Annotated in this window: 49 protein-coding genes (2 of these 49 only partly in view); 13 read left to right on the forward strand and 36 right to left on the reverse strand. The window is 63.5% G+C overall.

Annotation, left to right across the window (positions count from 1 at the left end; all coding sequences use genetic code 11):
- Positions 1-25, forward strand: partial view of an HDOD domain-containing protein gene (locus BUS06_RS15230; protein WP_074265021.1) — the end only. 1,433 nt of this gene lie to the left of the window's left edge; the window shows 25 of its 1,458 coding nt (coding positions 1,434-1,458); the start codon falls outside the window, past its left edge; its stop codon occupies positions 23-25.
- A gap of 82 nt (positions 26-107) precedes the next feature.
- On the opposite strand, the gene BUS06_RS15235 is transcribed toward BUS06_RS15230, so the two are convergent.
- Positions 108-1,517, reverse strand: a complete 1,410-nt coding sequence (locus BUS06_RS15235) for an EAL and HDOD domain-containing protein (protein WP_074265022.1) — start codon at positions 1,515-1,517, stop codon at positions 108-110.
- A gap of 273 nt (positions 1,518-1,790) precedes the next feature.
- Between BUS06_RS15235 and BUS06_RS15240 the strand changes: the two genes are divergently transcribed.
- Positions 1,791-2,528: an acetoacetate decarboxylase gene (locus BUS06_RS15240; protein WP_074265023.1), complete on the forward strand. Its 738-nt coding sequence runs from the start codon at positions 1,791-1,793 to the stop codon at positions 2,526-2,528.
- Between the two features lie 177 nt (positions 2,529-2,705).
- Here the strand turns inward: BUS06_RS15240 and astE are convergent, their stop codons facing one another.
- From astE to BUS06_RS15290, 10 genes are all read right to left on the reverse strand, one after another.
- Positions 2,706-3,767, reverse strand: coding sequence for a succinylglutamate desuccinylase (gene astE, locus BUS06_RS15245; RefSeq protein WP_074265024.1), 1,062 nt, complete (start codon positions 3,765-3,767; stop codon positions 2,706-2,708).
- Positions 3,751-5,091 (reverse strand): N-succinylarginine dihydrolase, encoded by a 1,341-nt coding sequence (gene astB, locus BUS06_RS15250; RefSeq protein ID WP_074265025.1) that lies wholly within the window; start codon positions 5,089-5,091, stop codon positions 3,751-3,753. The genes astE and astB overlap by 17 nt, the downstream gene beginning before the upstream one ends.
- 9 nt (positions 5,092-5,100) lie before the next feature.
- The gene (gene astD, locus BUS06_RS15255; RefSeq protein ID WP_074266108.1) at positions 5,101-6,564 is read right to left on the reverse strand and encodes a succinylglutamate-semialdehyde dehydrogenase; all 1,464 of its coding nucleotides are present in this window, start codon (positions 6,562-6,564) and stop codon (positions 5,101-5,103) included.
- Positions 6,565-6,566: 2 nt separating this feature from the next.
- Positions 6,567-7,607: an arginine N-succinyltransferase gene (gene astA, locus BUS06_RS15260; protein ID WP_074265026.1), complete on the reverse strand. Its 1,041-nt coding sequence runs from the start codon at positions 7,605-7,607 to the stop codon at positions 6,567-6,569.
- Positions 7,604-8,668: an arginine/ornithine succinyltransferase subunit alpha gene (aruF, locus tag BUS06_RS15265; protein WP_074265027.1), complete on the reverse strand. Its 1,065-nt coding sequence runs from the start codon at positions 8,666-8,668 to the stop codon at positions 7,604-7,606. The genes astA and aruF overlap by 4 nt, the downstream gene beginning before the upstream one ends.
- 31 nt (positions 8,669-8,699) lie before the next feature.
- Positions 8,700-9,935, reverse strand: a complete 1,236-nt coding sequence (locus BUS06_RS15270; protein ID WP_074265028.1) for an aspartate aminotransferase family protein — start codon at positions 9,933-9,935, stop codon at positions 8,700-8,702.
- A 137-nt stretch (positions 9,936-10,072) separates the two neighbouring features.
- On the reverse strand, positions 10,073-11,125 hold the full coding sequence (locus tag BUS06_RS15275) for a GlxA family transcriptional regulator (RefSeq protein ID WP_074265029.1): 1,053 nt from the start codon (positions 11,123-11,125) through the stop codon (positions 10,073-10,075).
- A gap of 31 nt (positions 11,126-11,156) precedes the next feature.
- Positions 11,157-11,981 carry an ABC transporter ATP-binding protein gene (locus BUS06_RS15280; protein WP_143787523.1) on the reverse strand — a complete coding sequence of 275 codons (825 nt, stop codon included), beginning with the start codon at positions 11,979-11,981 and terminating at the stop codon, positions 11,157-11,159.
- Between the two features lie 49 nt (positions 11,982-12,030).
- Complete coding sequence (locus BUS06_RS15285) at positions 12,031-12,744, reverse strand: ABC transporter permease (protein ID WP_074265031.1); 714 nt, start codon at positions 12,742-12,744, stop codon at positions 12,031-12,033.
- Between the two features lie 13 nt (positions 12,745-12,757).
- Complete coding sequence (locus BUS06_RS15290; protein WP_074265032.1) at positions 12,758-13,447, reverse strand: ABC transporter permease; 690 nt, start codon at positions 13,445-13,447, stop codon at positions 12,758-12,760.
- Positions 13,448-13,798: 351 nt separating this feature from the next.
- On the opposite strand from BUS06_RS15290, the gene BUS06_RS15295 reads away from it, so the two are divergent.
- Positions 13,799-14,410, forward strand: coding sequence for a class I SAM-dependent methyltransferase (locus tag BUS06_RS15295; RefSeq protein ID WP_074265033.1), 612 nt, complete (start codon positions 13,799-13,801; stop codon positions 14,408-14,410).
- Here the strand turns inward: BUS06_RS15295 and BUS06_RS15300 are convergent, their stop codons facing one another.
- The 4 genes from BUS06_RS15300 to BUS06_RS15315 form a co-directional block, all read right to left on the reverse strand.
- Entirely contained in the window at positions 14,411-15,367 is a 957-nt protein-coding gene (locus tag BUS06_RS15300) for a patatin-like phospholipase family protein (protein WP_074265034.1), read from the reverse strand. It lies immediately after the preceding gene.
- A gap of 17 nt (positions 15,368-15,384) precedes the next feature.
- The gene (bamE, locus tag BUS06_RS15305) at positions 15,385-15,942 is read right to left on the reverse strand and encodes an outer membrane protein assembly factor BamE domain-containing protein (protein WP_074265035.1); all 558 of its coding nucleotides are present in this window, start codon (positions 15,940-15,942) and stop codon (positions 15,385-15,387) included.
- Between the two features lie 501 nt (positions 15,943-16,443).
- A complete protein-coding gene (locus tag BUS06_RS15310; protein ID WP_074265036.1) occupies positions 16,444-17,637 on the reverse strand; it encodes an acyl-CoA dehydrogenase family protein in 1,194 nt (397 codons plus the stop codon).
- A 100-nt stretch (positions 17,638-17,737) separates the two neighbouring features.
- Entirely contained in the window at positions 17,738-18,616 is an 879-nt protein-coding gene (locus BUS06_RS15315; protein WP_074266109.1) for an ABC transporter substrate-binding protein, read from the reverse strand.
- Between the two features lie 349 nt (positions 18,617-18,965).
- Between BUS06_RS15315 and BUS06_RS15320 the strand changes: the two genes are divergently transcribed.
- Positions 18,966-19,880 carry a LysR family transcriptional regulator gene (locus tag BUS06_RS15320; RefSeq protein ID WP_074265037.1) on the forward strand — a complete coding sequence of 305 codons (915 nt, stop codon included), beginning with the start codon at positions 18,966-18,968 and terminating at the stop codon, positions 19,878-19,880.
- Between the two features lie 94 nt (positions 19,881-19,974).
- Here BUS06_RS15320 and BUS06_RS15325 read toward each other — a convergent pair whose 3' ends face one another.
- From BUS06_RS15325 to BUS06_RS15340, 4 genes are all read right to left on the reverse strand, one after another.
- Positions 19,975-21,576 (reverse strand): rhodanese-related sulfurtransferase, encoded by a 1,602-nt coding sequence (locus BUS06_RS15325; protein ID WP_074265038.1) that lies wholly within the window; start codon positions 21,574-21,576, stop codon positions 19,975-19,977.
- A complete protein-coding gene (locus BUS06_RS15330) occupies positions 21,573-22,181 on the reverse strand; it encodes a cysteine dioxygenase family protein (protein ID WP_074265039.1) in 609 nt (202 codons plus the stop codon). Before BUS06_RS15330 ends, BUS06_RS15325 begins: the two co-directional genes overlap by 4 nt.
- 200 nt (positions 22,182-22,381) lie before the next feature.
- The gene (locus BUS06_RS15335) at positions 22,382-23,209 is read right to left on the reverse strand and encodes a class II aldolase/adducin family protein (protein ID WP_074265040.1); all 828 of its coding nucleotides are present in this window, start codon (positions 23,207-23,209) and stop codon (positions 22,382-22,384) included.
- Positions 23,210-23,220: 11 nt separating this feature from the next.
- Complete coding sequence (locus tag BUS06_RS15340) at positions 23,221-24,300, reverse strand: LLM class flavin-dependent oxidoreductase (protein ID WP_074265041.1); 1,080 nt, start codon at positions 24,298-24,300, stop codon at positions 23,221-23,223.
- Between the two features lie 304 nt (positions 24,301-24,604).
- On the opposite strand from BUS06_RS15340, the gene BUS06_RS15345 reads away from it, so the two are divergent.
- On the forward strand, positions 24,605-25,573 hold the full coding sequence (locus tag BUS06_RS15345) for an ABC transporter substrate-binding protein (protein WP_074265042.1): 969 nt from the start codon (positions 24,605-24,607) through the stop codon (positions 25,571-25,573).
- A gap of 176 nt (positions 25,574-25,749) precedes the next feature.
- Here the strand turns inward: BUS06_RS15345 and BUS06_RS15350 are convergent, their stop codons facing one another.
- The 4 genes from BUS06_RS15350 to hpnI all read right to left on the reverse strand — a co-directional run bounded on the left by BUS06_RS15350 (position 25,750) and on the right by hpnI (position 30,376).
- Positions 25,750-26,742: a lysylphosphatidylglycerol synthase domain-containing protein gene (locus tag BUS06_RS15350; RefSeq protein WP_074265043.1), complete on the reverse strand. Its 993-nt coding sequence runs from the start codon at positions 26,740-26,742 to the stop codon at positions 25,750-25,752.
- Entirely contained in the window at positions 26,739-27,602 is an 864-nt protein-coding gene (gene hpnK / locus BUS06_RS15355; RefSeq protein WP_074265044.1) for a hopanoid biosynthesis-associated protein HpnK, read from the reverse strand. The genes BUS06_RS15350 and hpnK overlap by 4 nt, the downstream gene beginning before the upstream one ends.
- A complete protein-coding gene (hpnJ, locus tag BUS06_RS15360) occupies positions 27,602-29,023 on the reverse strand; it encodes a hopanoid biosynthesis associated radical SAM protein HpnJ (protein WP_074265045.1) in 1,422 nt (473 codons plus the stop codon). Before hpnJ ends, hpnK begins: the two co-directional genes overlap by 1 nt.
- 126 nt (positions 29,024-29,149) lie before the next feature.
- Positions 29,150-30,376: a bacteriohopanetetrol glucosamine biosynthesis glycosyltransferase HpnI gene (gene hpnI / locus BUS06_RS15365; RefSeq protein ID WP_074265046.1), complete on the reverse strand. Its 1,227-nt coding sequence runs from the start codon at positions 30,374-30,376 to the stop codon at positions 29,150-29,152.
- Between the two features lie 1,037 nt (positions 30,377-31,413).
- Between hpnI and BUS06_RS15370 the strand changes: the two genes are divergently transcribed.
- The gene (locus tag BUS06_RS15370) at positions 31,414-32,409 is read left to right on the forward strand and encodes an LLM class flavin-dependent oxidoreductase (RefSeq protein ID WP_074266110.1); all 996 of its coding nucleotides are present in this window, start codon (positions 31,414-31,416) and stop codon (positions 32,407-32,409) included.
- Between the two features lie 32 nt (positions 32,410-32,441).
- On the opposite strand, the gene BUS06_RS15375 is transcribed toward BUS06_RS15370, so the two are convergent.
- Complete coding sequence (locus tag BUS06_RS15375) at positions 32,442-33,509, reverse strand: alpha/beta fold hydrolase (protein ID WP_254368849.1); 1,068 nt, start codon at positions 33,507-33,509, stop codon at positions 32,442-32,444.
- A 490-nt stretch (positions 33,510-33,999) separates the two neighbouring features.
- Here BUS06_RS15375 and glgC point away from each other — a divergent pair, with 490 nt between their 5' ends.
- The 5 genes from glgC (at position 34,000) to BUS06_RS15400 (ending at position 40,115) form a co-directional block, all read left to right on the forward strand.
- Positions 34,000-35,271 (forward strand): glucose-1-phosphate adenylyltransferase, encoded by a 1,272-nt coding sequence (glgC, locus tag BUS06_RS15380; RefSeq protein ID WP_074265048.1) that lies wholly within the window; start codon positions 34,000-34,002, stop codon positions 35,269-35,271.
- A 95-nt stretch (positions 35,272-35,366) separates the two neighbouring features.
- Complete coding sequence (gene glgA, locus BUS06_RS15385) at positions 35,367-36,833, forward strand: glycogen synthase GlgA (protein ID WP_074265049.1); 1,467 nt, start codon at positions 35,367-35,369, stop codon at positions 36,831-36,833.
- 119 nt (positions 36,834-36,952) lie between these two features.
- Positions 36,953-37,816 carry a pyridoxal kinase PdxY gene (pdxY, locus tag BUS06_RS15390; RefSeq protein ID WP_074265050.1) on the forward strand — a complete coding sequence of 288 codons (864 nt, stop codon included), beginning with the start codon at positions 36,953-36,955 and terminating at the stop codon, positions 37,814-37,816.
- Between the two features lie 140 nt (positions 37,817-37,956).
- Positions 37,957-38,418: a hypothetical protein gene (locus tag BUS06_RS15395; RefSeq protein ID WP_074265051.1), complete on the forward strand. Its 462-nt coding sequence runs from the start codon at positions 37,957-37,959 to the stop codon at positions 38,416-38,418.
- 542 nt (positions 38,419-38,960) lie between these two features.
- Positions 38,961-40,115: a branched-chain amino acid ABC transporter substrate-binding protein gene (locus BUS06_RS15400; RefSeq protein ID WP_074266111.1), complete on the forward strand. Its 1,155-nt coding sequence runs from the start codon at positions 38,961-38,963 to the stop codon at positions 40,113-40,115.
- Positions 40,116-40,172: 57 nt separating this feature from the next.
- On the opposite strand, the gene BUS06_RS15405 is transcribed toward BUS06_RS15400, so the two are convergent.
- The 3 genes from BUS06_RS15405 to BUS06_RS15415 form a co-directional block, all read right to left on the reverse strand.
- The gene (locus BUS06_RS15405) at positions 40,173-42,137 is read right to left on the reverse strand and encodes a DUF3857 domain-containing transglutaminase family protein (RefSeq protein ID WP_254368850.1); all 1,965 of its coding nucleotides are present in this window, start codon (positions 42,135-42,137) and stop codon (positions 40,173-40,175) included.
- A gap of 150 nt (positions 42,138-42,287) precedes the next feature.
- A complete protein-coding gene (locus tag BUS06_RS15410; RefSeq protein WP_074265052.1) occupies positions 42,288-43,670 on the reverse strand; it encodes a DHA2 family efflux MFS transporter permease subunit in 1,383 nt (460 codons plus the stop codon).
- 60 nt (positions 43,671-43,730) lie between these two features.
- Positions 43,731-44,963: an aspartate aminotransferase type Ic gene (locus tag BUS06_RS15415; RefSeq protein WP_302050858.1), complete on the reverse strand. Its 1,233-nt coding sequence runs from the start codon at positions 44,961-44,963 to the stop codon at positions 43,731-43,733.
- A 140-nt stretch (positions 44,964-45,103) separates the two neighbouring features.
- Between BUS06_RS15415 and BUS06_RS15420 the strand changes: the two genes are divergently transcribed.
- Positions 45,104-45,958: a LysR substrate-binding domain-containing protein gene (locus BUS06_RS15420; protein WP_074265053.1), complete on the forward strand. Its 855-nt coding sequence runs from the start codon at positions 45,104-45,106 to the stop codon at positions 45,956-45,958.
- A 119-nt stretch (positions 45,959-46,077) separates the two neighbouring features.
- A complete protein-coding gene (locus BUS06_RS15425; protein ID WP_074265054.1) occupies positions 46,078-47,106 on the forward strand; it encodes a D-alanine--D-alanine ligase in 1,029 nt (342 codons plus the stop codon).
- Positions 47,107-47,141: 35 nt separating this feature from the next.
- On the opposite strand, the gene BUS06_RS15430 is transcribed toward BUS06_RS15425, so the two are convergent.
- The 9 genes from BUS06_RS15430 to BUS06_RS15470 all read right to left on the reverse strand — a co-directional run.
- Positions 47,142-47,807: a hypothetical protein gene (locus tag BUS06_RS15430; protein WP_074265055.1), complete on the reverse strand. Its 666-nt coding sequence runs from the start codon at positions 47,805-47,807 to the stop codon at positions 47,142-47,144.
- A gap of 610 nt (positions 47,808-48,417) precedes the next feature.
- Complete coding sequence (gene hutG, locus BUS06_RS15435) at positions 48,418-49,230, reverse strand: N-formylglutamate deformylase (protein ID WP_074265056.1); 813 nt, start codon at positions 49,228-49,230, stop codon at positions 48,418-48,420.
- Between the two features lie 79 nt (positions 49,231-49,309).
- Positions 49,310-50,716: a formimidoylglutamate deiminase gene (locus tag BUS06_RS15440; protein WP_074265057.1), complete on the reverse strand. Its 1,407-nt coding sequence runs from the start codon at positions 50,714-50,716 to the stop codon at positions 49,310-49,312.
- A gap of 22 nt (positions 50,717-50,738) precedes the next feature.
- A complete protein-coding gene (hutI, locus tag BUS06_RS15445; RefSeq protein ID WP_074265058.1) occupies positions 50,739-51,965 on the reverse strand; it encodes an imidazolonepropionase in 1,227 nt (408 codons plus the stop codon).
- Between the two features lie 57 nt (positions 51,966-52,022).
- Positions 52,023-52,652, reverse strand: coding sequence for a HutD/Ves family protein (locus tag BUS06_RS15450; RefSeq protein ID WP_143787524.1), 630 nt, complete (start codon positions 52,650-52,652; stop codon positions 52,023-52,025).
- Positions 52,649-54,337, reverse strand: a complete 1,689-nt coding sequence (gene hutU / locus BUS06_RS15455) for a urocanate hydratase (RefSeq protein ID WP_074265059.1) — start codon at positions 54,335-54,337, stop codon at positions 52,649-52,651. Before hutU ends, BUS06_RS15450 begins: the two co-directional genes overlap by 4 nt.
- Before the next feature lie 78 nt (positions 54,338-54,415).
- Positions 54,416-55,111, reverse strand: coding sequence for a histidine utilization repressor (gene hutC, locus BUS06_RS15460; protein ID WP_074265060.1), 696 nt, complete (start codon positions 55,109-55,111; stop codon positions 54,416-54,418).
- Positions 55,112-55,141: 30 nt separating this feature from the next.
- A complete protein-coding gene (gene hutH, locus BUS06_RS15465; RefSeq protein ID WP_174567514.1) occupies positions 55,142-56,665 on the reverse strand; it encodes a histidine ammonia-lyase in 1,524 nt (507 codons plus the stop codon).
- Positions 56,666-56,978: 313 nt separating this feature from the next.
- Positions 56,979-57,671, reverse strand: the 3' portion of a protein-coding gene (locus BUS06_RS15470; RefSeq protein WP_074265061.1) for a LysR substrate-binding domain-containing protein. Its footprint extends 195 nt past the window's final position; only the last 693 of its 888 coding nucleotides appear in the window; its start codon lies off the right edge, out of view — the gene reads right to left on this strand; its stop codon occupies positions 56,979-56,981.

Raw genomic sequence — 57,671 nt, forward strand, 5'->3', positions numbered from 1 at the left:
GATGCAGGAACTGGAGATGCTGTGAAGGAGTGAGCGGCCCGGCTCATTGCCAGGCTGCAGCGCCGCGGACCGAAGTCCGGACCCGGCAGCGCACTCCCCGATCGGGTTTAGTCCTCGATCCGCTCCAGACCTTTTGCCTCGGCGCTGCGATCCGCAACGCCTGCCCACGCCGCCGCGACGAGTCCCAGTTCGGCGACTTCGCGCACCGTCAACGGTGCCAGCTCCGCACACACGCTTTCAATTTCTTTCCATTCACCGCGCTCGAGCGCATCGACCACCGACAGCAGCAGACCCAGCACGCCTTCGCGACGCAGGATCGCCGCCTGAATCGGCTTCGAGAGCGTCAACACATTGAGCGTGTTCTCGATCGAGCCGCCGAACACCGCATCCACGAACGAAAACACGCCCGTCAAAAACGCTGCGTCGGCTTCGTCGCGGCCGGCCTTCGGCAGACGCAGCACCGCCAGTTCCATGAAACGTGCGCGGGTGGCGGCGAGTTGCAGCAGCGGGTCGTCTTCCAGCGCGACCTTGCGGCCGTCCGCATACAACAGTAACTGGGTCCAGCGGGCAATCCGGTTGGTGCCGGTCGCATTGATCGCTTCGCGCAGCGTGGTCACCTTGTGGCCGACCGCAAGGCCGCTCGAATTCGCCAGCTTCATCAGATGCATCACGAGCACCGGATTGAGCTTCAGTTCGGCTTCGAGCTGCGCGACCGTCGGGTCGCCGGCTAGCAACTGCAGCAGGTTCAGCAATGCGTGGCGCGGCGCACTCACCTTGCGCAACGTCGCGGTCTGCGCGCGCGCGAAGTAATAGCCCTGAAATTTGTCGAAGCCGAGATTGAGGGCGGTTTCGAAATCCTCCTGTGCTTCGATGCCTTGGGCAATCAACAATTTGCCCGCCGATTTCAGCACGGTGGAAAGCTTCGGCAACAGCGCGCGGGAGATGTGCGGAAGATCGATTTTCACGCGCTCGGCATAGGGCAGCAGGCGCGCAAACGTGTCGCTCGGAACCACCACGGCATCAAGCACGAAGCGGTAGCGCCGCGCATGCAGCACGACGATTCGCGCAATCAGCTCGTCGTCCACTTCGATATCCGGCTGGAGCTCGAACAGGAAACGCTCGGCCGGCAGGAGTTCGAGCGCCTCGTCGAACAGCATCTCGCGGTTGACGTCCAGATGGGCAAGGTGGCCGGCCAACGCTCCGCGCACGCCCGAATGCATCAGCGCGGTGACGACGGACTGCGTGAAGGTAGGCTGCACGACAGCGCGCGGTTCGCCTTCGGCAGCGGCGGCCGTGGTTGCGTCATCGGGCACGGTATGCCCGGTTGCGTCAGTACTGGCTGCGGCGTCGCCTGCCGGCGCTTCGCTCACACAATGAAGCTTGAGTTCGTAGCCGCATAGCATGCCGTCGCGATCGAGGATCGGCTGGCGGGCGAAACAAGGCTTGACTGATGCGCCGTCAGCCCGACCGGGCTCACCGCCGGCCCGACTCGGATCGTCGACTTCGATGCTGGACATTCCATTCCCCCGATAAGCGCCCTGGCGCTTCCTGCTGTTTTTTGCTTCTCACATGGCGTGCGATCGGACCCGAAATCGGGCTGAGAGCGCCGCATGACGCCGCTTTGCGACGTTCTTCGATTTTAGCGCAGGCCGCTCCCCTCAGGCACGGCTATGCGCGATTTTCAAAAAATATTCAATTCCCGCAACGAGAATGCGAGCAAGTCGCGAATCGACGATACTCTTGTGCAGTGCAGAAGCGTTCCAACCCGCGATTAACCACCAAGGAAAACCATGGACGTCAAAAGCGTGCTAGACAATGCCTTCGCCATGCCGATTACGAGCCCAGCGTTCCCGATCGGCCCCTACCGGTTCATTAACCGGGAATTCCTGATCATCACGTACCGCACCGACCCGGCCAAGCTGCGCGCCGTCGTGCCCGAGCCGCTGGAAATCGGCGAGCCGCTGGTGCACTACGAGTTCATCCGCATGCCGGACTCGACCGGTTTCGGCGACTACACGGAAAGCGGACAGGTGATTCCGGTGTCCTATAACGGCGTTGCCGGCAGCTACACGCTGGCGATGTATCTCGACGACCATCCGCCGATCGCAGGTGGCCGCGAATTGTGGGGCTTCCCGAAGAAGCTCGCCAAGCCGGTACTCGAAGTGCATACCGACACGCTCGTGGGCACGCTCGACTACGGTCCTGTGCGCATTGCCACCGGCACGATGGGCTACAAGCATCGCCAGCTCGATCTCGTGCAGCAGAAGAAACGCCTCGAAGCGCCAAACTTCCTGCTGAAGGTCATGCCGCACGTCGACGGTACGCCGCGTATCTGCGAACTGGTGCGCTACTACCTGCAGGATATCGACCTCAAGGGCGCATGGACCGGGCCGGCTGCGCTGCAGTTGTCGCCGCACGCGCTCGCGCCGGTTGCGGAATTGCCGGTGCTGGAGATCGTCGAAGCGCGCCATTTGCTGGCGGATCTGACGCTGGGTCTCGGCGAAGTGGCGTTCGACTATCTGAAGTAGGCGCAGTCGCCGGCTGGCGGATGGTGGTGCATCAGAGGCAACGGCCGCGAATGCGGCCGTTGTGATTTTGCATCGCAACCGGTCACGAGGGCGGACCGGCCGCGAGGGCGGGATTGTACAAGGTGTGGGGAATGCGGCGATGGGCCCATCGCCGCTACGTGAAGTACGGCGAATTGTTCAGGCAAGCGCCGCGAGCGTCGCCCCGGTCGTCTCGATCACCAGCAATCCGGCGCGCAAACCCGGCTTCACGGTGGGATTCGGAAACACGATGCGCTCTTCGGCATGACGCACCACATAACGATAATCGCCATCGCGCGCGAGCAGCGTGCCCTGCTCGAATGGCGTGAAGTTCGGCACATCTGCTGCGACCAGCAATTCGAACGCATCGCTTTGCTTCGTGATCTGATCGATCACCGTGAACACGCGCGGCAAAGGTTCGCTTGCGTTGTCTTCAACGCCAGCCAGCAGATCACGCAGTGCCCTATCCGCGCCGGCGAACCGCGCGAGGTCGTTCTGGCCGAACGGCCGCACCTTGCCGAGTTCCAGCGTGCACGCTTCAGCACCACACACTTGCGCAGTGAAATGCGAATACGTGTTGCCCTTCGTCGTGTGGAGCAGCACCGCCGAAATGGATGCATCGCGCAACCATTCGAACATCGCCCGCGAGAGCGGCGCACCGGTGTGCGGCAGCAGCGCAAACTGCTCGAAGACCGACGCGCGAATCGCCGTATGCATGTCGACGTGCCAGCGGGCGCCTGGTGCATCGGAGGCATCTGCAAAGAATTGTGTCGCTGCGCGTTCCAGTGCAATCGCACGCGGCGCCTCGCGACTATTCGGCACCTGAGAATGCCGACCGCTGAAGAGCCGATTCAGGTCGTCGTCAATATAACGGCAGCCGGCGCGCATCGCGGCGACGTTGCCCAGTATCACCAGCAGACGGCACGTCAGCGCGGTCCGCCCTTCGGCGATATCGCGCACCACCCCCGACAGCAGTTCGATCGGTGCAGTCTCGTCGCCGTGCACACCGGCCGAGGCCAGCACGCTTCGCTTGCCCGAAGCCTCCGCAGGTTCGAATTGCAGGATGCCTTCGTCAAGCCACGTCCAGCGCACGCCATTTGCGCACACGCCCTTGGCTTCACCCGCTGACGGCTGCGTGCCCGCTAACGTGTAGGCAAGAAAATCACTCAACAGCGCATTGCGCGGGTCGTGTGTCATGCCGTGCTCAGCGCTGGAAGTCATACAACGAACCCAGCCCGAGAATCTGCGTCAACTCATCCAGCGCCGTGCGCGATTCGAGCAGCAGGCTCGGATCGGTCAGATCGGCCGGCGCGAGGCGGTCGCGATAGTGCTTTTCGATCCACGCATCGAGCCGGCCAAACAGCGTGTCGGTGATCCACACGCCGGGCGTAACCGCCGCGCGTTCAGCCTCGCTCAACACCACCCGCAAACGCAGGCAAGCCGGGCCGCCGCCGTTCTTCATACTCTCGCGCAGGTCGAACACCAGCACGTCGTCGATCGGGCCGCCGTGCGAAGTCAAGCCATCCAGATATTCCGCCACCCGTGGGTTTTCGCGGCATTCCTGCGGCACGACCAGCACCTGCTTGCCGTCGGGGCGCGTGAGCAACTGGCTGTTGAACAGATACGACGTCACGGCATCGCTCACACCCACCCGCGCGTCCGGGACCTCTATCACGTCGAACTTCGCATTGAGCTTGCCAAGCTTCGCTCTCAGCTCGTCGTACACCGCTTGCTGCTCGACGAACGCCAGTTCGTGACAGAACAGCGTGTTGCGATTGCCGACCGCAATCACGTCGTTGTGAAACACGCCAGCATCGATCACGTCGGGATTCTGCTGCGCATAGACAGTCGCCGCTTCCGCAAGCCCATGACGCTGCGCTACCGCTCGGCTCGCCTCGAAGGTTTGACGCGCCGGATAGCGCTTCGGCTCCGGTCCACGCCGATATTCGCTCCGACCGTAGACAAAGAATTCGACACCACGTGTGCCATATTCCGCACAAAAGCGCGTGTGATTCGCCGCGCCTTCATCGCCGAGTGCCGGCGTGCCAGGCAGCGCTTCATGCACTTCGAACCGGTCGCGCTCCGCGAAGATCGCGCGCAGTGTGCGGCGCGTCGATTCATGTTCGATCGCACGATGCAGTTTGCTACACAGATTGGCCGGCGTGAAATGGACGCGGCCGTCTTCGGTATCCGCAGATGGGCTCACCGTCGCCGCGTTTGCGGTCCACATCGCCGATGCCGAACTCGCCGCAGCCAGCAACTCGGGCGCATCTTTCGCGACACGCGCAATCACCGTCGCGTCGTCGCCGGAAAAGCCGAGTTCGCGCAACAGGCGCATCGACGGCCGCTCTTGCGGCGGCAGCACGCCTTGATGGAAACCGAGTTCAGCAAGCTGCTTCATCTTGCGCAGGCCCTGCTTCGCAGCAGCCTTCGGATTGGCGACGGACTTCTCGTTGTTCTGCGACGCGACATTGCCGAACGACAACCCGGCGTAGTTGTGCGTCGGGCCGACGAGGCCGTCGAAATTGGCTTCAGTGGCTTGCATCGTCGATCCTCAGAAATGAAGGCCCGGCGACACGCTCGCGGGCATTTGCAGTTGCGCGCTTTCGACGGAGGCCATCGGATAGGCGCAGTAGTCGGCAGCGTAATACGCGCTCGGACGGTTGTTGCCCGAGCGTCCCGTGCCGCCGAACGGCGCCGCGGACGACGCACCATTGGTCGGCCGGTTCCAGTTGACGATACCGGCGCGGATCGTGCGCTGGAAGTGCGTCCACAGGGTTTCGTCGTCGGCAAGAAGGCCTGCGGACAAGCCGAAGGCCGTATCGTTGGCGCGCTCGATCGCGTCATTGAAATTCGCATAGCGAATGATTTGCGCAAGCGGGCCGAAGTGCTCTTCGTCGGGCAGGTCGTGCACGTTCGTCACATCGAGAATGGCCGGTGTGACGAAGCCGAGTTGCGGGTCGCGTTGCTCCATCGTCAACAGGGACCGGGCACCGGCTTCGAGCAGATGCGCCTGCGCGCCGACGAGGCGTGCGGCCGCCCGCGCCGAGATTACCGCGCCCATGAACGGCTGCGGCTCGGCGTTGTATTCGCCCACTGTGATACGTGAAGTCACATCGGCAAGACGCTCGATAAAGCGGTCGCCGAAGCTGTCATTCGGCACGAGGATACGACGTGCGCAAGTGCAGCGCTGCCCTGCCGACAGGAAAGCGGATTGAATCGTGTGATGCACTGCTGCGTCGATATCCTCAACCGGTCCGATCACGAGCGGATTGTTGCCGCCCATCTCCAGCGCCAGCACGATTTCCGGACGGCCGCCGAACTGCTTGTGCAGCAACGTACCCGTGTCCGAGCTGCCGGTGAAGAACAGCCCGTCGATCTGCCGGTGATTCGCCAGCGCGATACCGGTATCTTTCTCGCCCTGCACGAGGTTCAGCACGCCCGCCGGCAAGCCGGCGTCGCGCCACACTTCCACAGTCGCACGGGCGACACCCGGCGCGAGTTCGGACGGCTTGAACACCACCGCGTTACCAGCGATCAGCGCCGGCACGATATGCCCATTCGGCAAGTGACCCGGGAAGTTATACGGCCCGAACACTGCCACCACACCATGCGGACGATGCCGCAGCACAGCAGTGCCGTCTGCCATCGCTGTGCGCTTTTCGCCGGTACGTTCGTTGTACGCCTGAATCGAAATCTCGACCTTGGCCGCCATCGACGCCACTTCGGTGCGCGCTTCCCACAGCGGCTTGCCCGTCTCACGGCCAATCGCTTCGGCCAGCGCTTCCTTGCGCTCGGTCAGCAGCGCAGCGAAACGGCGCACAATGCCGCAGCGATCTTCAAGACTCAACGTCGACCACGTTGCAAACGCATCGCGCGCGCTGCGCACTGCAAGGTCCACGTCTTCAGCAGATGCGCTGTGGCCTTCCCACACCGTCGCACCCGTGCCGGGGTTGCGCGAGGTGAATACGTGTCCTGTGCCGGCGGCCCATTCGCCGTCGATGAAAAGCTCAGTCATGATCATCCCTGTTTATGTTTCAGCGGCAGCACCCGTACCGGGTCGCCCGCCTTCACGTCGAGCGCCGCGGCTTCGTCGGCGGCAAGACGGAACACGCCGTCCTTCGGCACGCCTGCCGCAACGCCGACGCGGAAATCGCCGAGCGAAGTATTCGACACCAGCGACCTCGGCCCATCCTGCGGCTCGGGCGTTGCCCCCAGCGCGAAGATCTCGACCGGCACCACCACACTCTCGCGGACCGTTCGCAAGTCGGCGATATGGCATTCGAGCACCGGACCCGCATCGAAAATATCGACGTGATTCTCGTAACGCAGCCCTTCGGATTCGAGCATCCTGCGCGCGGGAATCGTGTCGTTATGCGTCAGGCCGACGCAGTCCTGCGCCTCCTGCGGCAACAGTTCGACGTACACCGGATAGCGCGGCATCAGCTCGGCGAGAAATGCCTTGCGGCCATGCGAGCTCAGATAGTCCGCGGCGTTGAAATCGATCTGGTAGAAATGCGAGCCCACCGCGCGCCAGAATGGCGAGGTGCCGTTCGCATCGAAATGGCCGCGCAATTCAGCGCACAGACGCTGTGGAAAGCGCTCGCGGAACTGTGCGAGAAACATGAAGCGCGAGCGCGACAGCAAGCCACCCACGCCGCTCGTGCGGTAACGTGGGCTCAGGAACAACGAGCAGACTTCCGCGTAGCCGGTCAGGTCGTGCGAAATGTTGAGCGCATGCATGCGTGTCCAGATACCCAGATCCTGGCTCGCATGCACCACCGTGCTCACACGATAGTTGTAAAACGGTTGCTCCAGGCCGACCGAACTTTCGATGCCGCATACGCCAGCCACGTCGCCGGTGGCGGTGTCTTCCATCACGAAGAAGTAGCCGGCTTCATGCGGCGCAGCCTTGTCTTCCATCGTGCGGCGCGAACGCGCCACGCGCGCTTCGAGTGCATCGCGGTCAGGCTTGAACGTGGTGAGACCGGGGCCAGTCTCCTGAGCGAGCGCGACGAGCGCGTCCACATCGCCCGTCTGCACGACGCGAACGACGATCATTCTGCTTCTCCCGAAAGTTCGTAGGGATGCTCTTCGGCCGGCTGATGCAGCGCCACGCAGCGCACCGGGTCGCCGTTCTGCACGCCAAGCGCGTCGCGCACCGCTAGCGGCAGCGGCGCGCCCATTGCCTTCTCGTCAGGTAAAGCGGCCAGCACGCAGCGGAAGTCGTCCGCGCGGTTGCTGGCGATCAGCCACGTGGTGCCACGCTCGCCGGCTGCCGCTTCGCGTACTGTCCTCATTTCATTGCGCCTGACACAGGCGCTGCGATCGATCTGAGCCGTCAACACCGGACCCGCGTCGAAGATATCCACGAAGCGATCCGTTTCGAAGCCTTCCTCGAGGTGAATCTCATACGCGAGCAGCGCTTTTTCGTCCGGCTCGCCCAGCACACGCTGCGCCGATTCCGGCAACAGCGGCACATACACCGGATAACTCGGCATCACTTCGGCGATAAAGGTGCGGCTACGGCCACCCGATTCGATTTCGATGTCCGCGAAATTGCGGCCGAAAAATTTGCGCCCCACCGCTTCCCAGAATGGCGACACGCCGTCGTCATCCGTCACGCCCAGCAGCAGCGAAAACACTTCGGAGGTGAAGCGCTTTCGATTGGCGGCGATATACATCATCCGCGAGCGCGACATCAGATGCGCGGCGGCGTCGCCACGCAGCGACGGGTCGATATAGAAGCCCGCCAGCCGGCTCTTGCCGGTGAGCTCATGCGACATCGTCAGCGCGTGAATCTTGCGATTCACATGCAGTTCACGCGACGCGTGAATCAACGCGTCATTGCGAAACGCATAGAACGGCTCCGAGTAACCGGCGGCGGCAACGATGCTCGCCGTGCCCAACAGCTTGCCGGTCTCGCTGTCTTCGAGCACGAACAGGTAAAACTCCTCGCCCGGAAAATCGACTTCCGCACGAAACGAGTCTTCGGACAGCGCGACGCGTGCTTCGAGCGCACGGCGGTCATGCGGCAGCGAGTGCAGCACGGGTTGAGCCGTGCGCGCCATATGTTCGAGCGCATCGAGATCGGCGAGGCGGCCGGGGCGTACGAAGAGCATCGTCGTTCCGTTGGTTGAGTGTGACGCCAGATTAACGGGCCGGCGCTTCAGCTGTCGCGCCGATCACTGCTTCTATTGCCTTTGCCAGACGCGCAAAACCTTCGCTCATGTCGTCGAGCGGCACGATCAGCGACGGCGCGAAACGCAGAACATCGGGACCCGCCATCAGCATGATCACGCCGTGCTGGCCCGCTGCCGTCACGAAGTCTTTGGCGCGGCCCTTGAAGGCATCGTTCAGTTCCGCGCCAATCAGCAATCCTTTGCCGCGCACTTCCTTGAAAATGCCGAAGCGTTCGTCGAGCTCCGCCAGATGCCCCTTGAGCGTCTCGCTGCGCGAACGCACGCCTTCGAGCAGCTTCGGATCGCTGATCAGTTCGACCACCTTGTCCGCAATCGCCGCACCGAGCGGATTGCCGCCATACGTCGTGCCATGCACACCCACCTTGAAATGTGCGGCGAGTTCGTTGGTCGTCAGCATCGCGCCAATCGGGAAGCCGTTACCGAGCGACTTCGCCGTGGTCAGGATGTCCGGGGTCACGCCGGTGTCCTCGTACGCGTAGAAAGTGCCACTGCGGCCCACACCCGTTTGTACCTCGTCAAAAATCAGCAGTGCGCCATACTGATCGCACGCCTCGCGCAACGCTTTCAGAAACGCCGGATCCGCCGGAATCACGCCGCCTTCGCCCTGGATCGGCTCGACGATCACCGCACAGGTTTTTGCGCCGATCGCCTCGCGTGCGGCTTCGATATCGTTGTACGGCAGATGACGGATACCTTGCGGCACCGGTCCAAAGCCTTCCGAATACTTCGGCTGACCGCCGACGCTCACGGTAAAAAACGTGCGGCCATGGAACGACTGCGTGAACGAGATGATTTCGTCCTTCTCGATACCGTGACGGTCGAAAGCGACGCGACGCGCCAGCTTCAGCGCCGCTTCGTTCGCTTCGGCGCCGGAATTGGCGAAGAACGCGCGGTCGGCGAACGTCAGCGCTTCGAGACGTTTGGCGAGACGCAACACCGGTTCGTTCGTGTAACCGTTACCAATGTGCCAAAGCTTGCCGCCCTGCTCGCTCAGCACCTTCAGCAGTTCTGGATGCGCGTGGCCAAGCGCGGTGACGGCGATGCCGCCCGCGAAGTCGATATAGTCGCGGCCCTGCGTATCCCAGACGCGCGACCCGAGACCGCGGTCCGGCACGAAGGCGGCGGGAGAGAACACCGGCACCATCACTTCGTCGAAAGTCTGGCGTGTCACAGTCTGGTCGTTCATGGCAAATCCTCGTTACAGGTAGCGGGTAATAGCTTCAGTGTAGATAACCGCGTGTGAAACGTCTTGCTCATACGCGACGCGTTCTGTCGGGCTTGTTGCCGTCGCATGCCACATGGGTTGGCTGGCATGGCCCATGACTAACGCGCCGTATCATCAGGACGTTCGATCAACGCGGCTGGCCGCGGTTCGCTCGTTGCCGTGCCGGTCGCACTCGTCTGCTTTTCGATCCAGTTGCGACGGTCCTCGCGCGGCGTCACGCCGAAACGCTCGCGATACGCATTCGAAAAGTGCGCCGCCGACGAAAACCCGCACGCGAGACTGATCTGCACGACGGATTTGCTGGTGCGCTGCAACTGCGTACGCGCTTTCGACAGACGCAGCCCAAGGTAGTACTTGGACGGCATCGAGCCGAGGTATTGGCGAAACAGCCGCTCCAGTTGCCGCCGCGACACGCCGACGAGGCCCGCGATTTCGTCGCTTGTTAGCGGATCTTCGATATTCGCTTCCATCAGCAGCAGGGCATCGTTCAGACGCGGATGGCGTTCGCCCGGTGCCGTCACGTAGGGAATGCGTTGCCGCTCTTCACCGGCGCGCAACACGCCGACGCCGAGGGTATCGGCGATGCGGTCAGCGAGTTCGGGACCATGGTCACGCGCGATCATCGCCAGCATGAAATCCACGGTTGCCTGGCCGCCCGCACAGGTGGCGCGGTCGCGGTCGATTTCGAAGATCTGCTGGGTGACGATCGAGCGTTCGAACTGCTCGGAGAACTGCTGATAGGTTTCCCAGTTGACGCTCACGCGATAACCGGACAACTGCCCCGCCATGGCAAGCCACCACACGCCATGATGGATGCCGGTGACGAGCGGCGTGCGCTGCCCGACCCGCGAGAGACTGGCAAGGAACAGACGGTAATCGGCGAACTGCTGAAACCGTTCGCTGACGAGGATCAGCCAGTCGCAGGAGATGGCATCGCCAAAGGCTGCATCAGCCGGCCATTGCGCGCCGCCCGCGAGCGGCACAGGACGGCCGTCCCACGAACACACCTGCCAGCGGTATAACGCGCGGCCATCGATCTCATTGGCGAGATTGAGCGCATCGACAATCGGCCCGACGCCCGACATCGACACCGGTGGCAATGCAACGATCGCCACCTGCGTGGTGCGGGTCGGACTGGACGGTCGAGCCATCGGCAAAGTAATGTATGACGCGCGGTGGGCGTTACTTCAGACTGCCGGAGAGGAACTGCTTCAGGCGTTCGCTGCGTGGCGCGCTGAGTACCTCGGCGGGCACGCCCTCTTCCTCCGTGCGGCCCTGGTGCAGAAACATCACGTGATTCGACACGTTGCGCGCAAAGCCCATTTCGTGCGTGACGACGATCATCGTGCGGCCTTCTTCGGCCAGCTTCTGCATGACCTTCAGCACTTCGCCGACCAGCTCCGGATCGAGCGCGGACGTCGGCTCGTCGAACAGCATCACATCGGGGTTCATCGCCAGCGCGCGGGCAATCGCCACTCGCTGCTGCTGGCCACCGGAGAGATGCGACGGATACTGCTTTTCCAGCCGCGGCGCGAGACCCACTTTCTCCAGATACTCTCGAGCGCGCTCTTCCGCTTCGCGACGCGACAGCCCAAGCACGTGAACCGGCGCCTCGATGATGTTCTCGATCACGTTCATGTGCGCCCACAAGTTGAAGTGCTGGAACACCATCGCGAGCTTCGTGCGGATGCGTTGCAACTGCTTGTGGTCGGCCACTTCCAGATTGCCACCGCGATCGGCCTTGGTACGCACCGTCTCGCCATCCACGACGATCTGCCCGGCGTTCGGCCGCTCCAGAAAGTTGATGCAGCGCAGGAACGTGCTCTTGCCCGACCCGCTCGCGCCGATGATGCTGATCACGTCGCCCTTGTTGGCGTTTAGCGACACGCCCTTGAGCACTTCGTTATCGCCATAGCGCTTGTGGATGTCCTGCACGGCGAGCTTGCAGGCTTCAGTCTGAGTCGTGTGGAGCAAGTCGCTCTCCCAAGGTGAATTCGAACCTGTCATGGAACATATAACAGGGGTGACGCGGTGACCCGCGGCAAAATCATGCCGCTCAATGCGGCCGCACCGCCAGATACGCCAGCCAGTGCCGCTCGGCGCGCCGGAACAACGCCACCAGCGCGAACGATACCGCAAGATAGATCAGCGCCGCGATACCGAACGCGCTGAACGAATCGTAGGTGGCCGAATTGGCGTCGCGAGCCACCTTGAGGATGTCCGGCACGGTCGCGGTGAAGGCTACGGTCGTGGCATGCAGCATCAGGATCACTTCGTTACTGTACAACGGCAGAGCACGGCGCAGCGCGGACGGCACGATGATGCGGCGGTACATGGTGAACCAGCTCATGCCGTAGGCGCGGGCCGCTTCCACTTCGCCGTGCGAGGTCGAACGGATCGCCCCCGCGAAAATCTCGGTCGTATAGGCACAGGTGTTCAACGCGAACGCGAGAATAGCGCAATGGAAACCGCTACGGAAGAACGCGTCGAGCAGTTGGTGCGAGCGCACGAACTCGAGGCTGTACATGCCCGTGTAGATCAGCAGCAACTGCACATACAAGGGCGTGCCGCGAAACACATAGGTGTAGATGCGCACCGGCGTAGACAGCCAGCGTTTCTTCGACACGCGCGCCACCGCCAGCGGGATTGAACAGACAAAGCCAATACCGATTGACGCCACCAGCAGCCACAAGGTCACCGCAAGGCCGGAGAGACGCTGACCGTCCCAGTAAAGAAAAGCCCGGCCGAATTGGGAAAGGATTTCGATCATCGTGTCTTTTCTCTCAGAGCTCGGCGTGCCGCACGCCAATCGAATAACGCTTCTCCAGCCAGATCAGGACGAGATTCGACACCGTGGTGATGGCAAGGTAGATCAGCGCGGCGATCAGGATGAAGAAGAACATGTTGAAGGTGCTCTTGCCGGCGTCCTGGGCGGCCTTGACGACGTCCGCGAGACCGATGATCGATACCAGCGCGGTCGCCTTCACCAGCACCTGCCAGTTGTTGCCAATGCCTGGCAGCGCGAAACGCATCATCTGCGGGAACAGGATGCGCGTGAATACGCGCGCCCCGCTCATGCCGTAAGCCGCGCCCGCTTCGAGCTGGCCGCGCGCTACTGCGAGGAACGCGCCGCGGAAGGTTTCGGTGAAGTACGCGCCGTAGATGAAGCCCAGCGTGATGACACCCGCCACGAACGGGTTGATGTCGAACTGCGGCAGATTCAATGCGTCGGTCAGGTCGTTGACCGCGATCTGGATGCTGTAGAACAGCAGCAACATCAGCACGAGATCGGGCACCGAACGGATCAGCGTCGTATAAGCCGTGCCGAGCACGCGCAGCGGCCGGTTGAACGAGAGTTTCGCCGCCGCACCGCCCAGCCCGAGCAGGACCGCCGCCGCAAGCGACAGGACCGACAGTTCGATCGTCTGGATCGTACCGGCGATGAGCACCGGACCAAAGCCGTAAAGGAACACGTTTGTCTCCATCCAGATGTCGGGGGTTCAGGATTCAGGCATGGCGCGGATACTCGCAAGCGAAAAAGATTTGCTCAAACAGGCCGCCGCTGCCGTGTTGCGACGCAACATTGGACGATTCAGCGTGGTGACGGCGCAAAACGCCTGTTTTAGCGGGCGATAGGTGTTGGCAAGCGCGTTGGACCACGGGTCCACGCGTGGCGATTTAGCAAGTTTCGGGTCGCTTTTTCGATAGACGGCGCGGCGCAGGCCTGGGCGCGACTTGCGGTCACGATCAGGGCAAACCCCGCTACACTGCGGTTGCCTGGGATGTATATCCCCGCCCGCACAACTCCCCCGAGGACTTCGAGCATGACTGCCCGTTTCGACTCCACGACGCTCGATGCCTACACGAAGGACGCCGCCCGTTACAGCCAGGAATGGCTGGATCAGCCGCCTCCGAACGACCTCTACGCATTGCTGGAAACGCATCTGGTGCCGCAAGGCACGACCGCCGAGATCGGCTGCGGCAACGGCCGCGATGCGGGATGGCTGGCCGAGCACGGCTACGAGGTCACTGGCTTCGACGCATCGCCGGGCCTGCTTGCCGAAGCGCGCCGTCTGCATCCGGAGATCGAGTTTCGCGAGGCCACCCTGCCGGCGCTCGAGGAGATCGAGGAACGTTTCGACAATATCGTCTGCGAGACGGTGATCATGCATTTGCCGGCCGAATCGATTCCTCTCGCCGTGGATAATCTCAGGCGCCTCTTGCGACCGAACGGTGTGCTGTATCTGTCATGGCGCGTCACCGAAGGCGAGGACACACGTCAGCCCGACGGGCGGCTGTACGCCGCCTTCGAGCCCAAAGTGGTCGTGGACGCGCTCGTCGACTGCGCGATTCTGCTATTCGAAGACGTGACGAGCGAAAGCTCGGGCAAGCGGATCTGCCGGGTCATTGCCTCGAAGAATCTCGGCGGCGTCTGATCACTCAATCCCTAGCCGGGCGCGAATCGCCGGCAGCATATGCTCGACCGCCGCGCGCCCTTCGGCAATTGCCGGCGCCGCGCGGTGAAAATCGAAAATGCCCATGCCGCCCAGGCGCGGCTGAATCAGGATGTCGGCGGGCTCTCCCGCCAGACGGCTGCGCGTGATCCGCACCTGCATGATGTCGATGCTCTGCGCGACCGAACTCAGCATCGACGGCACCCGGGCGCTCGGCTCGGGCGCGACGCGCACGTCGGCTGCCACCTCGTCCTCCGAAGGCGCGAGCCAGCGCGGCCACGGCTTGCCGTTCTTGCGCAACGAACCGGGCGGCGGCGCGGTCGGATCGATCACCGGCGACGCTGCAGCGGTGAGGCCGCCGAAGTCGCGGCCATTGAGAATGTCGTTGTTCAGATCCACCGCGATCACGCAATCGGCACGCATGCCGCGCGCCACCGACACCGGCACGGGATTGCTCAGACCGCCATCCACGAGCCACACACCGTTATGCCACACCGGCGTGAAAATACCCGGAATTGCGATCGACGCTCGCACTGCATCCACCACACTGCCGTCCTGCAACCATGTTTCGCGGCCCGAATCGAGTTCAGTCGCCACCGCGGCAAAAGGCATCTGCAACTGGCTGATCTCACGTCCGTTGAACCGGTTGGCGAACACCTGGATCACCTTGCGTCCACCCAGCAGGCCGCCGGAAATGCGCAGGTCGAGCAGACGCAGCACCGTCTGCCAGGTCAGACGCGACACCCAATCCTCCAGCCAGTCGAGATCGCCGTTCGCATAAACCGCCGCGACCAGCGCGCCGATCGAGGTGCCGCACACGACGTCCGGCTTGATGCCCGCGTCATGCAGCGCGCGGATGGCGCCGATATGCGCCCAGCCCCGCGCAGCGCCGCCGCCGAGCACGAGACCAATGCGCGAGTGAGCACGTCGCCGCAGCATGTTTTCTCCTTGTCGTCCTATCGTCCACGTATCACGTCGGAACGCGATGTCGTATAGACCTTGTGAAACGCATCGAAGTGCACGTTGAAGAAACCCTCTTCCGTCACGCCGCCCTCGCGCCACTTCCAGCTCCAGACGGTCTCGGGCTTGAGCGGAAACACCGCCACCTGGCCCGGTTTGCCGAGCAGACGGCGTACTTCGTCCTCGGTCATGCCGGGCTGGATCTTCGCGAAGTTGGCCGCGGTCAGCACCTGGGTAATGGCTTGCAGCTTGCCGTCACGGTCGATGTCGACCATATAGGTGTTGAGCCCCTGCGGGCCGCGCGGATATTCGAGGCGCTTCGAGCCGTCGGTAAACGTGCGTTCGGTTTCCGGCTTGCCCATCTGGTTGCGAATTTCCGCCTCAGTCGTCACGCCGGGCGTGAGGCCCTTGAGCAACAGCGCGTCCGGCTTGATGGCGTTGAACAGTTCCTTGAGTTTTTGCACAGCACGTTGGCCCTGTTGGTCGTCGCAACCGGCCAGCGCGAGCGAAGCGGCCAGCACGGCGACGGTGAGCAATCGGTAGTTCGATGCCATCTGGGAAGTGGGGATACGGTCCGTTATGTGAAGGTTTAACGACAGGATAGCAAAAGCTCACCCGCGGACGCAGCGAGGCGGCCCGGCGGGCAGCCTCACCGGAAGGACAGACATGCGGCGACGATGCAGCGCAGTGCGCCGCGCCTGCTACCGGCGAGACTCAACGGAACAAGGGACGGGGAATGGATGGACCACTGAAAGTGCCACGCGGCAGAGCTTATCCGCGCGCCACGAAGGCATGCACAAACGGAGGGAGACTCGCCGCGGGATGACCGAGCTACAGATGGGATGAAGAGAGACCCAAGACGACACGCAGCGGTCCGGCTGAACGAAGCAATCAGCCGCAGATGGCCGCTGACCCTACGCTTTCGCCCGTGACAGACCGCTGCACACGGCCGTCTGGTCCCTCGACTATTTTGCCCAGGTGGCGATAATTTAGACGCATTAAATTGATTGTGCGAGCCAGCGTTTACACTGAATCTTCTGATGAATGGACGCTGACTAGCGCACCGCAAATCCTGCCCGTCCGACACCCTGCAACACCGAGTCATTTTGCGGCGTGTGGATGCGTGCGCACAGCACATCGCGGTAGTGACGTTCGAGCGGATTATCACGGCTCAAGCCCGGATTGCCGCTCGCCTCCACGGCCAGTTGCACCGCTTCGATCGCCTGATTCGTCACCGTGTATTTGACGAGCGGTGCCTCGTCGAGCGCCACCCGCTCGATGTGCGCCGTCGCATCGAGCAGCACGCGGTTGCTGAACAGCAGCGCATCGATGCGGCCAAGCGTTTGCTGAAACGACGCGAGACTCGCGAGCGGCGCACCGAGATTGGCGGGCGCGCGAGTCGTCGCCCAATGCACGAACCAGTCGCGCGCAGCACGCGCCACCCCGTCGTACACCGCCGACAGCAACACGCTCATCCATGCCATGCCAAGGGCGTCCAGTCCGGCGCCCGGCGCGCCGGGCAACTGGATGTCGACGGCATGCTCCGCCGGCACGAAGACGTTGTCGAAGACGATTTCATGGCTACCCGTCGCGCGCATGCCGAGATGATTCCACAACGCACCGACCCGCACGCCAGGCGTATCGCGTCGGACGAGCCACACGCCGACACGCGGCAGTGTTTCGTCGCTGCGCGCCCACACCGCCAGCCACGTCAGGCCGGGGCTGCCGGTCGAATAGATCTTGCTGCCGTTGATAATCCAGCCGTCGCCGCTACGCGCAGCGAGCGTGCCGGGCAGACCGCCGCGAGCCGGCGTGCCGAGTTCGGGCTCGACCCGCAAAGAATTGATCAGCGCGCCGTCGCGAACGGCTTCGCGGGCGACCTGCTGACGCAACTCACGCGGCCAGTTCTGGTTGCCCTGCAAGCGATGATGAAACAGATACTGCATGACCAGCACGAGCGCCGTGGATGGCTCGCCACGCGCCACCGCACGCACTACCTTCAGTGCTTGCGGCAGGCTGGCGCCCGCACCACCGAGATAGGCCGGCACCGTCAGCGACAGCAGATCGTGCTGATGCAGGCGCGCCAGATTGGCATGGGGAAAATCGCCGCTACGGTCGTAGTCTGCGGCGCTTGCCGCGAACTCGCCGGTCAGTTGCTCAAGCAAGGCATCGAACACGTCGCTATCAAGCGGCGGATGGCGTCGCGCCGCGGCGTGCGCGGCGGTGGGTTCGAACTCGGGGGCGTTCATCGCAACTCCGGCGCGGCCGCGCTGTGGCGGCCGTGGTTATGTTCAGGCCTGCTGACGGCTCAAGGATACTTAAGGACTCGGGGGCCGGCAGTTCACAAGTTTAAGGCACAGGAAAACTGCGGTCGAAGCTCGCTTTGACATCGAGGCGCGCGGGAATGACGCTGGCGGCTGTGTAGGTGTCGGCGGTACGCTGCTGCGCCGCGATCACACCGTCGTCAATCGCGACCGGATGCACCTGACCGCGTTGATAGACGGTTTTCAGCACGTCGGGCGGCAAGCCAGTCACGCGCGACTGCATCGCTGCGACCTCCTCGGGATGCGACAGCGCCCACTGCTGGCCAAGCGCCACGCGCCGCAGGAAGTCCGCTAGCACCGCACGTTTATCGGCGATGGCGCGTTCGGTCGCAACCTGGTAGCTCAGCCCTTCCGACAGGCCGACGCCATTGACCAGAATACGGTCGTGATCGCGGGACTCGCTTAACGCCGTGTATGGATCCCACACGGACCAGGCATCCACGCTGCCCGATGCAAGCGCCGCCTTTGCATCAGCTGGCGCGAGGAAGACCAGCGTGACATCGGAGAGCGGAATATTGGCCTTTTTCAGGGCCGCGAGCACGAGGAAGTGACCGATCGAGCCGCGCGTCGTGGCGATACGCTTGCCCTTCAGGCTCGCCACATCGGTGAGCGGCGAATGCGCGCCGACGACGATCGCGAGATCGACCGGATGCGAGCGCGTCGCGGCCACCGCGCGCACCTGGGCGCCTGCTGCAAGCGCGAACACCAGCGGCGCGTCGCCGAGGCCACCCACATCCACGGCACCCGCGTTCAGTGCCTCACCGAGTGGCTGTGCGGCAGGAAAGTTGAACCATTCGATCTGGTACGGCAGATCCTTCAGTTGCCCCGACGCTTCGAGAATGCCGCGTGTTTGCAGCGCCTGGTCGCCGACTTTCAGCACGGGCAGATCGGCGGCACACGCCATGTCAGGCCATGTGGTCAGACCCACTGAGGTCAATGCCAACGCTGCCAGTACAGACGCCTTTGCAAACGCCTTTGCAAATGCTGTTGCCACCACGTCACGAAGACGCGGCGAGGCCATCCCCGCAACAAACGCAAGAGGCGTGAAAAACCCACGGGAGAGAAAACGTGTTGTCGTCATATCGTTCGCTACGGACTAGTCAGCAACGACGATACGGCACGTACTTGTATAAGACAAACGCATTATTCTTCTAAGCAAATATGCGGATCTTGCTACGCACGGCAGCGTGAACCGGCCTCATTGCAGGTATCATCGAACGCACGATTTGCTTGCCCTTACCTCATCGCTCAACATGAAGATCGACGATATCGACGCCTATGTCGCCGTCATCCGCGCCCAGTCGCTGCAGCAGGCCGCGCAGACACTCGGCCTCACGCAACCGGCCATCACGCGCCGGCTGCAAAACTTCGAGGAAGCGTTGGGCATCGAACTGCTCGATCGCAATACGCGTCCGCTAAAAGCCACCGCAACCGGACGCGTCGTCTACGAACAATGCCGCGTCATCCAGCGCGAACTGGACGTGCTGCGCGGGTTGGTCGCGAACGATTCGCCGCCGGTCGGCGCACTGCGCCTGGGCGTCGCGCAGACGATCGCCGATATCGCGTTGCCCGATGCCATGCGCGAACTACGCACGGCCTACCCCGAGTTACAGGCGCGTGCCTCGAGCGGCTGGGGGAGTCAGTTGCTGCAACGGGTGGAAGCCGGCGAACTCGATGCCGCGGCAATGTTGCTCCCGGCCAACAAGACGTTCGCCGAGTCGCTCGCCGCGCGCTCGCTGGGACGCGTCAAACTCGCCGTCGTGGCGCCGCATGGCACGCTGAAAAAACGCGCGCATACGCTGGCGGAATGTCAGGCGATCGGCTGGGTGCTGAATCCGGATGGCTGCGGGTTTCGCGAAGGTCTGCTGCGTGCCTTGACCGGTCTCGGTCTCACGCTGAAGCTGAACATGGAGACGCTCGGCACCGAACTGCAATTGCAGCTCGTCGCCGACGGCAACGGCTTGGGGCTCGTGCCGCTGCCCTTGCTACAGACGAGCCGTTACGCAGCCGCTCTGGACGTGGTGACCGTGAGCGACTTCAAGCCGCTGATCGATATCTGGCTCGTGCATCCGCGCGTGCTCGGCAAGCTGCAGCAGCCCGTGGAGCGTTTCGGCGCCGCCGTCGAGCGGCAATTCAAGGCGGCACGGCTGCAATCTCAGGCAGCCTGAGGACAAGACAAACCAACGCGCGCGCATGCCTGCTTCGGCATGCAGTGCGCGTTGGACCGGCTTGCGCGACCCTCAAAACAGCAAGGGCTACCGCTCAGATCACGTGAAACCCATGTGTGCCATCGCGCGCCAGTTGCGCGACCAGTCCGTACTCCCAGTCCAGATAGGCCTGCATCGCTTCGTGCGCGTTATCCGTGCCCTCGTAAGGACGACGATAACGATCGATGCGCGGTGACGCGAGATGCGTCTCGCCGCTCTCGAGCGGCAGACCCGCCGCGATCCACGCCGTCGTCCCACCCGTCAGCACCTGCACCGGCTTGCCCGTCAATTCGGCCAGTTCCGGCGCAGCGAAGCGTGCGAGCGCACTGGTCCCGCAGGTCACCACATAGCGTTGCGCTTCCGGCAAGTTGGGCAGCGCATCCGCCAGTTGTCCGCGCAACGCAAACCACGCACCGGGAATATGCCGCGCTACATAGTTCGCGCTCGCCGTGAAATCCAGCACGACGGTGCCGGGCGCACGCAGCAGTATCGCGAGGTCCGTCGGCGAAATCTCGTCGACAACAGGCGGCGTCACCGCGTTGCGCGCGACCGGCGCTGCGCCCTCTTCCGTGAAATCGGCCGGCGTCAGACCATCGACCACGTACACCTCGACATTCATCTGCGCGAGCCACGAGGCCGTCATGTTTGCGCGCACGCCGTCGCTGTCCGCGAGAATCACGCGGGCACCGCGCACCGGCGCGAACATATCGGTCTCCTGCACAAGCTGCCCGCCAGGCGCGCTGCGAAATCCGGGCACATGGCTCGCCTGGTACTCCTGCGGCGAACGCACGTCGAAACGATAGATCGTGCGCACGGCTTCCTCTGCCCAGCGACGCGCTTCGTCGCGCGAAGTGCGGCCCACTTCAGCGCGATCGGCCACTGCGCGCGCCGAGGCCGCTGCAGCGACCCGCACCGAATCGACGGTGACCGGATCGAAGCGCTTCGTGCTGCCGTGCGCCAGCGTTTGCCCGGCGAGCGTCCAGCCGATCGTGCCGTTACGTAACGCCGCAATGGGATTGGGCACGCCCGCATTGATCAGCGATTGCGCACCAATGATGCTGCGCGTGCGTCCGGCGCAGTTGACAACGATCTGCGTCGACGGGTTCGGCGCGAGTTGCCGCGCGCGCAGCACCAGTTCGGCACCCGGCACGCTGATGCTGCCGGGAATGTTCATGGTCTGATACTCGTCGAAGCGGCGCGCGTCGAGCACGACCACGTCGGCGTCGCTGTCGAGCAGTTCCTGCAATTGCGGCGCTTCGAGCGACGGTGTATGCCGTTCGCTTTCCACCAGTTCGCCAAAGGCCTTGCTCGCCGAGTTGACGTCCTGAAACAGTTCGCCACCTGCGTCGGCCCAACCGCGCAAACCGCCGGCCAGCAATGTGACATCGGTGTAACCCAGTTCAACGAAACGGCGCGCCGCGCGCACCGCGAGCCCTTCGCCATCGTCGAACACCACGATCGGCACGCTGCGGCGTGGCAACCGCAACGGCGCGTCCAGTTCAAGCTTCGATAACGGAAGATTGGCGGCGAACAGCGGATGGCTGCGTGCATGCGGATCTTCCTCGCGTACGTCGAGCAATGCGATTTCGCGGCGCTCGAGTAATGCGCGGCGCACGTCTTCGAATGAACGGCTACGGAATTCAGTCTCAATGGTCATGAGATTGCGATCTCCTTCGATACATTCCAGATATTCGGCAACACGTCGTTGGAATAACCGGAGATAAATGTCTTGCGGCCACCCTCCCCGGGGTAAACCGAGCGCGACACCGCCCCGATATTTGCACCATAAACGTGAATGCTGACCGACACGCGGTCGTCGTATGCATTGCTAACCCGATGAATGTCGCCAATGCGCGGCGAGACCGCATCGACGGCACCAGTTTCGAGCCGCCTTGCCCCATCAGAAGCAATCACCGTGCCGCTTTCGTCGAGACAATATGGCTGTGCGATTTCCGCACCACGCAAGACACCAATCAGGCCCCAAACGGTGTGGTCGTGAACCGGCGTGGCCTGTCCTGGCCCCCAGACAAAACTCACCACAGAGAAGCGCTGACGAGCATCCGCGTGCAGAAGGAATTGCTGATAGCGCTCGGGGTCTGGACGCGCGTACGCGTCGGGCAACCAGTCGTCGTGCGCAACCAGTTCACGCAGCGCGGCGCCGCCCGCTTCCAGCAGACTGGCTTCGGGGAGAGCATCGTCGAGTAACGATGCGATCCGCTCGACAAATGTGCGCAAGCGGTCAAGCCGCAAGATCTGGCTCATGACGTAATGGAAAAAATGAGGGTCGAGAAAAGGTGCGGCGGCGCTGGCGGCCTTCAGGGTCCGCGCGACGCTCTGTTCTGGTTCGAGATCGGGTTGACGACGACCTGGTCTAGTGTACGCACATCCGCAGCGGGATGGGGCCGCTGCGCCGCAGCGACACCGGCGGCGCAGACGGCATTGTCATCTTGAGCGGATTGTCCTCAGTCGAACACGTCCGGCTCATTGGCGACCACACCCTCCAGCAGGCTCTGGAATGCAAACAATGCGCCACCCGCTCGCCCCACCTGCTCGTGCGTCAATGTGGCAATGTCGTGTGGGATAGGTTGCGGCTTGCCAGCCGCCTCGGCGAGCAATTGCGCGTGACAGGCATTGTCGAGTGCGATGTACCACCACGCCGCTGCCTCGACGGTCGGTCCCGCGGTCAGGATGCCGTGGTTCTTCAGAATGACCGCGCGATTCGGGCCAAGCGCTGTTGCAATGCGCGCCCCTTCTTCCGTATCGAGCACGACACCACGAAAATCGTCAAACAGGGCGTGGTCCTGGTAGAACGAGCACGAGTCTTGCGTGAGCGGATCGAGCGTGCGTCCAAGCGTCGACCAAGCCTTGCCATACAGCGAGTGCGTGTGCGCAGCGGCCACGACATCGGGCCGTGCTTCATGAATCGCGGCATGAATCGCGAAAGCCGCCTGATTGACGGGCCCCTCGCCCACCACGATCTCGCCTTGCGAATTCACCAGCAGCAGGTCGGAAACGCGAATCCGGCTGAAATGCTTGCCGAACGGATTGACCCAGAAGTGATCGGGCCATTCCGGATCGCGCGCCGTGATGTGACCCGCAAGGCCTTGATCGAAACCGTAGCGCGCGAAAATGCGAAATGCGACAGCGAGCCGCTCTTGCCGATAGCGGCGCTCCTCAGCGACGCTCGCGCGCGGCGGCACTTCATCGAACCAGAATTTGCGCAGCGGCGCATGGCGTTGCAACGTCGACGTTTCTGTAGCGGGAACAGCAGGCAGAGATAGATCGGTCATTGTTCCTCCGTTCAGGCTGCCACGCGTTCGCTGCGAGCAATGCGCTCGCGCGTGGCGGGAATCAGCGCGCGGCCATAGTCGATCGCATCTTCAAGCGGGTCGAAGCCGCGGATCAGGAAGGTGGTCACACCCAACGCATAGTACTCCGCGAACGTGTCGGCCACCTGCTCCGGTGTGCCGACCAGCGCCGTCGAATTCGAACGGCCGCCGATTTCCTTGGCGATCGCGGTCCACAAGCGCTCGTCGACTCGATCCGCCTCGCCTGAAGCCGCCAGCAAGCGGCGGGCACCTTCGCTCTGCGCGGGGCCGCCTACGCCCAGACCCTGGGCGGCACGCAACCGCTTGGTCTCTTCGAGAATATGCTCAGCGCGTTCCCATGCCGCGGCTTCGGTATCCGCCAGAATCGGCCGGAACGATACCGAGAAGCGCACCGTGCGGCCATGCTTCGCGGCTTCCGCGCGCACCCGAGTGACCTGCTCGCGCACCTGCGCCTTCGATTCGCCCCACAGCGCGTAGACGTCAGCATGCCGGCCGGCGATTTCAAGCGCGGGTGCCGAGGCCCCGCCGAAATACACCGGAATATGCGGTTGCTGCACCGGCTTCACTTCGGAGAAACCGCGCTCGAAGCGGTAGTACTTGCCCTCGTGATCGAACGGCGTATCCGAGGTCCAGATGCGGCGCAGGATCGACACGTACTCGTCGGTGCGTGCGTAGCGCTCGTCGTGCGACAGGTAATCGCCGTCGCGGCGTTGCTCGGCGTCGTCGCCGCCGGAGATGATGTGCACGGCAAGGCGGCCGCCCGAGTAGTGATCGAGCGTCGCGAGCTGACGCGCGGCTAGCGTCGGCGCTACAAAACCGGGCCGGTGAGCAAGCATGAAATGCACGCGACTTGTCACGCTCGCGGCCTGCGCGACGGTCAGCAGCGCGTCGGGGCTGGTCGAGTGATGCGGAACGAGGATGCGGTCGAAGCCGGCGTTCTCGTGGGCCCGTGCGAACTGCTCCACGTAACCGGTATCTATTGACGGGCCTTGCGGCGCGTGCGTTTCCGAGACCTTGCGAGTCTGGATCATGCCGATGAATTCGACTGCCACGATGCGTCTCCCCGATGATCGACAGAACGCCGGACGCGCTGAACGCGGGCCGGCGGCGACACCCCGGACGGGATGTCAGGCAAGCCTCAAAGGTAGCACCGCAACATGCGTTCGTTAAATATTGATAGCCGATAAAGATATCGCAATTGCATGTTTGTGACGGCTCGAAGCGGTTGCTAACCTCCCTCCGCGACAGCATGTTCCGGCCGTTCCGCGAACTGTCCCGGCCAATTCATGCTTGCCGCTTTTTCCGCGGCTTCCTTCCGCTTCCTGTTTGCGTTTTCCTCTTCGTGGAACTACACCGATGACCGCTTTTCGCTCCGACCGCCGCCGGATTCTGCACACCCTTGCCGCCTGGGGTCTCGCTCCCGCTGCGGCGTGGCTCGCTGCGACGGATGCGCTGGCTGCAGAGCCCACCCTGGTATTTGGCGATCAGGCCGGCGGACTGCGCGCGCTAGCCGAAGCGGCCCACGTGCTGGACGGCACACCCTATGCGTTTCGCTGGGCCAACTTCCAGGGCGCTGCGCCGCTCTTCGAGGCGCAGCGCGCGAACGCGGTCGATCTCGCGCCCGCGGGCGATCTGCCGGTGCTCGCGGCGGCAATCGGCGATCCGTCGCTGAAGATTGTCGCGACCCGCGTCGGAACGCCGACCTCGCTCGGGATCGTCGTCCAGGCCGACTCGCCACTACGGCATGTAGCCGATCTGAAAGGCAAGACCGTGGTGGTGTCGTCGGCGCGCGGCAGCATTTCGCAATACCAGTTGTATGGCGCGCTGGCCGAAGCCGGACTCACGCGTGACGACGTGAACGTGCGCTTCGTGCTGCCCGTCGACGCCTTTGCGGCGTTCGAGGCGCGCCAGCTTGAAGTATGGGCGACCTTCGATCCGTATTTCGGCACCGCTGTGCAGCGCGGAGGCCGCGTATTACGCGACGGCTCCGGCATCAACACCGGACTTGCCTTCATCACCGCTTCGGGCGCAGCGGCCGCGGACCAGGCGAAGCGCCCGGCGTTGAGCGATGCGCTGCAACGCTTTCGACGCGCCGGCGCGTGGGCCGTCGGACATCCTGAAGCGTACGCGCAGGTGTATGCGACGGTGACGCGCCTCCCGATCGAGACGGCGAGAGTCATCACCGCTCGCGCCGCCTTGCAGCAACGGCCCGTCAGCGACGCGGACATCGCAGCGCTGCAAAAGGTCGCCGACCGCGCGTTCGAGCAACAGATCCTGCCGTCGAAGGTGGATGTGCGAGCGATCACGGCGCAAGGCCTCGGTTAGAGATTTTTGAGCATGTTCGTGCCGCGGCCTCGCTGGGCACTGTCTGATTGCGCCAATGGGCTAGCCGGCACGCCAACCAGGATTGCCACGATGCTGCCGGTACGAAACAGCATGTACGTATGCCTCGCCCGTCCGTATTCGCTCCTGGCCTCGTTGGCGGCGTGCCGGACGTCCCTTCAAACCCTGCCCTTGACAACGGAAGAAGGCCCGCCCAAACGGCGGAAAACCTCACCCCCTTGCCATGAGAGAAGCGCGGCACACCCAAATAAAACCTCGCGCATGCGCTTGACGAGAGCTAAAGAAAGCGCAACGTCCCGATCGACCCCAAACAATTGCGCAAGCAGTACAACCGCCGCGTCCTGCACCCCCACCCCAGCGGGAACAAAAAACGCAGCATGCCTGACAGCCTGAGTGAGGCCTTCAATAGCCAAAGCCCCGCTCAAAGAAACAGGATGCCCCAGTAACGCTAAAGCCCAATAAGTCTCAAGCGCGCCAAGCAGATACCCACTCAGTTGCCAGAGAAACGCCCTCAGTAAAAGCCCGCTGCGAGACAAAAGCGCATCGATATCGGCATCAAGCTGGCGCCCATCGACCGCCGGCAGGAGCGAACCCGTGGAGCCTAACAACCTCCCAGCCCACCGCTCGATGGCATAAAAAACCCCGCCCCGCCTAATGAGGACCACAGCGATAACAGGCAAAGGCAACGACAGAAGCAAAGCCATTCCAATCGTGCGCACGACCCCAGCCTGATGCGTAGCCGCCACGATCAACACCAGCCCGAGCGCCGAATAAACATACTGCACGGCCATGGTCACCATGACCTCGACGACAACTGAGGCACTGACTCCGCTCAGATCGTTCACACGCCAGGCGGCAAGCCGAATCCCGACAATCTCCCCGCCAATCCCCGCTGCGGGCAACAAGCGGCTCACGGCTTCACGAACCGTCGCCACCCACCAAAGAAATATCAGCGATGCCCGCTTACCCAGCAACAGATGCCACGCATACGCATCGAGCAACAACGGCAGTGCATGAAACGGCACAAGCCACAGCAACGCAAACCCCGCTTGCCCAATGATCTGAATCAGACCGCCGACACCCTCGTGCAGCACGAGCCCAATCAGGATCGCGATCCCGATCGGCAAACCGGCCCATTGCAGGCGCTTCATGACGCTTGCGCACCGCGGCGATGCCACTCGCCGAACACGTCGGCAAAGCCGCCGCGCGTCGCCCCGGCCGCCTCGATAGCCGCCGCCACGCGCGGCGACAGCAACGCGGCCAATTCGTCCGCATGCCGATAGTCGCGCATGCCGGCGCTCAACGCGCCCTCACCCGCCGTGGCCGGATGGCAATAGATCTCGCCCACGCCGTCCGGCAAGCGCGCCAACGCATCGAGCAGGACACCCTCGGTCATCTGCCCCGTCCTGGAGATGCCGACCACATAGTCGTTGTGCGCGATACCGGCATGATCGAGGCGGTCCCGCACCAGGCCAATCCACGGTTTAAGCCACAGCGGTTCGTTGGATTCGTATGGCAGACGCACCGCACGCATGCCGTAGTCGGGGCCAATTTCGAGGATCAGCCCGAGCACCGTCGGATGCAGATGGAAGTGCTTATGGGTATTGACGTGATCGAGCGGCAGCCCGGTCTTCGCGAATGCTTCGAACTGCGCGCGGATTTCCAGTGCGAGTTGCTTGCGCACGGACGGTAGACAGAAAAATCGAAAGCCGTCGCGCACCATATCGTCGCCGAAACGGCCCTCCGGACCGACCAGCGCCGGAATCGCCTCGCGCGGCAGGAGCGCCGCGCCATCGGCCAGCACCAGATGCAGGCCGACCCGCAATTCCGGCAGCCGCCGCACGCGCGCGAGCGCATCGCGCGCGGCCGGCGCGGCGACCATCAGGCTCGCTGCCGTCAGCACACCGTACAGATGCGCACGCTCGACTGCCTCGTTGACCCGTTCGTGCAAACCGAAATCGTCCGCAGTGAAGATCAGCGTGCGCTGCGAAAGCCGAGCCTCGTACGCCATCACGCTTCGTGAGCGCGCAGGAAGCGGAAAAACTCCACGCCTTCGCGCAGACGCCGCTTCATCATGTCCCAGCTCAGCAGCATCTCGCGCACGATCTCCCAGATCTTCGAGGGCCGGAAATAGAAGCGCTTGTAGAAGCTCTCGACATGGTGATAGATCTCTTCACGCGACAGATGCGGATAGCCGATCGCCGCGAGCTGCACCCCTTCCTTGCTCACCAGGTTGATCACCTTGTTCTCCTGCAGCCAGCCGTTTTCCACCGCCTGGTTGTAGAGCGTCGTTCCCGGATAAGGTGCCGCGAGCGACACCTGGATCGTGTGCGGGTTGATTTCCTTTGCGTACTCGATCGTCTTTTCGATCGTCTCCTGCGTCTCGCCCGGCAGCCCCAGGATAAAAGTGCCGTGAATCTTGATGTCGAGCTTGCGGCAGTCTTCGCTGAAGCGTCGTGCGATATCCGTGCGCAGGCCCTTCTTGATGTTCAGCAGGATCTGGTCGTCGCCCGATTCATAGCCCACCAGCAGCAGACGCAGGCCGTTTTCCTTCATGATCTTCAGCGTCGCATACGGCACGTTGGCCTTTGCGTTGCAGGACCATGTCACGCCGAGCTTGCCCAGCCCGCGTGCGATCTCTTCGACACGTGGCTTGAAGTCGGTGAAGGTGTCGTCGTCGAACATGATCTCCTTGACTTCAGGCATGTTGTCGCGGATCCACTTCACTTCTTCGAGCACGTTCTCTACCGAGCGCGTGCGGTAGCGGTGACCGCCCACCGTTTGCGGCCACAGGCAGAAGGTGCACTTCGAGCGGCAGCCGCGGCCCGTGTAGATCGACACGTACGGATGCTTCAGATAGCCGATGAAGTAGTTTTCGATTTTCAGGTCGCGCTTGTAGACAGGTGCTACAAACGGTAGCTCATCCATGTTCTCGAGGATCGGGCGCGCCTCGTTGTGCTCGATCGAACCGTCCGCAGCGCGATAGCTCAAGCCCTGGATCTGCGCAAGCGGTTTGCCCGCCGCCACTTCCTGGCAGGTGAAATCGAATTCTTCACGGCAGACGAAATCGATCGCTTCGCTTGCGGTCAACGAGTTGTGCGGATCGACGGCGACCTTTGCGCCCACCATGCCGATCATCACCGACGGTTTGCGCTTCTTCAGATCCTGCGCAAACATCGCATCCGTTGGAAACGACGGTGTACTCGTATGAATGATGACGAGGTCATACTGCTGCGCGATATCGAGCGAAGCCTCCACCGAGAGACCATCCGCCGGCGCGTCGAGCACGCGGCTATCCGGCACCAGCGCCGCGGGCTGCGCGAGCCATGTCGGATACCAGAACGAACGGATCTCACGCTTCGCCTGATAGCGCGACCCCGCGCCGCCATCGAAACCGTCATACGACGGGGCCTGCAAAAACAGCGTCTTCATATGTGCTCCGCTATCTGCCTTGATTCTGATTTCTGGAAAGTCGTTAAAGCCGATGATACTGTTCTACCGCCGCAGCGCCACAACACCAGCGTGACGCCGCACCAGGTGCCCAATCCGCAGACGTTTTCATCCACGATCGGAGAGTTCCACAATCGACGCACGCGTCTGCGCCACGCGATTGACGACCGACATCCGCGCGCCGCGCCAGACGACATGCGAGCCGAACACCGCGCCGAGCCATTGCAAGGCGAGCAGCGTGTCGCGCAGCGGCACGAGCGGCAGATCGCGCCAGAAGGTGCGCGAAATGCGAGCGCTGCGGGCATGCAACAGCACGCGCGCGAACAGGCCGGTTGCCGCACTGATCGACAGCGTCAGCGCCATCAATGGATGAGTGCCCGCCCCGCCAGTAGTTCCATCGATCAGTCCATTACCCAGCCCGACCGCCAGCAGCGCGCTGACCAGCAGCCACGGCGTCGTAAACGTAATGATCAGCGAGGCGAACCCCGAGCGATTCACCGAGCGGATCGTACGCAACCAGCGCAATTCGCGCAGCCACAAGGTGGTGAAAGTGGGCTCGATCACGTCAGTGGCGACCATCACCGACGAAAGCACCGTATTCAACCCAAGCGCGCGTGCATGTTCGGCGAGCCAGTAGTCGTCGGCCAGGCAATCCTTGAGGGTCTCGAAGCCGCCGATGTTCTCGAGCGTCGTGCGTCGCAACGCCAGCGTCGCACCGAAGCCGAAACGGCGCGAGCCACCCGCATGCGCGACGCGCACCGACGGCGCAAACCATTCGTTGATGAACAGCGCCCCCACCCTCGGCCAGAAGCCACCCACGCTCTGCGCCCGGTACAGGCAGGTGACGACGCCCGTGTCGGGGTCGGCGAGCGGCGCGGTGACGGTGTCGAGGTAGTCCGGTTCAACGGCGATGTCGCTATCGGCAAGCACAATGATGTCATGGCGCGCACGCTGCGCCATGTTGATGAGGTTGCTGACCTTCAGGTTGCTGCCGTGCACGCGCGAATCGATCACGAGTTCGATGTCGCAATGCGGATACGCCGCCTGCAGCCGCCGCACTACGCCGATGGCCGGGTCGACCGGCGACGAAACCCCGCACAGTAACTGAAAGCAGGGATGCGCCTGCTCGCAAAACGTCACCAGGTTTTCGTACAGACGCGGCTCGGTCCCGCACAGCGGTTTGAGCACGCTGACGGAACTCCAGCCCACATGACGCACAGCAGCACGCTTGCTAAAAAACGGCATCGCGACAGCGGCAACACCGGCATACACCGTGGCGGCACAGCACGTCAGAACCAGCAGCCACTCCAGACCAGATAGCGAATGCACCGTCATTGGCCACCTCTCCCGCTGCCGGTAGCACGCAACCCGGCGATAGCAGGACAAATCGACAAAAGATGCATGGATACGCTCGCTCGCAAGATCGGAACTCCTTCTGCCTGCGTCGGAACAATTGGCATCGGAATGAGCCGCATTGTCGAAGCAACGTGTGCGAATGCTTTACTGTAATTTCCCGTAATACTTGATCGGCTTTATGACAGATAATCGAAAGCGAATAGACAGAGATCTATCGGTCAATAATGACCGACCGCTCTGGTTGCGCTTCTGTCAGCGACCGCAGAGATCAAACCTACGGGCGTACAAAACCATGACCAGCAAGGCTGACAGCCCGGTGTCCGGCCTTTGAAAGGCAATCGCCTGCACGTTCATGGTCGGAAAAATTGTAGCAGTCCCCGTGAAAACTTGCTTCATTACCGCCGTTCGCTCTAAACCGCCTTTTACAGGACTAGCAGGGATCTTTTACAGTTTTATAAAGCTGTGTTATTTGACTGACAATAATCGCGGCATTCTGGGGATACGCGCGGTACTTTCAGATAATGATCTGCTCAATGAGGCGAATTGCACTGGCTTGCCTCATTCGACTGGTCTGAACAAATGGTGCGTGGCGCATGCGACCGACGGCAGGCCAGGGTCCGATGACCCGGCCGGTCCGCTGCGTCCGGAGGTACTTTGCGTAGCCGACCTACGCGTGACGCAACGAACCGGCTGGCATCACGATCGCCGCCTGCCGCAGCGCAGCACGGATGCGTGGTCCGGCGCACCGACGGTGCGCCGTGCATCTGCTGTGCAGCAGCCATCTCACGCTAGCCCCAGCCGGACCTGCGATCTGTGCGACGTCACACGCAGACACCGCACGATTCACCACAACGACACCCTCACCCTGTCGGCGGTGTGGACTTGTTCACCGCGTCAGCGGGAATCGAAGCGCTTTGGCACAATCGATCTTTGCCTTTGCTGTCGACGGACTTACAGGCGTGCGAGCACATCGCTCCGCGCGAGCCGCGCGACGCACGGCTTCGGACGAACTTGCCATGATCCCTTTCTCGGTCCTCGACCTCTCTCCTATCACCGCCGGCGCGAGCGCGGCGCAGGCCTTCGCCAACACGCTCGATCTCGCCCAGCACGCGGAACAATGGGGATACCGGCGCTTCTGGCTCGCCGAGCATCACAATATGACCGGCATCGCCAGCGCCGCGACGTCGGTAGTGATCGGCCATGTGGCCGGTGGGACCAAAACGATACGCGTCGGCTCGGGTGGCGTGATGCTGCCCAACCATGCGCCGCTAGTGATCGCCGAACAGTTCGGCACGCTCGCATCGCTCTACCCGGGGCGGATCGATCTGGGTCTGGGCCGCGCGCCCGGCACCGATCAGACCACCTCGCGCGCCTTGCGTCGCGAGTTGCACGGTAGCGCCGACACGTTCCCGGACGATGTGGTCGAACTGCAGCGCTACTTCGCGGATCCGGTGCCCGGTCAGCGCGTGCGAGCAGTACCAGGCGCGGGGCTGCATGTGCCGCTGTGGCTGCTCGGCTCGTCGCTTTTTAGCGCGCAACTGGCCGCGGCGCTCGGTCTGCCGTTTGCGTTCGCGTCGCACTTCGCGCCGGACCATATGCTGACCGCGCTGCGCTTGTATCGCGCGCAGTTCCGCCCCTCGGCGGCGCTCGACAAACCCTATGCGATGGTTGGCGTGAACCTGTTCGCGGCCGACACCAACGAAGCGGCCTATCGCCTGTTCACTTCGCTGCAGCAGCAGTTTGTAAATCTGCGCCGCGGCACGCCTGGGCAGCTGCAACCGCCGGTGGACCGGATCGAAGCGGCGGAGATGGAACTGAACAGTGTCGCGCAATCGCTCGCATGCTCGGTGATCGGCGATCCGGCTACCGTTCGCGAAGGCCTGCTGTCGGTGATCGAGCAAACCGGCGCGGATGAGTTGATCCTGACCGCGCAGATTTACGATCACGCCGCGCGGTTGCACTCGTTCGAGATCGCCGCGCAGGTGCGCGATGAGATTGCCGGCGGTCAGTAAGTAAAAAGAGGCCGCGCGGTCGGCTCACCCCCTTACTGATTCGCCGGTACCGCCGCCAGCCCGTCGAGCAGCGCCTTATGAAACGCCTGCGGGTCCTGCATCTGCGGCGCGTGCCCCAGGTCCGCGAACTCGACGAGCGTGGCATGCGGAATCGTCCGCGCCGCGAGACGGCCCAGTTCCGGATAATGACCGATCTGCGCCCGCACCTCTGGCGGCGCAGCGTCCTTGCCAATGGCCGTCGTGTCCTTCTGGCCGATCATCAGCAACGTCGGCATCTGCAGTTCGCCCAGTTCATATACCACCGGCTGCGTATAGATCATGTCGTAGAGCAGCGCCGAATTCCAAGCGACGATCTGCTTGCCCGGCCCGCGGTACATGCCCGCCAGCATCTGCACCCACGGCTCGTAGTCGGCGCGCCAATGGCCCGCGTAGTAGGTGGACTGTTCGTAGCGGCGAATGCCGTCGGCCGTCGTCTTCAGCTCACGCTCGTACCATTGATCGACGGAGAGCGAAGGCACCCCTTTCGCTTTCCAGTCCTCGAGGCCGATCGGATTGACGAGCACCAGTTGCTGCGTCTCTTGCGGATACATCAGCGCATAGCGGATCGCGAGCATGCCGCCGGTCGAATGGCCGATCATCGTGACGCGGCTCACGCCGAGCGCGTCGAGCAGCGCATGCGTATTGCGCGCCAGTTGCTGGAAACTGTACTGATAGTGCTCGGGCTTGCTGGACTTGCAGAAGCCGATCTGGTCCGGCGCAATCACCCGGTAGCCGGCATCGCTCAGACGCTGGATGGTCGGCTCCCAGGTGGCCGCGCAAAAGTTCTTGCCATGGAGCAACACCGCCGTCCGGCCGTTGGGATGCACTGGCTTGATGTCCATATACGCCATATGCAAGGCAACGCCTTGCGAAGTGAAGTCGTATTGCTCGACTGGCGCCGGATAGTCGAAGCCTTGCAGTTCGGGGCCGTAGGCGGGACCGTCGTTGCCCGCGGCAGCGCCTGCTGTGGCAGGCCCGCTGGCGGCGCTATCGCCCTCGGCCCACGCTACGTGGGACGCGGCGCACACCGTCAGCACACAGGCGCTGAACAGGGCGAGCATAGAGGTTCGACTAACTTTCATACGCAATGGGTTCCGGCAGAATGGTTGAGCAAAATCAGCTTCGACGCGAACGCCCCCACAGCTCAACCCCTGGCGGCCTGCAATCGAGTGGCCGATTCTACGTTCCCCATCCGAATCCTGCTCCGACGCCCGCATCGGCCATCCGAAACCCGGCGCCGCCCATATTGCGCCGCACCATTCGTACCGCTATGCGCCGTTCCGCACGGACACCGCGAGCCTCGACTGCGATCTTGCGCAGGACACCGATAAGTTTGGCATCCACATAATCCAGACTATTCGCCGGCGGTAGATCAGTGCTAGAAATAGCAAACAATTGTCAATCGGAGGGCGACAGCAGCGCATATCTGGACCAGAATCAATAGAAAAACAAACCAGCAGATCCAACCGGGGTACAACATCAGCAACCACGTTGCATGGGACAGGTGTCAGCGCAAAAGCGTGAACGCCGCCCGAAACATGGAGACAAAAAATGGAAACTCCGGCAAGCCTCAACGATCTGCAACGCGCCACTCTGGCCATCGTCCTCGCAGGCGGACGCGGCACGCGGCTCGGGCCGCTCACCAACAAACGCGTCAAACCCGCCGTGCACTTCGGCGGCAAGTACCGGATCATCGACTTCGCGCTGTCCAATTGTCTGAATTCGGGCATTCGCCGCATCGCGGTCGTCACGCAGTACAAGGCGCACTCGCTGATCCGGCATGTGCAGCGCGGCTGGGGCTTCCTGCGCGGCGAGTTCAACGAGTTCATCGACCTGTGGCCCGCGCAGCAACGCGTCGAAGGTGGTCACTGGTACCGCGGCACGGCGGACGCCGTGTTCCAGAACCTCGACATCATCCGTTCGATCCGGCCGAAATACGTCGTCGTGCTGGCCGGCGATCACATCTACAAGATGGACTACACGCGCATGATCCGCGACCACGTCGAGAGCGGCGCGGACTGCACGGTGGGCTGTATCGAGGTGCCGCGCATGGACGCGGTGGCCTTCGGCGTGATGCACGTGGATGAGAACCGCCGCGTGACCGGCTTCGTCGAAAAGCCTGCCGATCCTCCCGCGATGCCGGGGCGCCCCGACATGGCGCTGGCCAGCATGGGCATCTACGTGTTCAACGCGGACTACCTGTACACGCTGCTCGACGAGAACATCACCACCGAAGACACCGACCACGACTTCGGCAAGGACATCCTGCCGCGCGTCGTGACGCAAGGGCATGCGATCGCCCATCCATTCAGCATGTCGTGCGTCTCCTCGGATCCGAACGTCGAGCCGTATTGGCGCGATGTCGGCACGGTCGACGCTTACTGGTCCGCCAATCTCGACCTCGCCTCGACGATCCCGACGCTCGACCTGTACGATCCCGACTGGCCCATCTGGACGCAACAGCAGCAGTTGCCGCCGGCCAAATTCGTGCGCGACATGAATGGCCTGCAGGGCTCGGCCACCAACCTGGTCGTGTGCGGCGGCTGCGTCATCTCCGGTTCGCAGATTTCGCGCTCGGTGCTGTCGTCGAATGTGGTTGTGAATTCTTTCTGTAACATCAATGAGGCAGTCTTGTTGCCGCAGGTCACGATTGGCAACAGTTGCCGGTTGCGCCGCGTGGTGATCGACCGCGGCTGTACGATTCCGGACGGCACGGTGATCGGTGAAGATCCGGTGCAGGACGCCGAGCGCTTCTACCGCACCGAAACCGGCATCGTGCTCGTGACGCCGGATGCGCTACGCGGCCAGAAGCCGGCGCAGTAGGATTGCGCGGTGGGGCAACCCAGTCGTCGAACCGCGCAGCCGGGCCGGTAACCTGCAAACCCGAACCAACACGCGCCATAACCGGAAACCTGCCCATGACGATTCGCGCCCTGCACGTCGCAAGCGAGCTGTATCCCCTCCTGAAGACAGGCGGTCTTGCCGATGTGGCGGGCGCCCTTCCCTCGGCGTTGATCGAGCTCGGTGCCGATGCGAGGGTGCTGTTGCCGGGCTTTCCATCGGTGGTGGCGGGCCTCACCGATCTGCGCCCGGTGGCCCAACTGGGCCGCCGGTTCGACTCGCCGAACGTGACGCTGGAACAGGGCACGCTGCCGGCCAACGGCCTCGTGGTCTACGTGATCCGCGCCGACACGCTCTACAACCGCCCGGGCAACCCCTACCTCGACGCGGAACACGTGCCGTACGGCGACAACGCCCAGCGCTTCGCACTGCTCGGCTGGGTCGCAGCGCAACTGGCGCAGCATCTCGATCCGGAGTGGGCGCCACAGATCGTCCACGCACACGACTGGCACGCGGGCCTCGCTCCCGCTTACCTGCGAGCGGCCGAGCGTCAACACGGCCGGGCCTTCGCACGCAGCGTATTCACGGTGCATAACCTGGCCTATCAGGGCGTGTTTCCGGCTCATCTGTTCGGCCAGCTTGGGTTGCCGGCCGACTTCTTCCATATGCAAGGCATCGAGTTCTACGGGCAGATGTCGTTTCTGAAAGCAGGCCTGTTCTATAGCAACCGCATCACCACCGTGAGCCCCACCTACGCGCGCGAAATCCAGACGCTCGCCCAGGGCGGCGGTCTCGACGGGCTGCTGCGCAACCGTTCGCACGATCTGTCCGGGATCCTCAACGGCGTCGACTACACGGTATGGAACCCGGCGACCGATACCCTGCTCCCCGAGCACTACACCTCGACGTTGCTGTCGGGCAAGCACGCCTGCAAGGCCGCGCTGCAAAAGCGTTTCGGTCTGGCCGGCAAAAGCGATGCGCTGCTGTTCGGCGTGGTGAGCCGTCTCACCGAACAGAAGGGCCTCGATCTGCTGCTCGCCGCGCTGCCGGAGATCGTCAGGCGAGGCGGACAGCTGGTCGTATTCGGCACCGGCGATGCCGCACTCGAGAAAGGCCTGCAGCGCGTGGCCCATTCCCATCCGGATTCGGTGGCGGTCGAACTCGGCTTCGACGAGTCGCTCGCGCACGCGATCATCGCCGGCAGCGACGTGGTAGCCGTGCCGTCACGCTTCGAGCCGTGCGGCCTCACGCAGCTCTATGCGCTCGCTTATGGCTCGCTGCCGCTCGTGCATCGCGTCGGTGGCCTCGCCGACACGGTGGTCGACGCATCGCTGGAAAATCTCGCCGACGATCTCGCCACCGGCTTCGTCTTCGAACGCTTCGAGCCGGACGCGCTCGGCGCCGCGATCCGCCGCGCCTTTGCGCTGCACGCGCGCTCCACGGAGTGGAGGGCGACCCAGCGGCGCGCCATGCGCCAGGACTTCGGTTGGGGCGCTTCGGCGCAACGCTACCTGGCGCTGTACCGCGAACTGGCGGTGCCCTGACCCGCTCCCCGCCCATCCAATGATGGCTTGACGCAACACCACGGGGACGGATCATGCCGGCCCTGCGAAAACTCATGTATTGTTGATTGATCGGCGCACGGTGCGCCACTCGACACATCATGAAAAACGTCCTGAGCATCCAGTCGCATGTCGTTTTTGGGCACGCCGGCAACAGCGCGGCGGTATTTCCCATGCGCCGCCTCGGCGTGAATGTCTGGCCGCTCAACACCGTGCAGTTCTCGAATCACACGCAATACGGTCACTGGACCGGCAGCGCGATCGACGGCTCGCAGATGCAGGATCTGCTCGACGGCATCGGCGCGATTGGCGTGCTACCGCGCTGCGACGCGGTGCTATCCGGCTTTCTCGGCGCCCCCGATCAGGCCCAGGCGGTGATCGAAATCGTCAAGGCCGTGAAGGCGGCCAATCCGCGCGCCTGGTATTTCTGCGATCCGGTGATGGGCAACACGACCGGCTGCAAGGTCGAGCCTGGGATTCAGGAATTCCTCGTGCGCTCCATGCCCGAGGTGGCTGACGCCATGGCGCCGAACCACAGCGAATTGCAGCGTCTCGTGGGGCGGGAGATCGAGACCATGGAAGAGGCGGTCGAGGCGTGCCGCGAGATCATCCAGCGCGGCCCGAAGCTCGTGCTGGTCAAGCACCTGCTCGACCGCAACAGCCCCGCCGACCGTTTCAACATGCTGGTGGTCACGCCCACTGAAGCATGGATGGGGCAGCGGCCGCTCTACCCGTTTGCCCGTCAGCCTGTCGGCGTGGGCGACCTGACGAGCGCGGTGTTCGTCGCCCGCACGCTGCTCGGCGACCCGCTGCGGGTGGCCTTCGAACATACGCTCGCCGCCGTGAATGCGGTCGTCAAGGCCACCTGGCAGGCAGGCCGCTACGAACTGGAACTGGTCGCCGCGCAAAATGAAATCGCGCAACCACACGAGTGGTTCGATGCCTGGACGGTCGAAACGGTGTAACCCGCGCAACGAACCCGCCGTGCCTCAAGGTTTCGCGCAACGACTGCTGACCCGGCATTGTCAGCCGCTCGTCCTATAATGCGTGCCGCGTGGTGCACGCAACTCTTTTCAAGCACCCGCTACAGGCAAGCGAGGCACAGATGGACGGTCATATCCGCAGCGAGCGGGAAGAATATTTCGAGGAATTGTGCATTAGCGTCGACGCCGACGAAGCGCACGAACAGGAAGCAATCGAGTACTTCGAGAAGCAGTTCGACGAGGCCGATTTCGATCCGACGCAGTGGCTCGATATCGCGCTCTACTATTCGCCGGCGGTGGCACGCGGCATCATCGATCTGGTCGCGCCCGACGACAAGGCGCGCAGCAACATCGCCGAAGTGATCGCCGACAACCTCGATATCTCGTACGGCGAAGACGAGTGCCAGCAGTTTGCGGAGACGATCCAGTTCGCGCTCAACAACGGCGTGCCGATCGACCTCGATCTGATCCTCGACGGCTGCCAGCGCGCCATCGACGATCTCGAAACCTGGGCCGACGACGACACCAAAGAACCGTTGATGCGCCTGCGCGAAGAAGTGCTGCGCCTGCAGGGCGAACAGTAACAACAAGCCCCTTCCCACCGGGCCGGCGCAGCCGCGCCGCCCGCCTCACGTGTGCCGGCATCCGCACGCATCAAACGCTTAAGACCTGCCCGCCGCCCGCCCCGTCCGGGGCCTGTGCTGAAATGCTCATTCCAGGCGCTGCGAACTGCCAAGACGACTGCAAATTGGCTTTCTATATTCGCGCCAAGCTGATGGAGACATGATGCACGTCCGGCCGCGGGCGTTCGGGGTCGGTCGCGCGTAGTCACGCCGCCTTCCGGGACGCTCACCAGGGCTTGCCCGCAATGCCGGTGTCACCGTGTTTTCCATCATTGTTTCTGGCGTAGGATCATCCCTACCCTGAAATACTTCGGACCCCTTGAAGGAGACCACGCCGCACGCATCGAACCACGCGAGTTTCATCGCACCGTTTGACCGCCCGCGTCTGTAAGTTTGCTGCGCGCGGCGCATTGCTTCAGCGTGACAGCCGTACCCGGCCGTATCTGGCCGGCTGCACCTTGCCCGATTTTCATACCGTGAACCTGTCGATGGAAGGAGAGACCATGAGTCTTCGCAAAACGCTGAAACCCCTCGTTGTGATGCTGGGCGCGCTCCTCGCAGTCGCGCCGCTGTCCGGCTTCGCGGACGACCTGCCGGTCAAGATCGGCTTCGCAGCCCCGCTGACGGGCGTGAATGCCGGCTACGGCAAAGACCTCGAAAACGGCGTGCGGCTCGCCATCGAGGAAGCCAACGCCCAGAAGATCAAGATCGGCAACCAGGTCGCCGACTTCCAGCTCGTCTCCGAGGACGATCAGGCCGACCCGCGCGTCGGCGTGCAGGCGGCGCAGAAGCTGGTGGACGCAGGCGTGTCGGTGGTGGTGGGCCACTTCAACTCCGGAACGACGATTCCCGCCTCGCAGCTTTATGAAACGGCCGGTATTCCGGTCATCGACCCGGCGGCCACCAACCCGATCATCACCGGCCGCGGCTTCGCCAACGCGTTCATGGTGATCTCCACGGATGCGCAGAACGCGGGCAACGCGGGCGTCTACGCAGTCGAGGTGACCAAGGCCAAGCGCATCGCGATCCTCGACGACCGCACGGCGTTCGGCCAGGGTGAGGCGGATGAGTTCGAGAAGGCGGTGAAAGCACACGGCGGCAATATCGTTGCGCACGAATACACCAACAACCAGGCGGTCGACTTCAGCACGCAGCTCACCGCGATCAAGGCTACCAATGCGGACCTGATCTTCTTCGGCGGTCTGGATACGCAGGCGGCAGGCGTCGCGAAACGCATGAAGCAGCTCGGCCTTACCGCGCAACTGGTTGGCGGTGGCGGCGTGATGGATGAGGATTTCATCAAGCTCGCAGGCGACGCGGCCGAAGGCGCGATGGCGTGGGAATATGGCCGGCCGCTCTCGCAGTTGCCAGGCGGCAAGGACTTCTCGGCCAAGTTCAAGAAGCGCTTTGGCGTGGACATCCTGTCGTATGCGCCGTTCGGCTACGACGCGGCATGGGCGGCAATCAAGGCCATGCAGCAGGCCAAATCGAGCTCGCCGGCGGTGTATCGGCCGGTGCTCAAGGCGATCAGCTTCGACGGCGTGACCGGTCCGATTGCGTTCGAGGCCAATGGCTCGCTGAAGAACGCCGGCTCGACGCTGTATCAGGTCAAGAACGGCGCATGGGTGCCGATCGTCACCAAGGGCGGCGGCAATTGAGCTGAGAAGCGGTTGAGGGGTTGAGCGGCCAGGCGCTCGCGCCACCGGCGCCGCACGCTACGAAGGACGCGTGTTTGACACGTTGTTCGGCGCAGGCGTGCGGCTGTACCGATTGGCGTTTGCGCCATCGATACGGCCGGGCTGCGCGAAACGATAATCCGCTGGCGTTGCACGCACAACCACTTGCGACGACGCATCGCGCTCGATCCTGACGAGCGAGGCCTGCGCTTCGTTGAAGGCATCGGCCGAGCACACCTGATGCACGAACTTCGTATGCAGGTGGCGGGTGATCTGCAGCACCCGCGTGCCTGGATCGAAGACGTAGTGCGACGTGTAATCGAAGTAACTGTCCTGCACGTTGGCATCCACCGGCAGATCGGTTACGCGAACCGTCGCGGGCAACGTGATCTGCGCGGTCTCGTCGAAGTCGCCCCCAACACAGACCCACGGCTGCGTGCGTTGCGGCTCGGCGAGCCACGACTGCACCTGGCTGGCAATGCCGCCCGAAAGACTCGACAGCGCAGGCAGCGCGGTCGTGCCATCAGTCCAGGTGAAGTGCTCGAGCGTGCCTTGCATGGTGGTCGTGAACGGTCCCTCGGTCGTCGCGACGTCGCTCGTGCTGAGCTTTGCCGTACCGTGCAGGTTTGTCTGCAACAGCCGGCCCGCGGCAATCTGCTGCGCCCGCTGATGGGTGGCACGCCGGAACATGTTGCGTTCGAGCTCGGCCGTCGCGCCCGAGTCTTCCACGCGGTACGCGTACGACGCCGCCCCACTCTCGTCCACATCGATCTGCAAGCGCACGGCACGGCCCCGCGGCTGCACGGGTGGCGTGCGCGACATCACGCCATCGTCGACCAGCAGGACCGGCCGGTCCATCACGACCAGCGGCAGATAGCCGAAGGCGATGCCGCCGGCGGTGGTATCGGCATAGAGACCGAGTTGTGGAATCCAGACGATCGCATGATTGATCGCGCTGTCTCCATAGCCGGGCACGTCCGGCAACGTGTAGTACGGACCGAGGTTGAGCAGCACTGCTTCGCTGCGAATGCCGACCGCCGCCAGCAATGCGCTGTACAGCGCGACGTGATCCTTGCAGTCGCCATAGCGATTGCGCAGGATATCGATCGCCTTGTGCGGCACCGCCGCGGTCTCGCCGAGAAAGAGCGCCACGTAGCGCACGTTCATGCGCACCCAGTCGTACAGGATGCGCGCCTTTTCACGTGGATCGGCGCTTGCCGCCGTCAGCGATTGCGCGAGCTGGACAATCGCCGGATCGCTCATGGTGGCGTCGACGGCCGGCGCCCTGTAGCGCGCCGCGAAGGTGGCATAGTCGGGCACCGTCGATACCATCAGCCGGTCGCCCCACGTTTCGTAACCGACCGCGCCGGATTCGATGGGGGCATACGGCCCATGTTTGTAGTCGAACTCGTAGCGCGTGCGGCCGTTCTGCGTCACCGGAGGCACTTCCACGTAACCGCGCGTGTCCGCGTATAGCGGCACGTCGGCGGGCAGGTCGAAGATGAGGCGCTGCTGCTCGACCGGATCGCGCGTCGGTTCGACGAGGTAGGCGAACGTGCCGGCTTGCAGCGCCTTGCTGCGTGTCTTGCGAAACGCCAGGTGCACGCGCGAGCCCGGCTCCACGCCAGGAAAAATCACGGTACGCAATACACCGTCCTCGAAGGTCGGCGCGCCGGCGGAGCGCGGCTCCTGCACGTCGCGGATGCCATCCGGTCCGACCTTGCGTACGGTGCCGTCTGGGTCGATGGTCTCGGCGGCGAGCAGTTGCACCTGCTCGATATCCTTGTTGAACCAGACATAGCGTTGCGCGATGTCGTCGACGCCGCTCGTTGTATTGGCGCGCATGATCGTGTCGTCGCGCTCTTCGACCGAGCCGTCTTTCTGGATCACAAAGTAATGGACGTCGCTCTCGACGGTGAAGGGCGCGAGGTCGTCGCTCGCCGCGGGACCGTCGGCCCACGCTGCGGACGCGCTGAGTGCGGTGCCTGTCAGCAGGCATGCCATGGCGGCGCACCTGCGCCGTGTAGGGCGCTTCATGCTTTACACGCCCTCACTGATACAAGCGACAGTTGCAGCGTTACGGCAATTTTCCCCAAGATGGCACCTCGTCCCGATCGGTAGTGTGTTTGTAGCACATCGGAGGTTCACCTGGCGCTACCGTAGCTCCGCCCCTTCGTCGTGGGAGAGCCTGGTAAAGAAGAACAACGAACTCAACGTCAACGCGCCGATCACCACGAACGCGGGCGAAAAGTCGCGCGCCATCAGATGCGCGGCACTGCCGCCGTGCAGATGCGCCGTCAACGCCAGCAGCGAGGCCGCAAACGCCACCCCGATACTGATCGAAAGTTGTTGCGCCATGCTCGAGAGAGCCGTTGCCCGGCTCATCATCGGCTTGGGCATATCCGAGTAGCCGAGCGTGTTGAGCGTCACCATGCCGAGCGAGTTGAACAAGCCGCCGAACAGCAGTACGACAAAGATCAGCAGATGCGGCGTGCTCGGCCGGAACAGTCCATAGCATGCATAGAAGCATCCAGTGAGCGAAGTCGCGCCGATCAGCAGCGTGCGAAAGCCGATCCGCCGGATAGCCTGCTGCATCACCGCGCGCACGCTGAGCGAACCGACCGCCGTCGCCACGCTAAGCGAGCCGGACTGCAGCGGCGACAAGCCGAAGCCGAGCTGCAACATCAACGGCATCAGAAACGGCGAGGCGCCGATCGCGACACGCAACGGCATACCACCGACCACCGCGGTCCGGTACGCCTTGTAACGCAGCAGGTTGGGATCGATGATCGCGTCATCGTGGCGGCGGCTATAGGCCCAGTACGCAAGGATCGACAGCGCACCGAGCCCTGCGAGCGCAAAGGTGACTTCCTGCGGCACCAGCCCACGGCCGGCCGTATCGAGACCGCCGACCAGGCCGACCAGCCCGCTCGAAAGCAGAATGAAACCGGCGAGATCGAAGCGTTGAAAAACCGGTTCGTGGGTATCGTCGATGAAGCTCATCGCCATCAGCACGCCCAGCACACCGAACGGGATGTTGAGCAGAAAGATCCAGCGCCATGAGGTAATCGTGACCACCAGGCCGCCGAGCAGCGGTCCTGCGAGCCGCCCGATGGCGCCGGGCACGGTGAACCACACCATGGCCGCGACCATCCGCGCGGGCGGGATGCTGCGTAACAGGATCAGCCGCCCGACCGGCACCATCATCGCCCCGCCCATGCCCTGCAGGACGCGGAACAGAACCAGTTGCGGCATCGATTGCGCCAGCCCGCATAAGGCCGAGCCGAGCGAGAACAGCGCGATGGCGGAGCAGAACACGCGGCGCGCGCCGAAGCGGTCCGCGAGCCAGCCGCTCGCCGGTAGAAACACCGCAAGGCTTAGCAGATAGGAGGTGATCGCCAGGTTCAGATGCAGCGTTTGAACCTGCAGCGAGCGGGCGATCGACGGCAACGCCGTCGCCATGATCGACGTGTCGAGGTTTTGCAGGAACAGCGGACAGGCGACGATAAGGGGAATCAGTCGGGAGCGATCAGTCATGCGCTCCCTTTTACAACAAAAGCGTGACGGCCGCAAAAAGCGTGGGCCGAACGCCCGCCGTCAGCGCTCTTCCAGCGCCCGCCGCAGCGACAGCGCAATCCCCACCGCCGCGAGCCGTACTGCATCGAGTGACGGGAAGGTGGGCGCGATCCGCAGATGCCGGTCGTCCGGATCCCGTCCATACGGATAAGCGGCGCCCGCCGGCGTCAGCACGAGGCCGGCCTCCGCGGCAAGCGCCACGGTGCGCTTCGCGAACCCAGGCGGCGTGTAGAGGCTGATGAAGTAGCCGCCCGCCGGCGCATTCCACCTCACATTCTCCAGGCCACCGAGATGCTCGTCGAACGCCGCCGCGATCGCCGCGAATTTCGGCTCCACCAGCGCGCGGTGACGCTCCATCAGCCGCTCGAGACCAGCGCGGTCGCGCAGGAAACGCACGTGGCGCAACTGGTTCAGCTTGTCCGGGCCGATCGTTCGTACCGATACGCGCTGCTGCCACCAGTCCACATTGCGCTTCGATGCGGCCAAAAACGCCATCGCCCCGCCGCCGAACGTCACTTTCGAAAGCGACGCGAATATCAGCGCGCGATCCTCGTGTCCGGCTGCCGCGCAGGCGTCGAGCACATTAAGGGTGGTGTGCTTCCGAGCAGTCAGATGATGGAAGCGGTAAGCGTCGTCCCACAACAAGCGGAAATCCGGCGCGGCAGCCGGCATGGCAGCGAGACGCCGCACCACATTGTCCGAGTAGATCGCGCCGCTCGGGTTGCTATAGAGCGGCACGCACCAGATGGCCTTGATGGATGCGTCGCTCGCCACCTGGGCTTCGACGAAATCCATATCCGGGCCGTCGTCGTTCATCGGCACGTTGATCATGCGGATGCCGAGCGCCTCGCAGATCGCAAAGTGCCGGTCATAACCGGGCACCGGACATAGCACGGCAATATCGCCTTGCTTGCGCCAGGGCTCGCCGCCCGGCACACCGAACAGCATCGCAAACGCCAGCACATCGTGCATCAACTCGAGGCTCGAATTGCCGCCCGCCACCACCTGCGCCGCCGGCACCTCGAGCAACGCCGCGCCCAACTCGCGGGCTTCCGGCAGGCCGAGCAGGTGCCCGTAGTTGCGGCAGTCGATGCCGTCGCGCGACAGAAAGCCCGTCGTGCCCGCCTCCTCCAGCAAGGCACGCGAGAGCTCGAGCTGCTCGGGCGCGGGCTTGCCGCGCGACATGTCGAGGCGCATGCCCAGTTGCTTGAAGTCATCGTAGGTCATCGGCATCGTGGTGGTCTCCGGTTTCAGTGCAGTGTTGCATAGCTTCAGAAAGGTCGCAGGAGCAAGCGAACCTCGCCCGTCGCCCGTGACCAGCCGCAGTATGCCGGTCACCCTGTGTTCAGACAAACGCGTTATATTGAACCTTTCGATCAGCTTTTCTGATACCTATGAAAGCCCTGGATCTCGACGTGCTCGCGATGGTAGTCGCCATCGCCGATGCCGGCAGCTTCGTGCGCGGCGCCGCGCTCGTGCATCGCTCGCAGTCCGCGCTCAGCATGCAGATTCGCACGCTGGAGAACGCGCTCGGCAAGCCGTTGTTCGTACGTGGAGCGCGCAGCGTCACGCCGACTGCCGACGGTCAGGTGCTGCTCGCCTACGCCCGCCGGATGCTGGCCCTGCGTGACGAAGCGTGGGCGTCGATGGTGCATCCGGAGGTAAAGGGCCGTGTCGCGATCGGCGTGCCGGACGACTACGCGGCATCGTTGCTGCCTGCGGTGCTGCGCAAGTTTTCGGCGAGCTACCCGAAGGTCGAGATTCAGGTGATCGGCCTGCCGAGCCATGCGCTCGCGCCACTCGTCAAGGACAACAAGGTCGACCTCGCCTGCGTGACGCGCCTGAAAAATCTGAACGGCGAGTTCATCCGCTTCGAACCGATGACGTGGGCAGGCGCGTCGACCAGCGGACGCGAGATCTGGAAAGAGCGGCCATTGCCGGTTGCGCTGTTCGGTGCGGGCAGTGTCGCGCGGGCGAACGCGATCCACGCGCTCGAGCGTGCAAAAATCGCCTATCGCACGTCGTATGAGAGCCCGAGTCTGATGGGTCTCTTCAGCATGGTCGAAGCGGGGCTCGCAATCGCGCCGCTTGCGCGCTGCGCGGTGCCTGGCCACTTCGTGCAACTCGGGCGCCCACACGGCCTGCCTGCTCTGCCAGAACTGGAAATCGTGCTGGCACGTAGCGCCCGCTCCAACCGTCCTCCATGTGACTTCCTCGCTGAACAGATTCTGACTGAACTCAGGCTGTGAGCATGCATCGGCGGCCCGTACCTCTGTAAAATGTTGCGCCGTGCGCTTACCGATTATGGCGCAACAGAATCCCCTCTCGCGCATCCCGCAAAACACCCACGAACTGAAGGCCCGTCGCTATGCAAACCAACCCGCTCAAGATTGCCGTGCTGTTCGGCGGCACCAGCGAGGAACGAGAAGTGTCGATTGCCAGCGGCGCACAGATCGTGCGCGCGTTGCGCGAATCGGGACACGAAGTACTGGCCATCGACACATCGCGCGGCCTGCTGACCGGCGAAGACGAAGTGCGTTTTCTCAACTCACGCGTCAACGAAGCACCGCCCGCCTCCGAGGAACTGGCGCTGATGCGCTCCGGGCAAACGAGCGCGCTGCAGGCAGCGACGCTCGCCGGCGTCGACGTGGTGTTCGTCGCCTTGCACGGCGGCAGCGGCGAGGACGGCACCATGCAGGCCATGCTCGATCTCGCGGAGTTGCCGTACACCGGCAGCGGGCATCTGGGCAGCGCGCTCGCAATGGACAAGGACATGGCCAAGCGGCTCTTCGTGAGCGCGGGCATTCCCACCCCTCGCTGGCTGATGGCACCGGTCGACGCCGCCACCGCCGGCGCGGAACTGGGTTACCCGCTCGTCGTGAAGCCGAACAGCCAGGGATCGACCGTCGGTCTGTCGGTCGTGCGCTCCGCGGAACAACTCGAACCGGCCATCGCACTGGCCGCTGCGTACGACAGCGAAGTCATGCTGGAGCAGTTCGTCGCGGGCCGCGAAATCACGGTAGGCATACTCGGCGACGAAGCGTTGACGGTCGGAGAAATCGTCATCGACCCAGATGCGGTGTTCGATTACAAGGCCAAATACCAGCCCGGCGCCGTGCGCGAAATCTTTCCGGCCGACTTGCCGGAAGATATCGCCGAAAACGCTCGCGCCCTGGCGCTGCTCGCGCATCGTACGTTGAAGCTGGACGGCTACAGCCGCTCCGACTTCCGGCTCGATAGCCACGGCGTGCTGTGGTGCCTCGAAGTCAACACGCTGCCCGGCATGACGGCGACCAGCCTGCTGCCCCAATCGGCGCAGGCACGCGGCATCGCGTTCGGCGAACTCTGCGACAGAATCTGCCGGCTGGCGATTGAACGGCATCGCGCGCGCAAGTGAGCGCTTCAGGCGAGCCCGTCAACTACGCGCCCGCCTCACTCGCTTTCACCTAGCCTGACAAGCAGCGCCTGAAGTTTCTCCACATGCCGCATCAGCAGATTGCGATGCTTTTCGATCTGCTCGAGCCGGCCGGTCAGATCGGCGTGGTCGGTGTCCTCCAGTTCGGTGGCGGCGATCACGTCCTCCACCTTGGCGCGCAACGCGGCCAGTTCGACAGGCGGACTCGCCAGATGCCGCTCGAAGCGGCGCACGTCCTGCACCGCCAGATCGCGCACCTTGCGAAACAGCACGTGACGCCGGTGCGCCTCGGCGTCGAACATCTCCTCCTCCGCGCGCCGCGCGGGCGCCGGTTGACCGAAGATCGGCTCGGGCGGACGCAGCACCGTTTTCTTGCGCACCGGATGCGCCGTGCCGCGAAAGCGCGCCAGCGGCATCTCGTTGTCGATCGCCTCGCGGGCGTTCGCGGGAATCTCGCCCGCCTCATGCGGCGTGTTCATCCAGCCGGCGGGCAAGCCCGTCACCGCCTCGACACCGCGCACGAACTCCTCGCTGAATTCGCGTTGGCCGGACAACATCAGTTTCAGATAGCTTGCAGAGAACGTCATCATCCGCGCGAGGCGGGTTGCCGCGCCGACCTCCTGGGTCAGCACCACCAGATTTGCTCGCCAGATCGAAAGCAGGAACTCGTCGGAATCTTCCATTGCTGGGTCTTCCATCTTTTCTCGCCCGATTAGTGTATGACGTGCCGGCGGGCTTCAGCCCGCGCGCGCCGTTTTTGTCAAAGGGTAGTCGCTTCGCCGTGCGGCACGCAACCGGTATGTCCCGTAAGGGTGCGGCGTGGCGTATCTGGCGACCGGAACAGGGGGGCGTGGATACGCCCTCGCGCATACGCCCTTTCTGTTGACATGCCCTGAACGGGTGCGTTCCGCAGACGGGATAGCATCTCGCGCGGGATTGGTCAGACTTATGCGGCACGTATTGTGCTGGTGTAAGGTTTCCGTTCCCCCAACCTGAGAAGGGTAATTCGATGAAGAAGATCATACTTGCCTTGAGCACAGCACTCGTTACTCTCGGCGCCATTGCGCCCGCGCACGCCGACGACCACCATCGCGTGTGCCATAAGGTCCACGTCCATGGACACTGGGAGAGACACTGTCATTGATGCCGGCGGCTAGCCCCGCTACAAGGCAAAACGGTCCCCGCCCGTCGTGACAGACAGGCGGGGACCGTCGCATTCAGCGGTGTTTCAAGCGTTTCCGTATCTGGCACGTACAACCGGAAAGGCAGTTTGTACCGATCGACGCGCCATTCTTACGCGGCGGCGACGCGCTCGAGCGCGGTTTGCACCAGCGTCTTCAGAAGCGGTTCGACCTGCGCGGCGAGCGTTTCGTCATACGCGTACGGCATCTGCTCTTCCATGTACGTAATCTGCGTGAGTTCGAGCTGCACTGCATGAATGCCCTCGGACGGCTGACCGTACTGGCGTGTGATATAGCCACCCTTGAAGCGGCCATTCGCAACTGCCGAGTAGCCGCCGTGGCGTTCGACCACGTCCACCAGCGCTTCAGCCAGTCCCGCCACGGCGCTCGCGCCGTTTGAGGTGCCGAAGTTGAAGTCCGTCAGCCGCCCCGGGAAGAAACGCGGTACGTGCGAGCGGATCGAGTGCGCCTCCCATAGCAGTACCTTGCCGTGTTTTGCCTTCAACGCCGCCAGATGCGCTGACAGCGCCTCGTGGTACGGCTTCCAGTAGAGTTCGCGGCGGCGTGCGACCTCGGCATCGTCGGGCAAATGTCCGTCGAGATACAGGGGCTCCTTGTCGAACGTGTCGACGGGCAGAAGGCCTGTCGTGTCCTGACCCGGATAGAGATTCGCGCCGTCGGGCGGACGGTTCAGGTCGATCACGTAGCGCGCGTTGCTCGGCATCAGAAACGAGGCGCCGAGCTCGCGCGCAAACGCGTACAGGCGGTCGAGATGCCAGTCGCAATCTTCGGTGCGCTGGGCGAGGGGTGTCATCGTCGCGGCAATGTCGGCGGGAATGTTCGTGCCCACGTGGGGAATCGAAATCAGCAGGGGCGCACTTCCCTCGTGCAGCGAAAAAACCGGCGGAGTGTTCGAAGCAGTCATGTCAGTCCAGAATCAGTGGGATCGGGGCGTCATCTGACAGCTTACCCGAGTCGCCCGTTGACGTTGTTTCAAACCGGCATCACTTGAGCAGCTCGGCGAGCGCGACCCGATATTGCGCGTACGCACGTTCTTCATCGCGATGTCTGCGATTCTCGACCACCTTTTCGCCGCCGGTATAGACATCGCGAATCGGCGTCTCGCCATGCTCGCAGAAAACCACGCCCGAGAGCCATGCTTGCGGCGTGTGTTCGGCGATGCCCGGATGATCCGCGTCGAGCACCAGCCAGTCGGCCCGCTGCCCTACTCTCAACGCGCCCACGGCACGACCGGTGGCGTGCGCACCGCCGTCGAGCGCGGCGGCGAACAGGCGGTCGGCGACAAACGGCGCGTCAGTCGAGGCGAGCACATTGCGCTGGCGGCGCGAGAGGCGCTGACCGTACTCCAGCAGCCGCAGTTCGGCACGCCAGTCGACGCCGATATGGCTATCCGATCCGATACCAAAGCGTCCCTGCGCGTCGAGATAGGTGTGCGCCGGAAAGATGCCGTCACCGAGGTTGGCTTCGGTCGTCAGGCACAGCCCCGCCACCGCGCCGCTCCTGGCAAGCGCGAGCGTTTCGTTGGCATCGACGTGGGTCGCATGCACGAGACACCAGCGCGAATCGACATGGAATCGCTCGAGCAACCACTGCACCGGGCGGGCGCCTTCGGTCTCGAGACAGGCATCGACTTCCGCGGTCTGTTCGGCGATATGAATGTGCACCGGTGCACCCGGCAGGTCCGTATCGAGCCCGTCGAGCAGCGTGCGCAGCGATTGTTCCGAGACCGCACGTAACGAATGCGGCGCCACACCGTAGCGCAGGGCCGAGCTTTCGGGGCGTGCGTCACGCAGTTTGCCGAGCAGATCGAGCAGGCTTTCAGGCGTATTGATGAAGCGCTGCTGATCGGCCCGCGGCGCGCGCGCGCCGAAGCCGCCGTACTGGTAGAGCACCGGCAGCATCGTCATGCCGATGCCGCTCGTCTGGGCCGCATCCACGACGCGTTCGGCCAGTTCGGCCGTATTGACGTAACGGCTGCCGTCCGGCGTGTGATGCACGTAGTGAAACTCGCACACCGACGTATAGCCCGCCTTCAGCATCTCGATGTAGAGCCACTGCGCAACAGCGGCGAGTCCTTGCGGCGTGATCTTCGCGGCAAAGCGGTACATCAGGTCGCGCCAGCTCCAGAAGTTGTCCGTGGCGTTCGCACGATATTCGGTCAGACCCGCCATCGCGCGCTGGAAGGCGTGCGAATGCAGGTTCGGCATGCCGGGCAGGATGGGGCCCGCTGCGCGGCTCACGCCCACCGGCGGCGCGGACGTATCCGGGCTCACGTGCGTCAGCGTGCCAGTGGCATCCCACGTCAGCAGCACGTTGCGGCGCCAGCCATCGGGCAGATACGCGTGCTCTGCAAACAATGCGTGGGGCGACGTTCGAGTGGGTTCAGTCATCTTCAGACCTTGATGGATTCAATCAACTGGCGGAGTCGCACCGCGTATAGACCGTCTCGCCTGCGCGCACCACGCGCGCGCACAGCGGACGACCGATCCAGTAAGCCAGTTCGGCCAGCGTCTCGACCTGCCAGACCGCGAAATCCGCCGCGCGGCCCACTGCCAGCGAACCATGACGACCCACCTGACCCAATGCGCGCGCCGCATGTTGCGTGACGCCTTGCAGCACCTCGGGGACGGTCATGCGAAACAGCGTGGTCGCCATGTTCATCATCAACAGGAGCGAGGTGGTGGGCGACGTGCCGGGGTTGCTGTCGGTGGAAATGGCGATGGGCACTTCGTAGCGGCGCAGCAGATCGAGCGGCGGCAACTGCGTCTCGCGGATGAAGTAGTACGCGCCGGGCAGCAGCACGGCGACCGTGCCGCTCTCCTTCATGGCGGCCACGCCGGCTTCGTCGAGAAACTCGAGATGATCCGCGGACAACGCATGATGACGCGCGGCAAGCGCCGTACCGCCGCAGTTGGACAACTGCTCGGCATGCATCTTCACCGGCAGCTTGTAGCGCTCGGCCGCGGCGAAGACGCGCTCGCTTTGTGCGAGCGAAAAGCCGATGCGCTCGCAGAAAACATCGACTGCATCCACGAGACCTTCGTCGGCCAGCGTGGGCAGCATGCGCTCGCAGACTTCGCTGATGTAGTCGTCGGCACGACCGGCAAACTCAGGCGGCAACGCGTGCGCACCGAGAAACGTCGTATAAACCGACACCGGATACTGTTCGCCGAGACGGCGCGCGACGCGCAGCATCTTGCGCTCGCTGGCGAGGTCGAGCCCATAACCGGATTTGATTTCGATGGCAGTCACGCCTTCGGCAAGCAGCGGTTCGAGGCGAGCAGCCGACTGGCGCAACAAGCTCTCTTCGTCGGCGGCGCGGGTCGCGCGTACCGTCGAGACAATGCCGCCGCCCTGGCGCGCAATTTCTTCGTAGCTGACACCGGCGAGGCGCTGGGCAAACTCGTCGGCGCGCTGGCCGCCGTACACGAGATGCGTATGACAATCGACGAGGCCAGGTGTGACCCATGCACCACCGAGGTCTTCGCGCCGCCAAGCGGCATAGTCGGGCGGCAGTTCGCTGGCCGCACCGAGCCAGACGATGTGGCCGTCGCGCACGGCGATCGCGGCATCGTCCAGCGTGTTGTGCGGATCGCCCTGCGGGCAAAGCTTCAGGTGATGCCAGACGGTTTGCTTCATCGCGTGCTCGTTGCAGCTTGTTGCGGTCTGTGGATGTGAGGGCCGATCGGCTTCAGCTCACGCGTAATGCAAGCGGATGGCGAGCAGTGCGCCTTCGCCGCTCACCTTGCACGCCAGGCCATCAGGCGACTGGATATGCAGCGTGTCGTCTATTGCGAGGGTCACTGGAGTGGCATCGCCGAGTGTCACCTCGATCGAACCGGCCGCGCAAAACAGCAGTACGGCATCGGCCGACAAATGACGTATTGACGCAGAACCCATAGCACCCGCGGCGCCCTCGGTCTGGACTTGCCATACCTCGGCCTCGCCCGTCGCCGCACCCCGCCGCACCATCAGGTTGAAATCGCGCGTCGCGCCATCGACCAGCCGCGCGTCGATCGCGGTCTCACCTGCGAAGCGCGCCATCTCTAGCGGTTGCTTGAGAGCATGTGTCGGACCGTTCGCTTCATCAAGCAGCATACCCGCGCCCGACAGCAACACCAGCGTCCGGTCGATCCCGTCAAAGCGCGAGAACGGCCCCGGCTGCGCGACGTCTGCAATGCTCACACGCCACACGAAACCATCGAGCTTCGCGCCTTGAGGAAAAGCCGCCACCTCGCGCGTGACGCCGCCGCCGTTCTTCCACGGCGTCGCCACGAGATCGGCACCGCGGATCAATGTCGTGCCGCTATCCGGCGTCACGATCAACGGCCCAGCATCGGCAGATTAAGCCCCACCTCACGGGCCGTTTCCTGCGCGAGTTCATAGCCGGCGTCCGCGTGACGCATCACGCCCGTGGCCGGATCGTTGAACAGCACGCGGCCGAGACGCTCGCGGGCGGCATCTGTACCGTCAGCGACGATCACCACGCCGGAGTGCTGGCTAAAGCCCATGCCCACCCCGCCGCCGTGATGCAGCGATACCCATGTCGCGCCGCCCGCTGTGTTGAGCAGCGCGTTGAGCAACGGCCAGTCGCTGACAGCGTCAGAGCCGTCCTTCATCGATTCGGTTTCGCGGTTCGGGCTCGCCACCGAACCCGTATCGAGGTGATCGCGCCCAATCACGACCGGCGCCTTCAATTCGCCATTCCTGACCATCTCGTTGAACGCCTGGCCGAGGCGATACCGGTCCTTCACACCCACCCAGCAAATCCGCGCCGGCAGACCCTGGAACGCAATCCGTTCGCGCGCCATGTCGAGCCAGTTGTGCAGGTGTGCGTCGTCGGGGATCAGCTCCTTGACCTTCGCATCGGTCTTGTAGATATCCTCAGGATCGCCCGACAGCGCAACCCAACGGAACGGGCCCTTGCCCTCGCAGAACAGCGGACGGATATACGCCGGCACGAAGCCCGGGAAATCGAACGCGTTTTCGACGCCCATTTCCAGCGCCATCTGGCGGATGTTGTTGCCGTAGTCGAGCGTCGCGGCGCCACGTTCCTGCAGCGTCAGCATGGCCTGCACCTGCCTGGCCATCGACTGCTTGGCCGGTTTGGTGATGCTGTCCGGCGCCGTCTTCTGGCGTTCGCGCCAGTCTTCGACGCTCCAGCCTTGCGGCAGGTAGCCATGAATCGGATCGTGGGCGCTCGTTTGATCTGTCACGCAGTCCGGCGTGATGCCGCGCTCGACGCATTCGGCAAACACGTCGGCCGCATTGCCGAGCAGACCGACCGACACGGGCTTGCCCGTCTTCTTTGCCTCTTCGACAATCGCAAGCGCTTCGTCGAGCGTCTTCGCTTTGCGATCGACGTAACGGGTCTTCAGACGGAAGTCGATGCGCGTCTCATCGCACTCGACAGCGATCATCGAGAAGCCGGCCATGGTGGCAGCGAGCGGCTGCGCGCCGCCCATGCCGCCGAGACCGCCCGTCAGAATCCAGCGGCCCTTCGGGTCGCCGTTGAAATGCTGGTTCGCTACCGAGAAGAAAGTCTCGTAGGTGCCCTGAACAATCCCCTGGCTGCCGATGTAAATCCAGCTCCCCGCCGTCATCTGGCCGTACATCATCAGGCCCTTGCGGTCGAGTTCGTGGAAGTGTTCCCACGTCGCCCAGTGCGGTACGAGATTCGAGTTCGCCAGCAGCACGCGCGGCGCATCGGCATGCGTCCTGAACACGCCAACCGGCTTGCCCGACTGGATCAGCAGCGTCTCGTCGTCGTTGAGATCTTTCAGCGTGGCGAGAATCTGGTCGAAGCAATCCCAGTTGCGCGCAGCGCGGCCGATGCCGCCGTACACCACGAGCGCATGCGGATGCTCGGCGACTTCCGCGTCCAGGTTGTTCTGGATCATGCGATAGGCGGCTTCCGTGAGCCAGCTCTTGCAGGTCTTTTCGGCGCCACGCGGGGCGCGAATCGTACGGGTCGGGTCGAGACGCGGATCGATGTGCTTGGGGTTGTTCATGGTGGCCCTCGGAGGCGGAAAAGTACTCAAAAAATCACGTCAAATGCGCAGGTTGAAAGCGCAGCTCAGGAAGCAAGATCAAAAGTGTCCAGTGAAGCGGTAACGACTGCCGGGATGCCACAGATTCGCCACCGATGCGACCAGACTCTGCGACCACGTGCGTCGATGCAGCACGAGGCAGGGCTCGAGTTCATCCATCGTCAGCAATCGACGCGTATCGGCATCGGCCAAAGCCGCCTCGATACGGTATTCGACGCGCTGCAGCGGCGCGACGCGCACCAGATACTGGTTCGGCGTGGTGCTGGTGAAGTCCTGCAACGCATAATCGGGGGCGACCGCCGGGTTGACCCAGCGTTCTTCGAGTTGCACCGGCTCGTCGTTTTCGAAATGCAGCACGCGCGAATGAAACACCGGACTGCCGGCGCTCACCTGCATCTCGTCGGCAAGCGCTTCGTCGGCAATCGCCGCGCCGATGTGCAACACCTTCGCCTGATAGCGATGACCGCGCGCCACGATCTCGTCGGAGATACTGCGGATCGCCACCAGGGTCGATTCGTATTTCGGCCGCGCAACGAACGTGCCGGAGCCCTGCACGCGCGTCAGCACCTGCTCGGAGGTAAGTTCGCGCAGCGCACGGTTGACCGTCATGCGCGCCACGTTGAACTCGCGGGCAAGCTCGTTTTCCGAGGGAACCTGGTCGCCCTCACCCCATTCGCCCGCATAAATGCGGGAGAGGATGAAGTCCTTGATTCCCTGATAGGCCGGTGCGTTCATGCCGGGTTTGCCGTTAATGGTGTCACGTGCTTACTGCTCGGACGGAAACGTCAGCGGACTGTGTGCAGCGATCGTGCCGTTCTGCACGAGATGCGTGACCGCCTCGATGTCCGGCGCGAAGTAGTGATCGAGTTCGTAGTGCGCGACTTCATGGCGTACCGTGTTCATCACGTGCTGCAATTTCGGGCTGGTTTTATGCGGTGCGCGCAGATCGACACCTTGCGCGGCGGCCAGCAGTTCGATCGAAAGAATATTGGCGGTGTTCTCGGCGATATCGCCGAGCTTGCGCGCCGCGAAGGTCGCCATCGACACATGGTCTTCCTGGTTCGCCGAGGTAGGCAGCGAATCGACCGAGGCCGGATGCGCAAGCGTCTTGTTCTCAGAAGCGAGCGCGGCGGCCGTGACGTGGGCGATCATGAAGCCGGAGTTCACACCGCCATCGCGGACGAGGAACGGCGGCAGACCGGAGAGCGTCGAATCGATCAGCAGTGCGATGCGACGTTCGGCAAGCGCACCGATTTCGGCTGCGGCCAACGCCAGATTGTCGGCCGCAAAGGCGACCGGCTCCGCGTGGAAATTGCCGCCCGAGAGCACTTCGCCCGTGTCCGGGAAAATCAGCGGATTGTCCGAGACAGCGTTCGCTTCGATCAGCAGCACGTCCGCAGCGTGGCGCATCTGGTCCAGACACGCGCCCATTACCTGCGGCTGGCAGCGCAAACTGTACGGATCCTGTACCTTGCCGCAATCGCGGTGCGACAGATTGATGCCCGAGCCTTCGAGGAGCGAACGGTAAGCCGCCGCGGCGTCGATCTGCCCCTGGTGGCCGCGCAGCTCGTGAATGCGATGGTCGAACGGCGCCACCGAACCGGCCGCCGCGTCCACCGACAACGCGCCCGCCACCAGCGCGGTGCGGTACAGGTCTTCGATCGCGAACATGTTGTAGAGCGCGAGCGCGGTCGATGCCTGGGTGCCGTTCAACAGCGCCAGACCTTCCTTCGCCTGCAGCGTGAGCGGCTTGAGGCCGGCGAGGCGCAAGCCTTCGGTTGCGGCCATGCGCTCGCCCTTGGCGAGCACGTCGCCGACGCCCAGCAGCGCTGCCGACATATGCGCGAGCGGCGCGAGATCGCCCGAGGCGCCAACCGAACCCTTGACGGGAATCACCGGCAGCACGTCGGCATTGAACAGCGTGATCAGCGCGTCCATCACTTCGCGGCGGATGCCAGAATGACCGCGGCCGAGGCTCGACAGCTTGAGCGCCATCAACAGACGCACGACCGGACGCGACATCGGCTCGCCCACGCCAACCGCGTGCGAGAGCACCAGATTGCGTTGCAACAGTTCGAGCTGGTCGTGCGGGATATGGGTGCTGGCGAGGCGGCCAAAACCGGTGTTGATGCCGTAAGCGGGCTCACCCTTCGCGGCGATATCGGCCACGGCCTGGGCGCAGGCGTCGATCGCAGCGAAGCTGGCGGGATCGAGCTGCAGCGTGACCTGTTCGCGGGCGATCTGGCGCAGTTGCTGGAGAGTCAGGTGACCGGGCTTGAGAATCATCATGGAAGAGTCCTGTCTATACAATTTGAGAGAAGTCTAGCGTCGACGGCTTGTATATACAACTTGTTTTTAATGATCTGATATCAGGGATTTCCATTAAATCCCGAATCATGACTGGCATGGTTTTCGCAGGCATTCACAAGCGCGGTGCGGGTTCCTGCGTCAGATGCGGGCACGGGCCAGCGCTGTCACTTCGCAATGACTTGTATATACACGTTGGACGGGTTGAGTGGCAAGTGGACAAAATGAGATGTGGTCTCGCGGGCAGCGGGGCGACGCGAGGCAGGAAGGCAAGCTGAATGACGTCGGGACGCGCCTAAAGCTGCAAGCGCGTCCCGATAAAATCCAGAAACGCCTGCACCCTCCCCGCGAGCGCCGCGCTCTGATAAAACACCGCGCTAACCGGCTGCCGTTCGTCGACAAGCGCGTCGGCGAGAATCGGCACCAGCCGCCCGCTGCGTACATCGGCGAGCGTCATGAAATCCGCAAGGCAGGCGATGCCGCTATCCGCCAACGATAGCTGCCGGATCGTCTCGCCGCTCGACGCCGTCATGACCGGCGCGATCTTCAACCATGCACGCGCGCCGTCCCGCAACGGCCAGCGGTTCAGATGCTCCGGCGCGGTAAAACCGATCAGGCGATGCGTGCGTAACGCCTCGACAGAATCCGGTTCGCCGCACTCGCCAAGATAGCCAGGGCTCGCCACGATACGCAGCTTGCTGCTGCCGAGCGAACGCGCATGCAGCGTCGAATCCTGCAATGCGCCAATTCGAATCGCGATGTCCACTTTCTGCTCGAGCAGATCGACGATCCGCTCGTTGCTCGTCAACTCGAGCCGGATCTCCGGATACAGCGCCGAAAACGCTTTCATGTGCGGGGCGATGCAGTGGAGCATGAACGGCGACGCCGCGTCGACCCGCAAACGTCCGCTTGGGCGCTCGCGCCGGCGCGCCACCGATTGCTCGGCCTCCTCCATCGCATCCAGAATCGCCCGCGCCCGGTCGAGGTA

This window comes from Paraburkholderia phenazinium (assembly GCF_900141745.1).
Classification (GTDB): domain Bacteria; phylum Pseudomonadota; class Gammaproteobacteria; order Burkholderiales; family Burkholderiaceae; genus Paraburkholderia; species Paraburkholderia phenazinium_B.

Excerpts from the sequence above, each read along its gene's own strand:
- BUS06_RS15235 (WP_074265022.1), bottom strand. The coding sequence starts at position 1,517 with ATGTCCAGCATCGAAGTCGACGATCCGAGTCGGGCCGGCGGTGAGCCC.
- BUS06_RS15240 (WP_074265023.1), top strand. The coding sequence starts at position 1,791 with ATGGACGTCAAAAGCGTGCTAGACAATGCCTTCGCCATGCCGATTACG.
- astE (WP_074265024.1), bottom strand. The coding sequence starts at position 3,767 with ATGACTTCCAGCGCTGAGCACGGCATGACACACGACCCGCGCAATGCG.
- astB (WP_074265025.1), bottom strand. The coding sequence starts at position 5,091 with ATGCAAGCCACTGAAGCCAATTTCGACGGCCTCGTCGGCCCGACGCAC.
- astD (WP_074266108.1), bottom strand. The coding sequence starts at position 6,564 with ATGACTGAGCTTTTCATCGACGGCGAATGGGCCGCCGGCACAGGACAC.
- astA (WP_074265026.1), bottom strand. The coding sequence starts at position 7,607 with ATGATCGTCGTTCGCGTCGTGCAGACGGGCGATGTGGACGCGCTCGTC.
- aruF (WP_074265027.1), bottom strand. The coding sequence starts at position 8,668 with ATGCTCTTCGTACGCCCCGGCCGCCTCGCCGATCTCGATGCGCTCGAA.
- BUS06_RS15270 (WP_074265028.1), bottom strand. The coding sequence starts at position 9,935 with ATGAACGACCAGACTGTGACACGCCAGACTTTCGACGAAGTGATGGTG.
- BUS06_RS15275 (WP_074265029.1), bottom strand. The coding sequence starts at position 11,125 with ATGGCTCGACCGTCCAGTCCGACCCGCACCACGCAGGTGGCGATCGTT.
- BUS06_RS15280 (WP_143787523.1), bottom strand. The coding sequence starts at position 11,981 with ATGACAGGTTCGAATTCACCTTGGGAGAGCGACTTGCTCCACACGACT.
- BUS06_RS15285 (WP_074265031.1), bottom strand. The coding sequence starts at position 12,744 with ATGATCGAAATCCTTTCCCAATTCGGCCGGGCTTTTCTTTACTGGGAC.
- BUS06_RS15295 (WP_074265033.1), top strand. The coding sequence starts at position 13,799 with ATGACTGCCCGTTTCGACTCCACGACGCTCGATGCCTACACGAAGGAC.
- BUS06_RS15300 (WP_074265034.1), bottom strand. The coding sequence starts at position 15,367 with ATGCTGCGGCGACGTGCTCACTCGCGCATTGGTCTCGTGCTCGGCGGC.
- bamE (WP_074265035.1), bottom strand. The coding sequence starts at position 15,942 with ATGGCATCGAACTACCGATTGCTCACCGTCGCCGTGCTGGCCGCTTCG.
- BUS06_RS15310 (WP_074265036.1), bottom strand. The coding sequence starts at position 17,637 with ATGAACGCCCCCGAGTTCGAACCCACCGCCGCGCACGCCGCGGCGCGA.
- BUS06_RS15315 (WP_074266109.1), bottom strand. The coding sequence starts at position 18,616 with ATGGCGTGTGCCGCCGATCTGCCCGTGCTGAAAGTCGGCGACCAGGCG.
- BUS06_RS15320 (WP_074265037.1), top strand. The coding sequence starts at position 18,966 with ATGAAGATCGACGATATCGACGCCTATGTCGCCGTCATCCGCGCCCAG.
- BUS06_RS15325 (WP_074265038.1), bottom strand. The coding sequence starts at position 21,576 with ATGACCATTGAGACTGAATTCCGTAGCCGTTCATTCGAAGACGTGCGC.
- BUS06_RS15330 (WP_074265039.1), bottom strand. The coding sequence starts at position 22,181 with ATGAGCCAGATCTTGCGGCTTGACCGCTTGCGCACATTTGTCGAGCGG.
- BUS06_RS15335 (WP_074265040.1), bottom strand. The coding sequence starts at position 23,209 with ATGACCGATCTATCTCTGCCTGCTGTTCCCGCTACAGAAACGTCGACG.
- BUS06_RS15345 (WP_074265042.1), top strand. The coding sequence starts at position 24,605 with ATGACCGCTTTTCGCTCCGACCGCCGCCGGATTCTGCACACCCTTGCC.
- BUS06_RS15350 (WP_074265043.1), bottom strand. The coding sequence starts at position 26,742 with ATGAAGCGCCTGCAATGGGCCGGTTTGCCGATCGGGATCGCGATCCTG.
- hpnK (WP_074265044.1), bottom strand. The coding sequence starts at position 27,602 with ATGGCGTACGAGGCTCGGCTTTCGCAGCGCACGCTGATCTTCACTGCG.
- hpnJ (WP_074265045.1), bottom strand. The coding sequence starts at position 29,023 with ATGAAGACGCTGTTTTTGCAGGCCCCGTCGTATGACGGTTTCGATGGC.
- hpnI (WP_074265046.1), bottom strand. The coding sequence starts at position 30,376 with ATGACGGTGCATTCGCTATCTGGTCTGGAGTGGCTGCTGGTTCTGACG.
- BUS06_RS15370 (WP_074266110.1), top strand. The coding sequence starts at position 31,414 with ATGATCCCTTTCTCGGTCCTCGACCTCTCTCCTATCACCGCCGGCGCG.
- BUS06_RS15375 (WP_254368849.1), bottom strand. The coding sequence starts at position 33,509 with ATGCTCGCCCTGTTCAGCGCCTGTGTGCTGACGGTGTGCGCCGCGTCC.
- glgC (WP_074265048.1), top strand. The coding sequence starts at position 34,000 with ATGGAAACTCCGGCAAGCCTCAACGATCTGCAACGCGCCACTCTGGCC.
- glgA (WP_074265049.1), top strand. The coding sequence starts at position 35,367 with ATGACGATTCGCGCCCTGCACGTCGCAAGCGAGCTGTATCCCCTCCTG.
- pdxY (WP_074265050.1), top strand. The coding sequence starts at position 36,953 with ATGAAAAACGTCCTGAGCATCCAGTCGCATGTCGTTTTTGGGCACGCC.
- BUS06_RS15395 (WP_074265051.1), top strand. The coding sequence starts at position 37,957 with ATGGACGGTCATATCCGCAGCGAGCGGGAAGAATATTTCGAGGAATTG.
- BUS06_RS15400 (WP_074266111.1), top strand. The coding sequence starts at position 38,961 with ATGAGTCTTCGCAAAACGCTGAAACCCCTCGTTGTGATGCTGGGCGCG.
- BUS06_RS15405 (WP_254368850.1), bottom strand. The coding sequence starts at position 42,137 with ATGGCATGCCTGCTGACAGGCACCGCACTCAGCGCGTCCGCAGCGTGG.
- BUS06_RS15410 (WP_074265052.1), bottom strand. The coding sequence starts at position 43,670 with ATGACTGATCGCTCCCGACTGATTCCCCTTATCGTCGCCTGTCCGCTG.
- BUS06_RS15420 (WP_074265053.1), top strand. The coding sequence starts at position 45,104 with ATGAAAGCCCTGGATCTCGACGTGCTCGCGATGGTAGTCGCCATCGCC.
- BUS06_RS15425 (WP_074265054.1), top strand. The coding sequence starts at position 46,078 with ATGCAAACCAACCCGCTCAAGATTGCCGTGCTGTTCGGCGGCACCAGC.
- BUS06_RS15430 (WP_074265055.1), bottom strand. The coding sequence starts at position 47,807 with ATGGAAGATTCCGACGAGTTCCTGCTTTCGATCTGGCGAGCAAATCTG.
- hutG (WP_074265056.1), bottom strand. The coding sequence starts at position 49,230 with ATGACTGCTTCGAACACTCCGCCGGTTTTTTCGCTGCACGAGGGAAGT.
- BUS06_RS15440 (WP_074265057.1), bottom strand. The coding sequence starts at position 50,716 with ATGACTGAACCCACTCGAACGTCGCCCCACGCATTGTTTGCAGAGCAC.
- hutI (WP_074265058.1), bottom strand. The coding sequence starts at position 51,965 with ATGAAGCAAACCGTCTGGCATCACCTGAAGCTTTGCCCGCAGGGCGAT.
- hutU (WP_074265059.1), bottom strand. The coding sequence starts at position 54,337 with ATGAACAACCCCAAGCACATCGATCCGCGTCTCGACCCGACCCGTACG.
- hutC (WP_074265060.1), bottom strand. The coding sequence starts at position 55,111 with ATGAACGCACCGGCCTATCAGGGAATCAAGGACTTCATCCTCTCCCGC.
- hutH (WP_174567514.1), bottom strand. The coding sequence starts at position 56,665 with ATGATGATTCTCAAGCCCGGTCACCTGACTCTCCAGCAACTGCGCCAG.